We start from the raw sequence: 57671 nt of genomic DNA, 5'->3' as shown, positions 1-57671 counted from the left end.
CACCGGTGGCGACAGCCGCCTCCACGCTATTTTCGCCCTCGACGAGGAAGCGCTTTTCCTTTTTCCGCACTGCGGATCGTTTGAGCTTTGCAGCATTCACGACACGAGGTGTCCGTTCAGTGAAAATCGGCTCGCCGGTAGCGGTCACCTTCGGCTCCTCGTCCTTTACGTGGTTGCGGTGCTCCTCGCCTCCGCGACGAGCACTCTGGCGGGAATCGCGCCGCCCATCGTGATTATCTCTACGGTTCGCTCCCCACTTCTGCGCCTCGCCCCTACCACGTCGGTGTTCACGGGAGCTCCGATTCTCCCGTTGCTCGGACGACGACTGCCGATCCCGTTTGCTGCGCTTTTCGTGGCTGGCTGCGGGATCGTAACTGCCGTATTCTTCGCGAGCGCTACTCCGACGGCTGTCCCGCACTTCGCTCTCACGCACTCCGGTATCTACCTCGGAGGCGCTGCGATGCGAGCGGGATCGAGCCCTAAACCCGCCGGTAGAGCGAGAAGAATTCCTTTGGTTGCTCACGGGCGCATCGGCCTCCCGTAACCATCGGTGCCCCCGTTGATGACGAGGATGAGGAATTCGATGAACAACCAAACTGAGAGAATACCCCAGCTCACAAGAGCAAAGGGGATTCCGAGGATGCTCACGAAGAGCCCCCAACCAGCGATATTCAGAACTAACTGACCGATGCCGTAGTTAGTCTTTCCCAGGTAGAAGTTGTGCACACCCAGACCACCTACGAATGCAAGAAGAAGCGCAGCGACGATCCAATTCTTGTCGCTGATAGGTGACACGTCCTGAGAAAAACCGTAGGGATTGTTCATGGGAGCTGGAGAAGTTTTGTCGCCCCACTGCTGCCCCGCAGATTGCTGCCAACTCGGTGAATTCCCACGTGGAGGCTCGCTGGAAAGGGATGCCTCGCCAAAACTCGGCAGGTTTTGTGGAGTCTGCCACCTTCCCTGCTCTATAGATGAGGAGCCCGCTTTCTTGCCATACTTACGCTTTATAGGCATGCCATCGCGGTCGAAGTCATCCGGACTATATGGAGACGACATGGTGTTCCTGCTTTCTTCTCTATCGGTTTTCTTCACCAACGCTGTCGAAAGACTACCTGCTTCCTACAAACGCAGACTCCCGGTGATACACGCCATGTTACCGCGACCGTCCCACACCGCTTCCCACACGCCTTACGAACATACCCATACCTCAACACAGACACAGGGTGTCTCCATTATCCGCGCTCACTAGCACCCAGCGATGCCTGATGAAAATTGTCCCTTCCACACCACCGCTAGCGAACGCACTGCCCCTTCCACATCTGCAATGGAGCAATCGCTATCCGCTGTTTAGCCTCCTACGTAACCCTTGCACGTCCATACCATGACCCTAGCGTCAAAAAGCCAATACGTGGCTCACCTGGCCTCCCCTAGCCTCTGCAATGGCCATTTTCCCGTCTTTCACTGCCCGCACCCGATTCACGCCTGTAGTCCAAGGCACTCCGAGGTCAACGAGATTCGATTCCAGGGCTCTCCGGGCACAAGACACAAAACATTGACAAAACATTGAACCGCCACACGTTGAACGATTCGTTTCCCCTCTGCCGATACAGAGCTGATTAGCTCGAACCTCTCACGCGGGGTACCGAGTATCCCTTGTGTAAAGGAACTCAAGGAGCGAGCACGTCAGTATCGACGGTAAGACCGTAGAGCAGCCAAGGCCAGGTATTGCACCAAGCGAACAGTCGCTTCGGGGTCCTGCTACCGCTGTTGCCTGGTCGATTCGGACATCACAATAGGAAGTTTTCCAACGGGCGGCCCCAATGTAGGTATGTCTATAATTGGCGAAAGGTAGCATGTGTTGCCCCTTTCGGGGCTCTCGCCCCGCCCGCTGAGAAGAAAGGTCATCTGTGACAGCTCTACCCGACGACTACGCACCCGAAAAGCGAACCATCAAGCGGGTCGGCATCATCACAAACCCTGAATCCGGGAACCGGTCACAGGAAGCGACGGCAGAGGCCGCAGCGGAGTTTGTCCGTCACGGTGTCAACGTAACGTCAGCAACTGGACTCGACCCCGACTCCACACGCGAGATCGCATCATGGATGATCCGAGATCCCCACATCGATGCGATTGTGGTGTCCGGTGGTGACGGACTCATCCACCATGTCTTGCAATCACAAGCTGGGACGGATGTCCCGATGGGTATTATCCCTGCGGGCACGGGCAACGACTTTGCGCACCATTACGGGTTACCACGAAACCCGGTCAAAGCAGCTCGTCTTATCGCCGCCGGAAAAACACAACACGCAGATCTTGGAATCCACACCACCGCCGAAGGCGTGCGCGAGTATTTTGCAACCATAACCTGTTGTGGCTTCGATTCACGTGTCAATGCCAGAACCAACCGGTTGTCCTGGCCGAAAGGTACACCCCGGTACGTGTTGGCTGTGTTACTCGAAGCTCTCAATTTCCATGGATACCCCGCAAGGATCACTCTCGATCACAAGCATGTTTTGGAACAGGATCTTTTCACCACCGTCGCAGTGGGTATCACGAGTTCCTACGGGGGAGGCATGAAAATCAGTCCGGATGCTGACCACGCCGACGGACTGCTGGATATCACCGTAATTTACGGGATGAGTATTCCACAAGCGCTCAAAACCTTCCCGAAAATCTTTCGCGGAGAATTCTCCAGCCAAGATGGCGTAAACACGTACCACGCCAAGCATGTCCGCGTTGAGCTCGAAGGCGCGCCTGTGTTTTCCGACGGGGACTTTGTGAGCGATCCTCCCATTGAAGTTGACATCGCTCCTGCGGCCGGGCTCTTTTTCGTCCCGTAGCTTCTTTTTCAAGCGCAGGCGTAGAGCTAGCAGGCACCCATATCTTCCGCCTACACCCATCGGCGACGTGAACCCCCGTCGCCCATCATTGATGTGACGAGGCCTACGTCCTCCCCTAGCTCCTCTATCCCCTCCTGTATACCCCATGCCTACTGTTTCGTCCCTTGGGCTTTGACAAAAGCAAAAGCCGCCCTCCGGAAACCGGGGGCGGCTAGCAAAGCGTTACGCTTTTATCGCTTAAGCAGCGTTCTTTGGGGCGTTGACGTCCTCAGGGAGGGCGTTCTTAGCAGCCTCGCAGATAGCGGAGAACGCAGCGAAATCATTCACGGCGAGCTCAGCGAGGATCTTGCGATCAACCTCGATCTCAGCAAGGCGCAGGCCCTGGATGAGACGGTTGTAGGTAATGCCGTTCATGCGTGCAGCCGCGTTGATACGGGTAATCCACAGGCGACGGAACTGGCTCTTACGCTTACGACGATCGCGGTAAGCGTACGTCATAGAGTGCAGCCACTGCTCCTTGGCCTTACGGTACAGGCGGGAACGCTGGCCACGGTAGCCCTTAGCGGACTTGAGGATTTCGCGACGCTTCTTCTTGGCGTTAACTGAACGCTTCACACGTGCCATCTTGATACTTCCTTCGGTTTATAGCTTGATATATCGGACTATGGGCGAGGCGACTTATGCCTTGCCAAGAAGGCGCTTTACGCGCTTGACGTCTGCCGGGGCAACGTCCACGGTGCCCTTGAGACGGCGGGTGCGCTTCGAAGGCTTGCTCTCAAGAAGGTGGCGACGGCCAGCACGCTCACGGCGGAGCTTGCCCTTGCCAGAAATCTTCACACGCTTAGCCATGCCCTTGTGGGTCTTCTGCTTCATGGGATAAGTCCTTACTCTCTTAAAAGATCTGCTTGCAGATGGTTTACTTCTTGCCCTTGCGGACAGGACCGAGAACCATCGTCATATTGCGGCCGTCCTGTTTCGGGCGGGACTCGACGGTGCCGTAGTCCTTGACGTCCTCAGCGAGACGCTCTAGCAGGCGATAACCTAGCTCCGGACGGGATTGCTCCCTACCACGGAACATAATGGTCACCTTTACCTTCGAGCCTTTCTCGAGGAAGCGGACGACATTGCCCTTCTTCGTCTCGTAATCGTGATCATCGATCTTGGGACGAAGCTTCTGCTCCTTGACCACAGTCTGCTGCTGGTTCTTCCGAGCCTCGCGAGCTTTCTGTGCCTGCTCATACTTGTATTTCCCGTAGTCCATGATTTTGCACACGGGAGGCTTAGCCTTGGGTGCGACTTCGACCAGATCAAGGTCGGCGTCGTACGCGAGCCGTTGAGCATCCTTAACCTTAACGATGCCAACCTGCTCACCACTAGGCCCGATTAGACGGACCTCGGGAACTCGGATTCGCTCATTGATGCGAGCTTCAGCGCTGATGTGGACTCCTCAATTCACAGAAAATTTACGGTTAGTTTCGACCGCGCATGTTGCTTTGATGGACAGTCAAGCGCTTTCCCCATACAAAAAATCCCACCTGCTGTTGCCAGCACGTGGGAGATCCGTACGCTCTACATCCGAGGATGAGAGTATAACCATTATCCTTCCCGGATGAACCGGGCGGCATCTGGTGGGAGGGACCTCCACTTGATGTACACCGCATTAACGCGGTAGCTGTTGCAATATAACACACCGTGGCAAAAACGCCAAATTCAGACTGTCGTGCACATTTAATGCACATCAATCGACTGCACTTTTCATGCACATCAATCGACTGCACTGTCCGACGCACGACCCACTAGAAAAAGACACTTTGCAAGAAAGAGTGTCTATTGAACGGTTAGAATTATACCCCATGCACCGCCGTCTCGCCGTCTTACTAACAGCTGCCAGTGTTCTGGCACCAGCAACTGCAGTTCTCACACCGAACACCGCTCACGCTTTCCCTGGTTGCACACCCATCCACGTCATACAAGCGGCAGGTACCGGATATTCGAACAGAGCTCAGACAGCGGACCCGATCCCCCTGTACACCAGCGGCTGGAATCCAACCGATAAGCTTCAGCAAGAATTTGGTGTTCGCAATGTTGCCGGGTTTAACGTTGCCTATCCAGCAAGTCTCGGGCGCATCAACGCATTAACGCCAGGGCCGGTAAGCTCCGAGGCCGCTACGTATGGCGAGTCAGTGTTGGCCGGTGTGGAGACGGCCACCGCCGAATTAACACGTGTTGGTCGACGCTGCCCCAGCACAAAATTCTTCCTGGTCGGGTATTCCCAGGGCGCATCAGTGATCGGAAATGCCGCCGCCGAGGTCGCAGCCGGTCGTGTGTCTCACGTCAAACCGGAACAAATCGGTGGCGTTGTCCTGGTCGCAGACCCCGGACGCTCACCTATCATCGACAAGCCGACAAAGGGCCAGGCGGACCTCGCCGCAAAGAACGGTGGCGTTTTTGCCGCCAACGGCGAAATCATCGTCGGCGGGTCCACCGGTGTCTTACCCGGTCGAGTCGGCATGACGGGCGCCCGTCCGACACCTTTTACTGGTCTCGAAGGCACAGTTATCTCCATCTGCGACAGCAACGACATGGCCTGCTCGATTCACGAGGGCTCGCTCATCCGCGATGTCGCAAACTTTGCCAATCGTATCGATTGGCCAGGCCTCGCGGATGACCAAACTAGTAAAGCGATCGACAGTGTCAGGGGGCAGCTCGAAGCTGGAATTCCCCTCGACACAGCCCTCATCACCGCAGGTCTGGACTGGATCAACATCCTCAGCATTACCGCCGCACTTGTGGAGGTAGCGAGCTATCTGAAGATCGTCGTTGACCACACACGCCCGGATCTTAACTTTGCGCAGCTAGTAGCGCTTTCTCTCATCGCCGCCACCCCCGGGTTGGCGGCTAAGGGAAATACGGCCGAGTACCTTCTGCCTGCAGCTGAAGGCCTGGCTTCCCAGGTAGAGACACTCTCCCCCGATGCTGCAGCCATCATCACGCTAGCAACCGAGTCAACGCGACTCGTATTCACCGCCGAGGAGCCATTCGACGCTCCCGGCGATGGCCGCGCGTCCGCTACCCGACGGGATGTGTCTAATTTAGGCCAATTCATTGCAACTCAGACCGGTCTCTCCCCGCTTTTGGAAGACCCAGCTAATGCGAACTTGATCGAATCGATGGCTGTCGCCGGAGATTTCGGGTTTGCCCATATCTCCTATTTCGATGGGCACTTCAAGGTTGGCGACCGCAACGGCTCTGACTTTGCAGATGACTGGCTAGCCGCGCGAGCTGCCACCATCCTCAAAACTGATAGCGGCAGTTCCTAGTCCTGAAGGAATCCCAGCCCGGCACGACGGGACTCCTAGTCCAGGATAACGCGGTAATTTAAAGGCACGTGCGCTTACTTTGCCCCCTTTGCCGTGCCAGCGAGCATCTCTTTGAGGTACATGCCGGTATAAGAGCCTTTGACCTTGGCTACGTCCTCAGGGGTTCCCTGCGCAACGACGCGACCGCCACCTGAACCGCCTTCAGGCCCCATATCAATAATCCAGTCTGCAGCCTTGATTACATCGAGGTTATGTTCAATGACGATGACGGTATTGCCCTTATCCACAAGCCCGTTAATCACAAGCATGAGCTTGGAAATGTCATCGAAATGCAAACCTGTCGTCGGTTCATCGAGGATATATACTGTGCGCCCCATCGACCTCTTTTGCAGTTCTGCGGCAAGCTTCACGCGCTGAGCTTCACCTCCGGACAGCGTTGTTGCCGCTTGACCGAGCTTGACGTAGCCAAGCCCAACCTCATCAAGGGTATTGAGGTAGCGATGAATGGAGGAGATGTTCTTGAAGAACTCGGTGGCCTCAGAAATCGGCATATCCAATACTTCGGCAATGTTCTTGCCCTTGTACTTCACCTCCAACGTCTCCCGGTTGTAGCGTGCGCCATGGCACACCTCACACGGAACGTAGACATCGGGTAAGAAGTTCATCTCAATTTTCAGGGTGCCATCGCCTTGACATGCTTCACAGCGCCCACCCTTGACGTTGAACGAGAAACGCCCAGGCTTGTAGCCTCGTACCTTCGCCTCATTCGTCTCGGCAAACAACTTGCGCACCTTGTCAAAAACACCGGTGTACGTAGCCGGGTTCGAGCGGGGTGTGCGCCCAATCGGGGATTGATCTACCTGTACAAGTTTGTCCAGGTTCTCCAGCCCCGTCACATCTTTCACGTACCCGGGAACCTGGCGCGCCCTGTTGAGCTTATTTTGAAGAGTCTTCGCCAAAATCTGGTTGACCAGAGTAGATTTACCCGAACCACTCACACCCGTGACGCAGGTCAGCACACCTTTAGGGAAAGACACGTCGATTCCCCTCAGGTTGTTCTCGGACGCCTTCACAACATTAATCATGTTGTGCTTGTCCACAGGGCGCCGCGTATCCGGAACAGGGAGGATCTTTTTACCAGACAGATATTGTCCGGTCAGCGATTCCTCGCAAGCGTAAAGCCCCTCTGGCGAGCCCTGGTACACCACCTCGCCACCGTGGACACCGGCCCGCGGTCCGATATCCACCACGTAGTTGGCTTCTCTGATCGTATCCTCGTCGTGCTCAACGACGATCAGGGTGTTGCCGATGTCTCGCAGATGCTTCAGTGTCTCAATTAGGCGATGATTGTCGCGCTGATGAAGGCCGATGGACGGCTCATCGAGCACGTACAGAACACCTGCTAATCCCGACCCAATCTGGGTAGCAAGGCGGATACGCTGGGCCTCACCACCGGACAAGGTCCCGGCAGCTCGAGACAGCGTGAGGTAATTAAGTCCGACATCCTGGAGGAACTTAAGCCGGGCATCGATCTCCCGGAGGATCGCCTCTGCAATCTTGTGCTCCCGCACCCCGAGGTCAAGATCGCGGATAAAGTCCAGGGCATCATCAATGGATAGATCCGTCAGCCCCGCAATGGAGCACTCACCATGTTCGTGAGAAGCAAGGCGCACGGCGAGAATCTCGTCGCGTAGTCTGGCCCCCTTACACGTGGGGCAGGGAACCTCACGCATGTAGGCCATGAGGCGATCCTTGGAGCTCTCTGTCCCAGCCTGGTCAATCTTTCGGTGAACAAAATTGGCAGCGCCTTCAAACGGAGCCGTCCAATTTCGCATCCGTCCGTATCGGTTCTTGTATCGAACGCTCACCTTTTCCTTGGTGCCGAAAATGAGAGCCTTTTGCTGCTGCTTCGTTAACTCGCTGTACGGCTGCTCGGGATCGAAGCCGAGGGCTGCGCCCAGCCCTTTAACCAATGCCCGGAAGTAGGAGCTATTCGGCGAAGAACTCCACGGGTGCACCGCCTCATTTGTCGGCGCATCAGGGTTAGGAACCAAAAGGTCGAGATCAACTTCTTGCTTAAACCCCAGACCGTCGCAGGCCGGACACGCACCGTACGGTGAGTTGAAGGAGAAAGCACGCGGTTCCAGGTCTTCGACATCGAGTTGGTGGCCGTTGGGACAGGCCATTTGCTCAGAGAAGGTGAGCTGTTCTCCGGAATCGATAAAGTCAGCGACGACAACGCCGTCGGCAAGCGCTAGTGCTTGTTCCACAGAATCGGTGAGGCGCTGCCTTTGGGACTCTTTCACCTGAAGTCGATCGACCACGACATCAATATCGTGCTTAATCTGCTTCTTTAACTTCGGTGGATCGGAAAGCTGGTGCATGTCGCCATCGACGATGACGCGGGAAAAACCTTGCGCGGCAAGACTTTCGAAGAGCTCGACGTGCTCGCCCTTGCGGGTCTTAACCACAGGCGCAAGAATCTGGAATTTCGCTCGTTCCGGTTGCTCCAGAATCTGGTCGACGATCTGCTGGGGAGTCTGTTTGGCAATCGGAGCGTCACACTCGGGGCAATGGGCGGTGCCCGCGCGCGAATAGAGAAGACGCAGGTAATCGTAAATTTCTGTGATTGTACCGACGGTTGAACGCGGGTTGCGGTTCGTGGACTTCTGGTCGATAGACACGGCAGGCGAAAGCCCCTCAATGAAGTCCACGTCTGGCTTGTCCATCTGTCCCAGGAACATACGTGCGTAACTGGAGAGGCTCTCAACGTACCGGCGTTGCCCCTCAGCAAAGATGGTATCGAAAGCGAGCGAGGATTTGCCGGATCCGGACAAACCGGTAAAGACGACGAGCTCATCACGCGGGATATCCACGTTTACGCCCTTCAGGTTATTTTCTCTCGCCCCGCGGACAACCAACCGATCAGCCACTTACACGATCTCCTTTTTGCGCTCTAGCGGGCAGCGCTTTCAGCTGCCAATACCGTCTCGAACATACCAGCGAACTGGGCCATTCGCTAAATCTAGCACGGTTTACTTCAACTGACCCGGGATGACTTTTATTCCCACACACAGTCATCTCATACTTACTTCCATCCCTTATTCCCTCCTGCCAAAACTTGTCTACCTATTTTCTTCCATCAGCACTCGTCGCCCGGTTTATGTCTGTCAGCACCCGTCGTCCTATTTACTTCCGCCAGCACCCGTAGCCTGCCCTTCTATAGGGATCAGGCTGGAGCCACTTTGTCACTCGAGGTTACTCACTCGGTTCGCACGCGAAGAGCTATTATCCGACGACTTACTGCTCAAAGCTTGGCTATCCTTAAAAGTATGAGTTTGACTTTGCACCACGTTTCTGTATCTTCCATGGACAACAACTGCTACCTCCTGGTTGAGGGGTCTCACGGTTTGCTTGTCGACGCCGCGGCCGATGCGCCGGCTCTTCTTGATCTCGCGGCTTCCGCTGGATGCACCATCACGGGAGTGCTCACCACGCACCGCCATCACGACCACGTCGGTGCACTGGAAGAGGTGCTCCGCGAAACGGGAGCTACTCATTATGCGTCAGCATTGGATGCGCCCGCCCTCCCCTGCCCTGTGGATGTCGAACTCAACCACGGCGACACTCTGGAGTTTGAGGGGCACCGCTTCCCCGTCATAATTCTTCGTGGCCACACCCCCGGTGGTGCAGCAATTTTCGCCGAGATCGATGGCAAGCAGCACCTTTTCGTCGGGGATAGTCTCTTCCCCGGTGGCGTGGGAAAGACCAATTCGCCGGCGGAGTTTCAGCAGCTCCTTACCGATGTAACGGAGAGGCTTTTTGATGAGTACCCGGACGAAACTATTGTGCACCCCGGCCACGGAAAGCCCACAACGCTCGGTGAAGAACGACCTCATCTCGGTGAATGGCGAGAGCGTGGCTGGTGATTAACCGGATTACTGTACACTAAACAGAGCACTAGAGAACGAACTTTTGAAGGAGCGTTACAACACATGATCCGGAAGATTATCCGACCCATGATTGCGGCAGTCTATGTTGCAGATGGTGTCAAAGCACTGAGCAAGCCGGAGGATTACGTCGAGGGAACCAAGAGCGTGCTGGACAGCACCCGTGCCGTTCTCCCCTCTCAGTACAAGGGATACGTGCCCACCGATGCCACGATGGTTACCCAGGCCGCAGCCGGTACCCGCGTCGGCGCCGGTTCGTTGCTCGCCCTCGGTAAGGCTCCGCGCCTAGCCGCCAGCACCCTGGCACTCATCTCTGTGCCCACCATTTACGCCCGTAACGCATTCTGGAACACGGACGACGACCAGGAGAAGGAGCAGCGCAAGAACGGTCTGCTAACCAACCTTGCCCTCCTCGGCGGATTGGTTCTTACCTCCCTCGACACCGAGGGCAAGCCCGGTCTCGCGTGGCGTGCAAAGGATGCCGGACGTCGCGCTAACAAGGCCGTCCAGCAAGCTCTCCCAGGCAAGAGCGAGCAGGAGGAAATCCGCGACAACCTCGTAGAGGGCGCATCGAACGCTCGCGACAACATCGTGGAAGGTGCTACCGTCGCAGGTACCGCCGCCGCTGGTTTCTTCTCCAACGCTGGTGAGAAGCTTGCCGACGCATGGAACGATGTCACGGACTACGTCGAGGACAACAAGGACGACTGGCTCTCCACCGCAAAGAAGAACGCCAAGATCGCTAAGAAGCGCCTGGTGAAGGCCGCCGACAAGGCCCAGAAGCGCGCCGCCGAGGCCGCCGACGAGGCCCAAAAGCGTGGCGAGGAAGCCGCCAAGAACGGCAAGAAGTCCGCTCAAAAGCTGGCTAAGAAAGCCGATAAGCGCGCCAACAAGCTCAGCAAGCAGGCAGAAAAAGCCGCTAACAAGGCAGAAAAGAAGTTCTCCAAGAAGCTGGAGAAGCTGAGCTAAACTCTGCGCAGAAGATAGACCCAAGCATCCTGGGGCCGTTCACGGCTCCAGGATGCTTTCGACTGTCCCGCTCACGTCCTCCCCAGTACCACTTCACCACGAGAGCCCAACACGCAAAGTACAGCGGGGATACCACCACAGCCCAGACGGGTCTCTCGCGGATCCCACAGCCGGGATGGGAAACCGCGGGGGAATCGTCCCTGGCGGCCCTGCCTCAGCTCTGCATTAACAGCCCCTTTGGCAAAGTACGATTGAGAATCAAGATATAAACGATGATCACCGTCATCTGTGTGAGCACGTAAAGAACATTCTTTCCGATGGTTAGGTCAGCTTCGACGGTGAAGCCTTCAGAAATGTTAATGAACTGGTGCGTAATAATGCACGGCCATAGACTGCCACCTCGGTAGACAATGGTGACAAAGAGAAAGCCAACGGCGATGGCGAAAACAATTTGCAGCAACGTAACCGTTAGTGACTGGCCACTTCCGTTCACGCTATTCACGATGTGCCCAATCCCAAATGTGACGCTGGAGACAACGATTGCCTGACGCAAGCTTTCCTCCGCCATTGCTCTGAATAGGAACCCACGAAAAATCAATTCTTCAAGAAAACCGACGCACGCCATAAGACAGATGTAGAAACCAGTTTCCACGACGGTGTACCGAAGACCAATACCATTCCATAGGGCGCCGCTTATCAGAATGAGGAGCGGAATGTAAAAGACAAAGCGCTTCGCCGACAACTGCGGACTGCGAATCCCGTAACGCTGGAAAAGTCCATGCCTGCGTAGAAACAAATACAGGATGATTGTTTGGGTTGCCGCAAACAGAGCACTGAAGGAGAATTTGATGCCAACCGTATCATTGAGAGAAAAGGCCAAGGATTGCAGGACACAGTAGATCGCAATCCAGGTGAGCGAGAAGAGCAACTCACTTTTGTCGTACAGTTTTTTCATTGTGGCCCTCCTGGGCAACAGATATTGCGCCATTAAAGACGCTGGATAATTGAGACGTGACAAATTCCTCTCTGTATTCCAGCAGATGGTTGGAAAGCAGGCTTGCATACCCGTGAGTAACCATGGCTAGGCTCATGAACACCGTTTTCGCTTGCTGAATGTCCAGTGCGGTCTCTGTCTGCAGAGCGGAGAGCAACGGGACAAGCTCGTCGCTGTCAAATGTTTCCTTAAGACTTTGATGCGGAGAAAAACCACTTTGGAAGAGGAAACGGAATAGGGGTGCCTCTTCTCTTGCAAAGCGAATATGGTTCATTCCGATGGACAGGAAAGGCGATCCGCTTTCGCCTCGTTGCTGTAGCAGGTATTCCGTGTGAAATTGGTCGGCACGTTCGTACACCGCTTCTTTGAGCAGGTCCATGGTTTGGAAGTGGTACATGACCGGCTGAGTGGAGCACCCCAATTCACTGGCAATGCGTCGCACATTCAACTGCTCTATGCCAGACTCACGCACGACCGCGAAGGCTGCATCGAGAATGTTCTCCCGCTTTACTTTAGGCTTTGGTGGCATGCTCATCTCCTTACATAACAATCGTTACATAACATCCATTATAGAACGAACGTCTATACGCGCAATCTCAGTTGCGCTACCGGCGCAGCACATAGTCAGCTGTGTTTCTTTTTCATCGTTAACAGCCCTCTTCATATTCTCTTTCTCCACGTTGCGCCCTCCCCCTTCTCGCGTCACCCACCATCGGTTCCCCGAGTTACATCGCTCAACACATTCCCGTCTCGCTTGTCTCTCCCGGCATGAATTTATTCAAGCGGGAATGAATAACAATGGTGGCGCGTTCACAATAACGAACGCGTTGAAAAGTTGGGGTGAGGATCGCACTTGCCTTTGGCAGTTTTGGGTCGCAACATCTTCTCCCCTATGCAGGACGCAGCGCCCCGGAAAACGCCCATTGATCACTCGTTCATGCGCCCTCAGACAGAATTTTGGATGGCGGCATGCGCGCCACCGGTGGGACACGCTTCGCGCATGGAGGCAACCTGCTAAAACGTCAACTGCCTGTTGGCCTGACAGCAGGTGGAGTATTCTAGGTCCCTTAACGTTATACGTGTCCATACGCAGCAGTACAGAAATTTTGGACAACCATCTGGAGGTTAATCACACGTGACTGACAATGATCGCCTCATTGATGACTCGATCGCAGCCGAACAGGAATACGTCGATGGACTGTTTCGGCGAATCGACGGCGACATTGACACGGCCAGGGCACGGCTTGAATCCGCCGTGAAGAAGCTCGACACCAACAGTCCCCTCGCCGAGGACCTCGTCCAACGTGAGGTAGAGGTAGCAACACTTGCCAAGCGTCTCGACCGCATGAATCTTGCGCAAGTTGGACTCGTTTTTGGTCGCATTGACATCGATGACAACGACCCCGAAACCCCTGTTCCTGGTAAAGACAAGCAGGATCGCCGGTACATCGGGCGATTGGGTGTCGATGCCCCCGAGGACCATTACCGCACCCTCCTACTGGATTGGCGCGCGCCGGCGGCACGCCCGTACTATCTCGCTACAACAGCTCAGCCCGAGGGCGTTCACGTTAGACGCCACATCCGGATGTCGTCTCGCCAGGTTACGGACATCACGGATGAGGTACTCAACGAGGACGCGCGAGCAGACCACCCCACGGCTAATCAGCTAGCGAGCGACACTGTTGCCGGTGAATCAGCTCTTTTTGAAGCACTCAACCGTGCGCGCACCGGTTACATGTCCGACATCGTGGAGACGATCCAGCGCGAACAGGACACCATTATCCGCGACCCTTCCCGCGGTGTCATGGTCGTGGAAGGTGGACCGGGTACGGGGAAGACAGCAGTTGCCCTGCACCGAGTGGCCTATCTGCTGTACACATGGCGAGATCAGCTCGCTAAAACAGGTGTCCTCCTCCTCGGTCCCAACACCACCTTCTTGGACTACATTTCTCGAGTTCTGCCCGAGCTTGGCGAAACGGGAGTAGTCCTCCGTACCGTCGGCACCTTGTACCCCGGCTTCACCCCGGTAGCCACCGAGACACTCCTGGGAAGGGAAATTAAGGGAAGCGAGGAGATGGTTCACATCCTCGCTGCCGCAGTGCAGCGTTACGAAGTGGTACCTGAGGAGTCAATCACCATCCAGCTGGACGGGGTGCGTGTAGATATCACCCCGGCGATGGTGAAGAAGTCTCGTACCCGCGCACGACGTTCCCGTAAGCCACACAACGAAGCACGTGGCATTTTCGCTGACCAGTTGGCCGAACTCACCGCAAATAGGCTCACCGAAATTATCGGCTCTGATCCTCTCGGGGGAGAAAACTTACTCTCAGCAGCCGACACAGCAGAGCTCACGGACGAGCTGCTCGAGGATCCACAGTTCATGTCTGTTGCTGACTCATTGTGGCCGGAACTTTCGCCCGAGGATGTACTTGCCGAAATGCTCAGCAACGAAGCAGTACTCAATGAGGTAGCTGGCGACTACGACGACGATACACACGACGGATTGTTCCGCACTGATGGGTACGCCTGGACTGATTCCGATGCTGCTCTCGTCGACGAGCTTGCCCACCGCATTGGGGTACTGGATCCGGAGGAACAGCGGAAACGCGAAGAAAAGGAGTGGCAGCAGCAACTCGCGGAGGCACAGGAAGCTCTCGACGTGCTGCAATCATCGGAGAATACGGACCTTGACGATGAGCTTGAAGCAGAAATTTTGTCCGCGCACGATGTCATCGATGCGGAGCAACTCGCCCGCCGCCAGCAGGAGACGGACAACCGCACAACAGTTGAGCGCGCCGCCGAAGATTACACGTGGGCATACGGCCATGTCGTCGTTGATGAGGCACAGGAACTCACCCCGATGGAGTGGCGGATGATTATGCGTCGTTCTCCTAACCGGTGGATGACCCTTGTCGGCGATACCGCCCAAACCTCGGCCCCAGCCGGCGTGGAAAGTTGGGAGGAAAGCTTGCAACCGTTCGTCGACAAGCGTTTCACCCTCCACCGCCTGACGGTCAACTACCGTACCCCGGCAGAGATCATGGAATATGCAAACGCCCTCCTGGAGAGCATCGACCCCGAGCAAAACCCTGCACGGGCAATTCGTTCTACCGGTGAGCCTGTTCGGTTCCTCCCCTCAGGAACCGATCCCGAACAGGCTGCGTCCGAGTTCGCGGATGGACGCCTCGTACAGGTCATCGACTCGGACAATGTCCACGACATCAAGGGACTCGAGTTTGACCATGTGATCCTCGTGGAGCCGAGCGCCATCATCGAGAATTCTCCCCAAGGACTGCAGGATCTCTACGTGGCCGCTACCCGCGCCACCCAGACCCTCACGATTATCGGCGAGCAGCGCTTTACTCGCCGGCATCCGAGGTGCAACATTGACCTCCGGTAAGCCAGGCCACTCCTCCAGTAAGCGCTCTACTCCCCAGGCAAGCGTGCTACCCACCGGTGAGCATAAACCACGCTCCCTATTGGTGGGGGTTCCGCCCCACTGGTGAGCTGGTTTGCGCGAGAAACACGAAACCCGCCGACCAAGAAGTAGGTCGGCGGGTGACAGCTATGCACGCCCCCTCCGAATATTAGAGCTACCAATATCAGAGGTAGCCCTCATTTCTGCGGATGCAGCTCGGAGCGCTAGCAAAGATCCGTTCGTGTCTTACTGAACGGTGTGGACGATCATGACGTCGCACTCGGACTGGCGGGCGACGTCTGCGGGCACAGAACCCAGCAGACGACCGGTCAGGGAGTTGATGCCACGGTTACCCACAACGAGCAGATCTGCTTCGTTCTCGTGAACGATCGCCATAAGAGCCTCAACTGGGGTGCCGGGCTTAATGGCGGTCTCAATGTTGGAGGCACCGACCTCCTCGGCGGTTGCGCGAGCAGTCTCAAGATTCTTGAGCGCCGGATCGTCACCCAAAACGGTCACGGAATCCTTGCGCAGAGTCTTGGTAGCCTGCTCTTCATTCTCGTAGTACGCGCAGCCGATGATCAGCTTTGCATCGAAGGATGCTGCGATCTGTGCAGCGCGCTTCACTGCGAGCAGTGAAGACTTTGAACCGTCAGTTCCCACAACGATGCTCTTATAAGCGGACATTCTGTACCTTCCGAATCTTCCACAAATTTGGTTTAATTTCCTGCATTCCAGACTACATGGTTGACTAAATGCCCGCTTCCTTTAGCCCCCTTAGCTCCTTTTCTAGGCTCACGATCTCATCGCGCAACCTGGCTGCAAGCTCGAAATTCAGCTCCCGGGCTGCTTCCCCCATCTGTGCGCGGAGATCCTTGATCAACTTTTCTACCTCATCCTGCGCCATCGTAGACACGTCGTAATCTTTCGCTACAACAGCATCTGCGCTGGGTGTCTCCCCTTCTTCGGCATCTTCATAGACGAGATCCAGAATGTCGGCGATTTTCTTACGCAGGGGTTGCGGGTCAATACCGTGTTCCTTGTTATATGCAATCTGCATCTCACGGCGACGCTCTGTCTCATCGATTGCCTGCTGCATGGAGTCCGTAATCGAATCGGCGTACATGTGCACCTCGCCCGAGACGTTGCGGGCCGCACGCCCGATTGTCTGAATGAGGGATTTCGTGGACCGAAGGAACCCTTCCTTATCGGCGTCGAGGATGGACACCAGCGAGACTTCGGGCAAGTCGAGCCCCTCGCGCAGCAGGTTAATGCCAACGAGAACGTCGTACTCCCCAAGGCGCAGTTTGCGCAGCAACTCAACACGCTGCAGGGTATCCACATCTGAGTGCATGTAGCGAACCCGCACTCCATTTTCCTGCAGGTACTCAGTGAGATCCTCCGCCATCTTCTTGGTCAACGTGGTGACAAGAACGCGCTCTTTCTTCTCAGCGCGCACCCGGATCTCATGGATGAGATCATCGATCTGCCCCTTGGTGGGCTTAACCACGATTTTCGGGTCGACGAGGCCAGTCGGACGAATGACCTGTTCAACGAACTCGCCGCCGGCCGCGGCAAGCTCATAATCGCCCGGAGTAGCTGACATGTACACTGTCTGCCCCTTGCGTTCCTCGAACTCCTCCCACGTCAGCGGGCGGTTATCTAGGGCGGAGGGAAGGCGGAAGCCAAACTCGACGAGGTTACGTTTGCGGGAGGCATCCCCCTCATACATGCCACCGATCTGCGGGACAGTGACGTGAGACTCGTCAATAATCGTGAGAAAGTCTTCCGGGAAGTAATCAATCAGCGTCGGCGGCGGATCGCCCGCCTCACGGCCATCCATGTGCCGCGAATAGTTCTCGATACCGGAGCAGAATCCCATTTCCTCGATCATTTCAAGGTCATACTCCGTGCGCATGCGCAAACGTTGGGCTTCAAGCAGCTTGCCGCGGTTTTCGAAGGATGTAATCCGCTCCTCCAGCTCCTCCCGGATTTGCTCAATCGCCTTCTCCACACGCCCCTCTGAGGCGATGTAGTGCGTCGCCGGGAAGATACGAAGGACATCGACGTTGCGGATAATCTCGCCTGTCAGCGGATGGATGTAATAGAGCTGGTCAACCTCGTCGCCAAAGAACTCAACCCGGACAGCAACCTCCTCGTAGGCAGGGATGATGTCCACTGTGTCCCCCTTGACACGGAATGCACCACGCTTCAGGTCATAATCGTTGCGCTCATATTGGATATCGACAAGCAGGCGGAGAAAACGGTCTCGGTCGATTTCCTCCCCTACCTCAATTTTTAGAGATCGATCAAGGTAGGACTGCGGGGTCCCCAGACCGTAAATACACGATACGGAACTCACCACGACAACATCTCGTCGTGACAGGAGCGCAGACGTAGCCGAGTGGCGAAGACGCTCCACATCCTCGTTGATGGAAGAATCCTTCTCGATGTATGTGTCCGTCTGCGCGATATACGCCTCTGGCTGGTAATAGTCGTAGTACGAGACGAAGTACTCGACCGCGTTATTCGGCAGCAGCTGGCGCAGCTCGTTGGCAAGCTGCGCTGCCAAGGTCTTGTTCGGTGCCATGACCAGTGTCGGCCGCTGCACCTGCTCAATCAGCCAGGCAGCCGTAGCAGACTTACCTGTGCCTGTCGCACCCATGAGCACGATGTCTTTTTCACCGCGCTGGATTCGCTCCGTCAGCTCCTTAATCGCTTTCGGCTGGTCACCCGCAGGCTCGTACTCAGAGATAACCTCGAAGGTTCCCTCACGGCGCTCGACCTCCTCCACAGGACGGAAATCAGAATGCGGTAAAACAGGGTGCTCCATAGGAAATGCCATACGTACAGTCTACGGTGATGCCAAAATCGCGGGCGCGAGCCAACCACCCGCTCTTCGTAGGCACCGCACAAGCACCGCCGCCGACCGCCCCCACCTGTAGCAGACCGCAGGCGATACCACCATGACTAGTGCAACTTGAGTCATTACAACGCAGTGCCAAAACGAACGGAAGAGAACTGGTAGCCGAATCGTCGTAAAGCCTTGAGAAGACTGCTGCGCTCCGGTCCGAAACGTGAATCCCGGCTGCGGCACCCATATGCAATAAATGCAATAGTCAGTGCAATAGTCGAGTATGGATGAATAGGGAAATGTAAGGATGACAGAAAGATGAGGAAGTGAGTAAAACCCTGGCGCTGCGGCAAACGAAAAACACGTGATGGTTACATAGGTGTGCGGAAGTGAACACAAACTTATAGCATTTTTCGTTTCCGAGGCGTACCTGCGCGAATGGCTCAAGGTATAACCAGCCTGTTCAACATTTGTGGACACGCGCTAAAATTACGCCGTGACATCCATTATGCGATAAGTCAAAAACTTCCAGCTGTGTGCTTTACATCACACACCACGTTGGCGGGGCCATCCACGCCCGGCCAAGAGCCGCTGACCGAGGCGGCATTATTCCAGAAAGGTAAATGATGGCTGTAGACACATCAGATGCAGACCTCGTCGGGGTCGCAGGTGTCGCTTCGAAAAAGTCTCTGTACAAGCCCAAAAATCTCGTAACGGGTCCCCCACGTGAGGACAAGGCGTTCCTCGGTCACCCAGGTGGACTCCCCTGGATGCTACAGGTTGAAATGTGGGAACGATTTTCATGGTTCGGCATGCGAGCCATCCTCGTGTACTTCCTCACGGATACCATCGCCAACGGCGGCATGGGGCTTACGGACAATGCGGGCCAGGTGGTCATGGCCTCCTACGGTGCTGGCGTTCTCCTCATGACCATTCCCGGTGGCATCCTTGCCGACCGACTGTTAGGGCCATGGCTTTCAACACTATCTGGTGGTGCAGTCATTATGGGTGGCCACCTCGTCCTAGCGATCCCCACAGTTCCTACATCCTGGGTTGGCCTGGTCCTCATCGCAATTGGCACCGGCCTCATCAAGCCCAATCTCTCCACCGTCGTGGGCGGACTCTACGAGGAAGGCGATCCCAGGCGCGACCAAGGGTTCCTCTTCTTCTACATGTCGATCAATATCGGTTCCCTCTTCGCCCCTCTCATTACCGGTTTTCTCAAGGATCGTTACGGCTACCACGTAGGTTTCATCGCCGCCGCGATCGGCATGGCATTCGCACTCGTCGCCTTCGTGTACGGGCGAGGCAAGCTTCGTGAGTTCGCATTCAACATTCCCTACCCTATGCGCAAGGGCGAAGGTCGAAAGCTAGGCTTGGGAGCTATCGCGGTAGCCATAGGTTTCCTGGCGCTGGTCGGGCTGTGCACTACCGTCTTCGGTGAGGTCACCTCCGGGATTGCGTACTCCCTCTTCCTGTTCGCGGTGGGCACGAGCCTTTTTTACTTCTTTACGATGTTTAGGTCTCCCCAGGTCACCATCCACGAACGTGGGCATCTTATGGCGTTTATTCCCCTCTGGGTCGGCCAGGTTCTCTTCGTGATGATTTTCGAGCAAGCAGCCGGAAAAATGGCCACCTTCGCCAAGGACAATACGGACGGATCCATCGGTTCCCTGTTTACGCTCACTCCAGAGCAGTACCAGATGTTCAACCCGATTTTTGTCCTCATCTTTGCTCCCATCCTTGGCTGGATCTTTGCCAAGACGCAGGGCCACTTCCCCAACACTCCACAGAAATTTGCCCTGTCGGTTTTCATCATCGGACTCTCTGCACTTCTCATGGGCTTTGGCTTTAGCCAATGGCCCGGCGGCACCGGCGGGCTCTCCCCCTGGTGGTTCCTCGTTGCTGTGTTTGCCGTTCAGACCGTCGCCGAGGTGATGATGAATCCAATCGGGCTGTCTAGCGCAACCAAGCTCGCCCCGGTGAAGTTCGCGTCTCAGACAATGACCCTCTGGCTACTTGCAGCTGCGTGTGGCCAGGGTCTAGCGGCTGTCGTTATTGAACGCACCTCCGAGCTTGGCGATGTCGTGTTCTACTACGGTGTCGGCGGAGTCACCCTCGTTGTTGCGCTCGGTTTGTTCCTTATCTCTCCGTGGACACAGCGTCATATGGAAGATGTCGATCACCTCGAGCCACAGGAGCACGCTGACGCTGAGGCAGCACCTGGATCTACGACAGTGCAGACCACCCAGAAGTAACGCGGTACACCACCTCTTCGCCGTGGCGAGGGTTCGGATGCCCCACCCCCACTAATTGGACTCTCGAGTTCTCGGACTCGAGGGCCCTCCCCTTTGTGGGGTACAGCTCCTCCGCCCGACGTCTACAACAGACGGTGCACGTGCGTTCACGCAGCGAGTACGCTCCTGCGCATCCGCCTAGTCATCGCGAGGGAACAAGATCCGAGGCATCCCAACTATCGCGCTTTAGGTGCGCAGGCTGTCCCCGTCAGGTTCACGGGCTGTCACGTCAGATGCATGGGTTACCTCGGCAAACAACAACGCCAATGCTCTACCCGACTATCTGTGGGGGCGGATCCCTCGGCTATTCCATCACTACTCTGTACATCTTCCAGTTGGTCATGCCGGCTGCAAGAGTAACGGGAATGTCGCTCGCTTACCCGCCTTGCCGGAAAACGACGAATTGCTACCCTCAATGTGGGTTCCCACACGAAGGTCGAACGCAGAAGTACGCTTCAACAATCTCTGGCGAGGTCGACGACCACACGGAATCCGCTTTTCCCCCGTCCAGTGACAAAACTTTGGTGCAAACCACTTGCGCAACGAACTGGATTCGTTAAAGTTTTATCCATGACTCGTCAGCATCGACCTCGCATCGCTTCTGTACTTGCTACTACCGCTCTTTCTGCGGGACTTCTAGTACCTGTGGCACCCTGGAGTATCCCCACTGCGTCAGCAGCACCGTGCCAACCGGATAATGGCTCGTCAGCCATTAATATTTCTTCCCGCTTGTTCAACGGATCATCGCTTTCAAGTGGAATTTCGCAGTCTTCTGAATCGAGTCGGCAATACACTAAGGACGAGAACTACATTGGAAGTTCCAACCCCCCATTTCTCAAAGGACAACCAGGTGGCATGCCAATCCTCAAGGGGCATACGGGGGTAACCCAGCTGGTCACCGGGCCTGGCTCTCCAGATCGCACGGACCGAGTTTACGATGTCACTGGAACCGATCTGGGCATTGCCTATGATGACCAGAGGGGCAACACCATGCTCGTGTTGGGCGACACAATGGCGTGCAACTTTGCAGTGAATAATTGGCGGTCAAACGCTATTCTGCGCTCCCACGATTACACCTACAGCGATGGGTTCACCATCCACGACGCCCTGGGCAAGAACGGGTACATGACCGGAGGCCACGCCACCGAGTTCATCCCCTCAATGAAGGTTCCTGGCATCGAGCACACAACTATCCCCACTGCAGGTATTGCCATCGGCGATACGCAGTACATCGATTACATGTCGGTGCGAAACTGGGACAAGCCCGGCAATTGGGTCACCAACTATGCGGCAACTGTTCGCTCGAACGACGGTGTTCACTGGACAATCGTGCCCGAGTCAATTCGTACAAACACGGATGCTCCAGCTGCGCTTAATTTCCTTCCTGGATTCCGCTCTGGCAACCAGAAAGCGCAGATGTCCGCGTTCGTTGAGAGCAATGGCTTTGTCTACCGTTTCTCCACTCCTTCAGGTAGAAACGGGGCTGCGATCCTCGGCCGTGCCCCCATTGGTCAGTTCCCTAACGAAGCGGCCTTCGAATATCTCACCCCTGACGGTTGGGTACCCGACCTGAATGCTGCTACTCCCGTCATTAATGATCAGGTCAGTGAGCTCTCCGTTGCGTGGAACGAGCACCTCCACAAGTTCATTGCCATGTACACCGATGGCAGGGGCCTCGTCATCCGCACTGCGGACGCTCTTGAAGGCCCGTGGTCCGAGAAAACGATGGTCGTAGATGTCGACACACTCTACGACCTATACGGTGGCTTCATGTTGCCCCACCAGAACGGGAGAGACCTCTACTACGTCCTGACCACGTGGTCCAACTACAACGTCATGCTCATGCGCACGAATCTGGATGCGCTTCTGGCCGAGCGCCCGAATGCAACGTGGGATGATGGACTGACGAACGCCGGTACCGCAACCTACAAATAGCGATCCAGCATGCCAAGCGCGCTTCCGCTGAGGTACTCTCCAGCGGAGGCTAGCAACGCCACAGGATCCTCACTCTCATGCCGGCGATGCGCTTCTAGCACTCCGGAGTTGCGATTCTACGTGGACTGACTATTTGCTCTCCCGTGACAAAAGTTCAGCGATAACCTCCTGCACCTGGGTTTCCAGGTGCAGGAGGTCTTTGTTATTGTCCAGCACGTAATCAGCAACGGCCGCGCGCTCAGCATCTGTAGCCTGTTTGTTAATGCGAGCACGCGCATCGGCCGGGTCGAGTCCTCGCATCGTCACAAGCCTGTCGACACGCAGATCCGGATGGGCAACAACCACGACCACGGCATCACATTTCGCGTGAAAACCGGTCTCCACAAGCAGCGGCATATCGATAAGAACGGGATTGTGCTTTGGGTCTGCCGAAGCAATCAGGCTGAGGGTGCGATTCCGGATGGCCGGGTGAGTAATGCTGTTTAACGCTTCGGTTGCCTCGTCACTCGCAAATGCCCGCTGTGCCAACAGCGTCCGGTTAAGTGGCGCTTCAGCATTCCCCGTGCGGATATCTTCGCCAAACCGTTTCACCAATTCCGCCATTACCTCGGGAGTCTCCACTTCCGTACGGGCGATGGCATCGGAATCAATGAGGGCGAAACCCGCATCCGCAAACATCGACGCTACCGTAGATTTCCCACTGCCGATTCCTCCGGTTAGCCCTACGAGCATAACGTAACCCTTCCTCTCATTGTCCACATCTCTTGAGTCAGTCGCGCAGCGCTGTTCATCCAACCACGAAAGGAGTCCCATACACCCTCAATCCTAAAAGTCAACGCCGATGTCAAGACAGCTTTTTGACGTTTCCCGGATAAGAAGGCCTAGGAAACCCGCGCTGCCCCTATTTTAGAACTGTTATGTCCCAGTAGTTTTTGGACACGGAGTCCAGATAGTTTCTGGAAACGGAATCCAAAAACCCACTAGACACCACAGAAGGCACCTAGAAGGCACCTAGAAGGCACCTAGAAGAGCAGTACAAGAACGGAGAAATCGAAGAAGCTACCTACAATAGTGAATTGGAGAGCATAGGTCTCGTTCCCGCTGATTTCGCGGATTCGATTTTTGAAGCATACAGAGCGTGCGATGAAGGCACATCCGTAACGATCAAGGATCGCACTGCCGCAGCCATGTTGTCTCTCCCTTCCTCCAACAGCCAACTTCAAAGAGAGCTCAAGGAGGATCTTTAACCGCTGTTCATCCAGCAGGATGGTCAGCTTGGGCCCGCGTCCATCGGAATCATAGTGGTCGGCATCCTACTCCTTGCCGGCGGTGGGGTCGCTGCATTCTGGCCACAGATCCAGGCTCTTCTACCGTCATTGCCCGGCATCGCATAATCCTCAAGGAGGGCACGGTAGTGACACCTGCCAGTTGATCAATGGTTTCGTCCTTCCCTCGGAATTCTAGGCACGATCCCAGGATCGCCTCCTATAGAGCGTATGACGCTCGTGGGCACCGTGATTGACTGTTTCCCTCACCGACTGAGGTCACGAGTGGTGAAGAGGTCCACCCTTGACACGCGGACCTGGGGGTTTGGTGGCGTGCTGGTGAGAACGTAACGGCCACTACCGCAGTTTCGAACGGGACTTCAACGGACAAATCATCCACGCCACCGTCCCCAGCAACGTCCAATCCACCGCCAGCACGAACGTCCCCCACCGAGAGGGCACTAACCTGTCCCAACTCGGATTCACGATGAAAACGAGCTGTGCCAAATGGTAACCAGCTTAAAGCTATAGTCGCCACGTTCTTCTCAGAGGGGCGCACATTAGAAGATGGGATGCCGGGCGATCCACGCGGCCGCGAAGGCGACAAGAATGATGATGCCTATGAGTACCAGAAGAACCCATCGATAGATCGTAGGAAGTTCATGGTGGGGAATGGTAAGGGAATCCCTGTATGCAGGCCGTAGCGAGATGATGACAGACTTTTCTCTTAACGTTGCGTCCTGGACGCACGGTAAGGATCGCAGCGAGGGGACGTCGACGCGGTCTGCCTCATACACCTCGTACTCAATCCCCTCGTGGGTTGTCTCCGTGTAAGCCACGTTGGTGAGGCTACCAATGAGCGCAAGGATGTCCGCCTCCGCTACTTGTTTTGGCTTATTCACCTCACTGCGCTCCTCATTGCTCCTCACACTTGTACATCGTGACGGTGCCCTATGTTACCGCAGTTGTAGGAAATCATCTTCCGATAGCCCATTTCCACCAAAAGGGCTGTCGTCAACAAACAGAAAGCACGTACTCTATGCCCGCACAGAACATGGGTAAAGCCCGCAATCGTGCCTAGGCCTGCGATGGAGGGGCAAGACTGTGACTACGTGAGCGACCTTTGGGCTGCCGCCCCCTAGATGGGTTGTTCCTTCCGGAAACGACCATCCTGCATGTCAGGCAGCCCCCTTCTACCTGCCCTTGTCTTTGTTGCAACACAAAAATCCGGACCTCCTTTGGAGATCCGGATCCTCGTTGAACCGCATTTTAGCGGGTCATTATGTACGGCTGTAAAGCCTCACGTGGCTTAGTTGCCAGCGAGCTTCTCACGCAGTGCAGCGAGCTGCTCGTCGGAAGCGAGGGAACCCTCGGCAGCCGGAGCCTCGGTGCTGGTGTAGTTGCTCGCAACGTCTGCGCCACCCTTTTCGGAGCTTGCTGCCTCTGCAGCGGCGGCGCGGTTGCGCTCGATCTGAGCAGTGTGGAGCTCGAAGCGACGCTCGGACTCGGCGTAGCGAGCTTCCCATTCCTGGCGCTGCTCGTTGTAGCCCTCGAGCCACTCGTTGGTTTCTGCATCGAAGCCCTCGGGGAAGATGTAGTTGCCCTGCTCGTCGTAGGAGTCGGCCATGCCGTACTTCGAGGGGTCGAACTCTTCCGTGTAGTCCTCGTCAGCCTGCTTGAGGGAGAGGCTGATGCGACGACGCTCGAGGTCGATGTCGATAACCTTGACCATGATCTCCTGGCCAACGGACACAACCTGATCCGGAACCTCCACGTGGCGCTGAGCGAGCTCGGAGATGTGGACGAGGCCCTCGATGCCCTCCTCGACGCGAACGAACGCTCCGAACGGGACGAGCTTGGTGACCTTGCCGGGAACGATCTGGCCCACGGCGTGGGTGCGTGCGAAGACGCGCCACGGATCTTCCTGCGTTGCCTTGAGGGACAGCGACACGCGCTCGCGGTCGAGATCGACATCGAGAACCTCGACGGTGACCTCGTCGCCCACGGAGACAACCTCGGACGGGTGATCGATGTGCTTCCAAGACAGCTCGGAGACGTGAACGAGGCCGTCCACACCGCCGAGGTCGACGAATGCACCGAAGTTGACGATGCTGGAGACAACGCCCTTGCGCACCTGGCCCTTTTGCAGCTGGTGGAGGAACTCGGAGCGAACCTCAGACTGGGTCTGCTCAAGCCATGCGCGGCGGGACAGAACAACGTTGTTGCGGTTCTTGTCCAGCTCAATGATCTTGGCCTCGATCTCCTGGCCGATGTACGGCTCGAGATCGCGAACGCGACGCATCTCAACGAGGGATGCAGGCAGGAAGCCACGGAGTCCGATGTCGAGGATGAGGCCACCCTTGACTACCTCGATGACAGTACCGGTAACCGGCTCGTCCTTCTCCTTGAGCTCCTCGATGGTGCCCCATGCGCGCTCGTACTGTGCACGCTTCTTGGACAGGAGGAGACGGCCTTCCTTGTCTTCCTTGGTGAGGACGAGGGCGTCAATCTGATCGCCAACCTCGACCACATCGTCGGGATCGACATCGTGCTTGATGGACAGCTCACGGGAGGGGATGACACCCTCAGTCTTGTATCCGATGTCGAGAAGAACCTCGTCGTTGTCAACCTTGACCACGGTGCCTTCAACGATGTCGCCATCGTTGAAGTACTTGATGGTCTCGTCGACTGCTGCGAGGAAGTCCTCAGCGGAGCCGATGTCGTTGACGGCTACCTGAGGGGTGTTGTTAGTGGGCATATGTATTGTTTGCTCCGAATTAGATAGGAAATCGAAATTGGACAGTTGCACCTCGTCTCGTGCTAGAGCAGGACAGACCCAACAATTCAGCACTTTTTAGGGCATCGCCTGAAAAGCGTGTTGACGTTGTATCTGCGACTCGCACACGATCCCGCACATCTTCGCTGGTTACCCTCCTATCTAGACAACCAGCAAAGGATGCGCATTGAGACGCTTTACCTAGGGTAGTGCACATATCCCCCGCTTGCAAATAAAATACGAGTATGCGCCTCGACGAATCTGATGCCCAACACGCCTCCCGCTCTTGGTGGGACGGGGATGCTGGCCGTTACCACAGGGAACACCAGGGCTACTTTGACACATTTTACTGGTGCCCCGAGCGAGTAACGGAAGAGGATGCCGATTTATTAGGTGATCTTACGGATCTTGACGTATTGGAGGTCGGTTGTGGTTCCGCTCCGTGTTCGCGGTGGCTTGCGCGCCGCCGGTCTCCTCACCTCCTCGTCGCTTTTGATTTGTCTGCGGGGATGCTCGCGCAGGCAGAGAGCAGCCTAAACCTCGTCCAGGCTGACGCGACGGCAATGCCGTTCGCTGACAATTCCTTCGACCTGGTGTTTTCCTCCTTCGGCGCAATTCCCTTCGTCGCTCACCCGGAGACAGTGATGCAGGAAGCTGCCCGGGTTCTCCGTCCCGGAGGCCGTTTTGTTTTCTCCGTTAACCACCCAATGAGGTGGATCTTCCCTGATGATCCCGGCCCGGCTGGGCTCGTTGCGCAGATTAGCTATTTCGACCGCTCCCCCTACGTCGAAACCGAGGATGGCACAGTCACCTATGTAGAAACGCACCGCACTATCGGGGATCGAGTGAGAGATCTTGTAGCGGCGAACTTTCGTATCGATAGCATTATCGAGCCGGAGTGGCCGGACGATCTCACCGAAAATTGGGGACAGTGGTCGCCTTTACGAGGCCACATTTTCCCCGGCTCGATTATTTTCTGCTCAACCTACGCGCCCTAGACGGTGCCGGGAGACATCAGTTTTTCAGCGTTGTTCCACGCCGCCAGTGCGCAGGCTCCGATCCTTCCTTGGTGCAGACCTTTCGTTCCCAAGTTTTCATTTTTCTTTCATGTTTCCGTTTTTGGTTCGGGTTCTTCGGATTAGGTTTTCTAACTTGTCGACGCCTGTGGTTGAGCATTGCGCGAAAGGTGACCCATTGCGCGAAAGGTGGCCCATTGCGCAAGAGGTAGCCCACTGCGCACGAGATGGACCACTGCGCAAAAGGTAGCTCATCACGCGGCGCACTACTCTAATTCTGAATGACCCAGCAACCGTCGACTCGGGCAAAGCACATTCGTTCGTGCAGATCCTGCTCGCCTTTCCGGCCGGTAGCTGTCAGGTTCAGGAGGTCAGTCTCAATCGGATAGGAACGCTTGTCGACGGTAATTGCACCATCTTCAAAGATCACCATACGAGCACGGGGAAATACCGCTCGAAGAATGATGTCATGGTTTGGCGCATCGGAAATGTATTCAATCATGTGTCGCTGCACTGTCTCGCCCGACCGGGACGGTGACACGAGAGCGAAGAGTACTACGGCAAGAACGGCGATGGCAGCCAATGCTATGACGACGAGAATCATGACTAATGCGCCGCCTCGTCCCAATTCGTCCCGTGCCCAGTGGATACCTCTAACGGCACACGCAGGGAGATCGCACCGTCCATCTCCTCGGACACGATCCGCGAAACCTCCTCAAGCTCACCCGGAGCCACTTCAAGGACGAGTTCATCATGCACCTGTAGCAACACTCTGGATTTCAAACTATCAAGGCGCCGGTTTACCCTCACCATGGCCACCTTGATGATGTCGGCTGCCGTGCCTTGAATCGGTGCGTTCAGCGCCGCGCGCTCGGCGTTTTCACGTGCTATCCGATTGGTGGAAGTGAGCTCGGGAAGGTATCGACGACGCCCGAAGAGCGTGGAAGTATACCCGTCTTTGCGGGCTTCATCCACCACCGAGCGGAGGTAATTTTTCACCCCACCAAAGCGCTCAAAGTAGCTATCCATGATGGATTTCGCCTCACCTTGGGGGATGTCTAGCTGAGCTGCAAGCCCATAGGAACTCAATCCGTAGGCGAGGCCGTAGCTCATTGCTTTTACTCGGCGGCGAAGCTCCGGGGTCACCTCATCAATCCCCACATCAAACACTTTGGAACCCACGTAATTGTGCAGATCCTCACCGTCCTTGTACGCCTGGATCAGGCCGGCATCCTCAGACACGTGAGCCATGACGCGCATCTCGATCTGAGAGTAATCCGCAGTAAGCAGGGTTTCGAAGCCCTCGCCGACGACAAAGGCGGAGCGGATCTTCTTGCCAGCGTCCGTCCGTACCGGAATGTTCTGAAGGTTCGGATCCGTGGAGGAGAGGCGCCCAGTTGATGCCACGGTTTGCTTGAACGTCGTGTGAATACGTCCATCCCCGCCGACACTGCGGATGAGACCCTCCAACGTGGATTTCATCTTCGAGTACTCCCGGTGCGCCAGAAGGTGCTGCAAGAACGGATGGTCGGTCTTCTTTGCCAGCGCCTCGATTTCCTTGGCAGCAGTGGAATACCCCGTCTTCGTCTTCTTCGTCTTCGGCAGATCGAAGGTCTCAAAAAGAACCACCTGCAACTGCTTAGGGCTAGAAAGGTTCAGAGAGGGATCACCAGCGAGGTCTCGCGCTGCTTCCTCCTCCTGAGCGACGAGGTCGACGAAACCATCCAGCTGTTCCTCCAGCGTATGCGTGTCTACCGCGATACCAGTGTCTTCCATGGCCGCCAGAATGGTGATGAGAGGAATCTCCAGGTCGGTGTACAGCTCGAGAGATTCAATATCTGAAAGTTCGTCAGTCAGCCGTGGGACCAGCTCTAAAACTGCCATAGCCTCAATAAGAAGGGGCTCCGAGGGAGAATCATCCAGAAGCGACAGCTGCCCATCGGACTGCGGGAGCTGTTTTTGCAGGTGACGCTGGTAGACATCGGCGATCTCGTAAGTGCGCTGCCCAGGACGCAACAGATAACCAGCGATGGCCGTATCATGTGCAATTCCACCGAGAGTGAAACCACGGGAAATAAGCTTGTGATACGTCCGCTTTGCAAAATGCAAAAACTTGGGATCGTCGGAACTAACCCACTTCGCGAAGGCATCCCTTTCCTTGCCTTCGAGCGCAGAAAAATCCACCGTCTGGGAGGTGTAATCCGTAGCCACAAGAACAGCGAAGGTGCAATCTCCTTCGCCGGGTTTGGGGTCGCCGTCAACCGCCATGGCGATACCGGCATCCCTGTTCCTTGTGAGCCACTCAGGCAGAGCCTCAGAGGCCTCGGTAACCTCCGGTGCATTGACGGTGGCTTCGGGTTCCGGACTATCCTCCCCCAGAGCTTGCAGTACGCGCTCGCGCAGATTTACGCCGAATTGAAGCTCGTCGAAGCGGTTGGAGATTTCAGTGACATCGGCATCTCCCCGCTCCAGCTGTAGAGGTGAGACCTCGAGTGGGAGGTCCTTCACCATCTCCGTCAGCTTACGGTTCATCGCTACCTGATCGACGCGTTCACGCAGCGCGTCACCGACCTTACCTTTGATCTCATCGACATGTGCAAGGAGATTGTCCAGGGTCTCGTACTTTTTGATCCATTTGGTCGCGGTCTTCTCACCAACACCTGGAATCTTGGGCAAGTTGTCGCTAGGGTCCCCTCTCAGAGCCGCAAAATCTGGGTACTGGGTAGGCGTGAGGTCGTACTTCTTTTCCACGGCGGCGGGTGTCATACGGTTCAGTGTGGACACGCCACGTGTGGGGTACAGCACGGTGACATCATCGTTTACCAGTTGGAAGGAGTCCCGGTCTCCCGTCACAATGAGGGTCTTCATCCCCTGTTTCGTCGCTGCGGTGGCGAGTGTAGCGATGACATCGTCAGCCTCGTAGCCCGGCTTCTCCACAGTAGTGACACCCATAGCGTGGAGAATGTCCTTGAGTATTTCCACCTGCCCCTTGAATTCCTCAGGGGTTGGTGCGCGCTGAGCCTTGTACTCGGGGAATAACTCGTTGCGGAACGTCTCTCTCGCGACATCGAAGGCAACCGCCAGGTGGGTTGGCTCTTCGCTTGTCAGAATGTTGACAAACATGGACAAAAATCCATATACCGCGTTTGTGTGTTGCCCGCCTGTGGTGGAGAAGTTCTCCGCCGGCAGCGCATAAAACGCGCGGAATGCCATGGAGTGGCCGTCGATAAGCAGGAGAGTTTTTTCAGTTCCGTCAGTCACGTTACCCACTCTAGCGCGACGGGTCTAGGAAAATGGCAGCTGGATCTTGGGTAGCTGTGGAAGCTGCGGAAATCCCTGCGTCCATACTGCGTATGCACCGACGAGTCCGAGGAGGACCAACACGCTAACGAAGAGGGCCTTTCCGACGGCGAATGCCTGGAGCCCGCGCGCCGATTGCCTAAGAACTTCCTGTTGGTCCGCCGTGGCTCCGGATTCTGCGAGGAGACGGCTGACGGTGTCCTGATTCATGAGTGCGTCGGTTGGCCAGAAACGAGGATCGAAGAACACGGCGGTTTCATCCCCATAGCTGACTTTATCTCCCCAGTAGAACAGATCCGGTTTATCGCTCGACGTCGTGCTCGAAACGGCGTCGGGGGAAAAATGAGACGCCACTTTGTCGGAAGCCACAGAAGCACTGGCCCGATCATCCGGCTGTGGGCCGTGTGCGTCTCCCGCCCACGCCGGTGAAATGAGACCGAACAAAACGCAACCGACAGTCACGAACGTTGCACCCATTTTCTGCATGTGCTGCAGTCCTCCTCGGCGCCACTGTGCGCACGTACTAGCGATTTCCTTTAGCCGTGGTTTGTGGTTTAGTATATTTCCTCGAGGCCGACATGGCGGAATTGGCAGACGCACTGCACTCAAAATGCAGCGCCCTTGCGGGCGTCCGGGTTCGACTCCCGGTGTCGGCACATCGCACGAAGAGACCACTTGGTTCCTACGAATCAGGTGGTCTCTTTTTACGTCGTACCTGGGGCACCGGGTTAAGAAGCTAAGAGGTGCCAACAGTTTCATTAGGGGTGGGTTAAGGGATCGATGACGGTCGCTGGTTAATCCAAGCGTATTCCCTTCTTTTCCTTGGTAAACAGGTACGTTATCGCACCGATAAATAGACACGCGCCGTAGAAGGTGAAGGCCGGTCTAATCACGCTCAGAGTCATGTCGCCGGCGACTGCCTGGCTTCCGATAAGCCAGCCGAGAAGTGCGGGCCCCACGATCTTGGCGGTCGCGCCGAGACCGTATCCAAGACCAAGCCCCGTTGAACGGATGGGCGTGGGAAACTGCTCGGCACCGTGGGAGTTGAGGATACCGAAAGCCCCATCGCCGAACATGAGGATGATACTCACCGCAACGAAGAACTGAGGGCCGTCCCCCGGAGCGTCGGAAAGCGCAGCGAGTACACAGCCACCGGTGGCGATAAGCCCCCAGATAAAGAGAACGAGCTTGCGACCGATGATATCGGCGAGGTAGGCGGCACCAAGACGCCCGAGGATATCCAGGAACGATGCGAGCATAAACATCGAGGCAATCGTGCCCACCGAATAGCCGAACCCGTCTTTCAAGAGCGTCTGCCCCCAGGATTGGACAGTCGTCGCTCCGAGGATAAACGAGAACGTGCCCAGCACCACCAGGATGAGCGAGAACCAGTGCTTGGAGAGCAGGAGTCTGTAGGAACCGGCCTGTGCACCCTTTTTTGCAGGACGTGCGGGGGAGTCAGTCGAGATCGGCGGTAGGTAACCGACCTCCGCAACATCGATTTCCATCGCCCACGCAAGAGCACCCCGGGCCTCATGAACCCTGCCACGCATATGCAGATAACGCGGCGACTCAGGAACCCGGGCGAGCCAGAACAGGAGGAAGATGGGGATGCATCCAAGGACGATGAGGATTCTCCAGTTTTCACCAGCGGCTTTCTGCGCCAGAGAACCGAGAAACAGACCCGCCGGGATAAAAATACTGCCAAGACCGGCAAGAAGCCCTCGTTTTGAAGTTGGGACAAATTCCTGAATATACGGAATGGACGAGATATTCAGCCCGCCGACACCGATGCCCACACCGATACGCAACAGACCGAGAAGGGCCCAACCATGATCAGGAACGACGAGCGTGAGCCCCGTACAGGTGACAAATAGAATAACGCACCACATGTAGGAGCGTTTACGTCCGAGGGAATCGGCTAGCCTCCCCCACACGATCGCGCCGAGCACGTTGCCGAGGCCTGCGCACGCAAGGATGTACCCGGCTTCCATGCCCGTCAACTCCCATGGCCCGGTAAGAAGGGCGACGACGAAGCCGATGAGAAACATGTCGAAATATTCGGCCAGATTGCCGACAACAACGAGTCCGATGAGGGACTTTTGGTGACGAGTGAGCGGGCGCGAATCGAGCTGATCGTAGGCTGACAGCCCGGCCGATGCATTAGTCAATGGTGTTTCCTTTACTATTTCGACGTACGGGAATAATTGCGGGTCGCCCTGCTATTTCGGAAACGGCGACAGTCGCACCGTACTCGCGCGAGATCGTCTCCTCTGTGAGGATCTCTTCTGCAGAGCCCGCCTTTTGCAGTCGACCTTTTGCGATGAGCGCTAGGCGGTCTCCATATTGGGCAGCCAGCGGAAGATCATGAACGGTGGCAATCACTGTTAGCCTGCGCGCATCCGGTCCCTGATCAGACAGTGAACGTTCCACCCGCGTCTTATCCACCAACTCCAGGACGTGCTGTGCGTGGCCAATATCCAAGGCGCTTGTCGGCTCATCCAGGAGGAGAACTTCCGGCTCTTGGGTGAGCGCCCGTGCCAAAGCCACGATCTGTTGCTGGCCACCGCTGAGATTTGCTACGTCCCTCGCCGCAAGGGAATTGATTCCCAGTTGGTTGAGCGTGCGAGCGACGATGTCGTTGTCGTACGCACGCGTGGTGGAATGCGGGTAGCGCCCCAAACGGACATACTCGCGCACTGTCATTCCTGCTGGAACCACAGGCTGCTGTGGCAAAAGCGCAACTTTGCGGGCAAAATCCCGTGCACGCGCCTTCCTCGGGACTAACCCCGCGACGCGCACAGCACCTGTGAAAGGTACGAGCCCGCACAGAGCAGAGATAAACGTAGTTTTCCCGGATCCGTTGGGCCCGATAACTGTAAGCCACTCCCCCGCGGGGACAGTCAACGTAAGATCAGCAAGGCTCGGCTCCGACGAACCGCGATAGCGGACAACAAGATCCTCGACCACAATGGCATTCTCACTCATCACCTGACTCCCCCACGCGCAGCCTTGATCAGTAGGAAAAGGAAAAATGGTGCACCAATAAAGGCTGTGACCACGCCAACGGGCAGTTCCTGTGGCGCGAGAATGCTCCGCGCAATCGTGTCAGCGGCAAGCAGAAATCCAGCGCCAGCCACAATAGTTAATGGCAACAGGAACCCGTGTCCCGGACCAACCATGAGGCGCAACATGTGTGGCACCACAATTCCCACGAACCCGATGAGGCCGGAGATGCTGACAACTGCCGACGTTGCTAGCGTCGCCACTGCAATGAGCACTACTCGCGCAAGCTGGACGTTTATCCCGAGAGTCTGGGCTTCGGCTTCCCCCAATGTCAGGACATCCAGCGCCTTGCTTGCCGCGAGAATGGCACACCAGCAGGGAACAACAACGCACAAAACAGTGGCGATGTCTTTCCAACCGGCTCGCCCAAGGTTACCGAGCAACCAGACGTAGACCCCCTCTAACTTTTTCAAGTCCCGAATTTGCAGGTAGCTTTGCACTGCGCCAGCGAAAGCCGACACGGCTACCCCTGCGAGGACGATCACTGTCGGGTGTGAACCGGCGCCTGTGGCAACCAAGTAGGCGATGCCAACCGCCGCCATACCACCGACGAACGCTGCAGGAATCACACCGGCGCTGGATGCCCCCGCCATCATCGCAGCGGTAACGCCCAGGCTGGCACCCGAAGATACACCCAAAAAGTAGGGATCCGCCAAAGGGTTGCGGAATAGTGTTTGAAACACAGCACCGGAAACTGCGAGTGTGGCCCCGACGATAAGGGCATTGACCACGCGTGGAAGACGGATCTGAGTGATCACCGCGAGGTCCCTTTCGTCGAGGGCAGCCGCCCCCGTCACATGGGATACGAGATCGCCAAACCCGATCCCGAGGGCACCAGAAGAGGTGGCAGCAATAGCTGCTATACACAGCAGCACCACTGCCACCGCCATGACCAAAACCTTGCGAGTTCGCACGATATGTGAGGTTACCTGTTCTTCCTTCGCTGCAATGCTCACCGCCCCGAGCACCGCATCAATCAACCCCTCGCCCAGTTCCATTCTGATCTCTAGGCGCACGTCTCTGATCTCTAGACGCGCGTCGGTCGCACCGGAAATCGACTCGATAAAATGCGGGACAGGCCGGATAGTACCTGCACGATGAGCTCTACTTACAAGCTATCTGCGATCTGCTGAACAAACTCCGGAAGGCGTGGACCCCAGCGGGAGGCGAGATCCTCATCCAGCGGAATGATCCGCCCCTCTTTCACCGCAGTGATGGACTGCCAGCCGGGACGGGCAGCGACCTGTTCAGGCGTAAGCTGCTCAGACGTGTGGTCGACGAGGAAAATGTAATCCGGGTTGGACGCAATGATGGACTCTTCGGTCAGCTGGGGGTAACCGCTGGCATCGTCCGGCGCGATGGAAGTGAGCCCGAACTGGCGGTACACGTCACCTAAGAACGTGTTGTTCGAGACTGTGTAATAGTCGATGGTCACCTCGTGAAAGTACGTCTTACCCTCGCCCTTCTTGGCTGCCTTTTCAACGGTGTCGCTAATCTTCGCCTTCATATCAGCGGCGACTGCGTCCGCTTCCTCGGCGTGGCCGGTAGCCACTCCGAGCCTTTCTACTTGTTCGTAGGCACCGTTCACCGTCGTCGGTGGCAGCACGACAAGCACAGGAACGCCCACCGCTGTAAGCCCGGACACTAATTCTGCTGCATCGAAAGACACAACGACGAGGTCCGGGTCGTAGGTCAGCAAGGCCTCCGCATTCGTGCTGCGCCCACTTAGCCCCTCCTCGTTTGGGGCTTCTTCTGGGTAAGTGGAATACTTGTCCGCCGCCACCACAGCATCCCCTGCACCGATGGCGTACAGGGTCTCGGTAGCACTGGCGCTGAGAGACACGATACGGTCGGGCTTCTCCTTGACGGTCACATCCCCGCCAGTGTCGCTGGGGATCGAAACAGGAAATTCCCCGCCGGCAGAAGAACGGGACGTTGCTGAGGATTCAGATGTGTGAGAATCGCTTGCGGTGGGCCCCGAACAACCCGTAAGGACCAAAGTAAGGATGCTCAGGCTTGCAAGGAGGATCGCCACAAGCGTCGCCTTACTACGTCCCTCGGCAGAGGATAGAGATCCAACGAATCTTTCCACAGCAACATTCCTTTCCGCGTTATGCGTCCACGCTCAATGTTTTCCTCTAGATAGTGTAAGTCGCCATACGTTCGAACAGAAACGGTGATTTCGACACATTTTCTTGCACTCAACCGTATATTCACTACGAAGAGCGCCACGCTAAATAACTTCCCTAGGCTGGTCAGGACACACTTTTCTGCAGAGTTGGCATATGTATAAACATTTGATACAGTTATGCGCATGAAAAGTTGGGTTAAAGGTACAGCAGTGGCTGGCATCATCGCGATGTCCACCACACTTACCGGATGCGTGGTCAATGATGAGGGAGGCCACCCCGAGGGCTGGACACCCGTTGAGGTGGAGACTGTTCCCGAAATCGCCGCAATGGTTCCAGAAGAGGTCGCCGCAGATGGCATCCTTCTCTACGGAACTAACCCGCCGTTTCCCCCCATGGAGTTCAAGAATTCCGCCGGTGAAATCATCGGTTCCGATATCGACTTGGCTGCGGCCGTCGCTAAGGTAATGGGGCTTGAGGCTAAGCCTGTGGAGCAGGAGTTTCCGATGATTCTCCCGGCGATCAGTGCTGGCACTGTGGAATTCGGCGCGGCTGGTTTTACTGATTCCGAGGAGCGACGAAAGAACTACGACTTCGTGGACTACCTCGTTGCCGGTATCCAGTGGTCCCAGCAGCCCGGCGGTAACGTCGATCCGGACAACGCCTGCGGACTCACCGTTGCCGTCCAGCGCGGTACGGTCTCCGACACCGACGATGTCGATCGTCGCTCCGAGAAGTGCGTGACCCAGGGCAAACCCGCAATTCACAAACTGGCGTACGACTCTTCCGATACCGCAGCAAACGCGCTTGTGCTCGGCCGTGTCGATGCCTTCTCTGCTGACGCACCTGTCAATGCCTACGCCGTCGCGCGAGCTGGCGGTCGGATGGAGCTTGTTGGCGATATCTACGACGCTGCCTACTACGGCTGGCCAGTGAAGAAGGGCTCCGATCTCGCCCCAGCACTAGCCAAAGCTCTCGAATATCTCATTGAAAACGGCTATTACGAGCAGATCATGGGCCAATGGAATCTGAACGATACGTTCATCGATGAGGCAAAGATCAACGGCGAGCCACTCGCTTCAGCCCCACATACAACGAAGAATTCACAGCAAAGCTAGGGAAAAGCAATGAACGAACCAAAACCAATCGAAGCTAAACCGTTGCGGCGCCCCTGGCGGTGGGTGTTCGCCACTATTCTTCTCATCCTTTTCGCCCTGTTCGTCTTCAGCGCCGCGCGCAACGAAGCGTATGGGTGGGATACGTACTTCCAGTACCTCCTGGATAAACGCATCGCTATAGCGTCACTGCACACCATTGCGCTGACTATTATCGCCATGGTGATCGGTGTCGTGCTCGGCGCGATCCTCGCGGTGCTCCGAATGTCCCCGAACCCGGTGCTCAGTGGCCTTTCGTGGATCTACTTGTGGATCTTCCGTGGAACACCGATTTACGTGCAGTTGGTATTCTGGGGTCTTCTGGGCTCCATTTACCAGACAATCAATCTCGGATTCGCAGAGTTCGACCTTCAGGGTTTCCTCTCCAATATGTTCCTTCTCGCGTGCCTCGGCCTCGGACTCAATGAGGCCGCCTACATGGCAGAGGTCGTCCGCGCAGGTTTGCAGGCTGTTCCTGAGGGCCAGTACGAAGCGTCCAAGGCGCTGGGCATGAGCTGGTGGCAGACGATGAAGCGCACTGTGCTCCCGCAGGCCATGCGGATTATTATTCCCCCGACGGGCAACGAGCTAATCTCCATGCTGAAGACCACATCCCTCGTGGTCGCCGTCCCGTACACCTATGAGCTGTACGGTAAGGCCACGGACATCTCCTACTCCCTGTTTGAACCGGTGCCGCTCCTTCTCGTAGCAGCAACGTGGTACATCGCCATTACTTCCGTACTGATGATTGCCCAGAGCTACCTGGAGAAGTACTACGAGCGCGGTGCAACCCGTGAGCTCAGCTCCCGCCAGCTCGCTGCCCTGGCAGATGCTGAAGGCAAACTCCCCGGCAACGTGATTATCAAGGACTAAAAGGAACTGCACCATGACTTTAATGATTGACGCTCAGCAAGTAGTCAAGGACTTTGGCAACCTTCACGTGCTCAAGGGTATTGACCTGCAGGTTCCCACAGGCACTGTGACCACACTTATCGGTCCTTCGGGATCGGGTAAGTCCACGTTCCTCCGCTGTTGCAACCACCTTGAAAAGGTGACCGCCGGCAGGCTCTACATCGATGGGCAGATCATCGGTTACAAGGAAAAGAACGGCACCCTGTACGAGATCACGGAGAAGGAAGCAGCCGCTCAGCGTGCCGGCATCGGTATGGTTTTCCAGAACTTCAACCTGTTTCCCCACCGCACCGCTGTGGAAAACATCATGGAAGCGCCCATGGTGGTCAAGGGCGTTTCTGAGGACGAGGCCAAGCAGCAAGCTATGGAGCTTCTCGACATCGTCGGTCTCGCCCACAAGGCCACGGCCTACCCGGCTCAGCTTTCCGGAGGGCAGCAGCAGCGCGTGGCGATCGCCCGCGCGGTGGCGATGAAGCCGAAGCTGATGCTGTTCGACGAACCGACCTCAGCTCTCGACCCAGAGCTGGTAGGTGAGGTACTCAACGTGATGAAGAAGCTCGCCGCCGACGGCATGACCATGCTCGTCGTCACCCACGAAATGGGGTTCGCCCGGGAGGTGGCCGATCAGGTCGTGTTCATGGCTGATGGAGTAGTCGTTGAAAAGGGCTCCCCCTCCGAGGTCATTGACCACCCACAGCACGAGCGGACCCAGCAGTTCCTCTCCACCCTTTTGAAGTAAATCCACTCACGTACGCGCAGGATTCAGAGGGCTTTCGTCTCCCTGGAGTCAGAGGGTTCTCGTCTCCCCCGCTGCACGCGCATCAACAACCCCGCCACACAGCGTTTAGCTCCTATGGGGCGGGGCTGTGCTTTGTGCGATTCCCGGCGAGCTGACTTGCCTTCGTGCGCCTGCTGGCACATCTGATGCATCCCGGAGCGGGACAGTTGGCATCCCTCTCCGCCGGACGACACCCCCGCCCGGCAGTCGTTTGGGTTCGCGTTCATCACCCCACCGAGAACAACCTGAGTAGTGTTGAGCGACCCTTTCGCGCGCAGCGGATGGTAGCTGAGCCTACAACTCCCCGCGTTTGCGCTCTAGCGCAGCGATAACATTATCCGGAAGCATTCCCGTCACATCACCACCGAGAAGAGCTACCTCCTTGGCAATTGACGAGGAAATGTACCCGTAAGCGGGCGTAGTCAAGAGAAAAAACGTCTCTACACCTGTCAGTTTGCTGTTTGCCTGAGCCATCGGCTTTTCATACTCGTAGTCCAGGCCTGAGCGCAAACCTTTCACCATCGCGGTGATGTCGTGCGTTGTGGTGTAGTCCACGAGGAGCCCCTCCCAGTGGTCCACGGTCACGTTGGGGAGCTCGTGAACGCACTCGCGGATCAGGTTCATCCGCTCCTCTGGGGTAAACATCGCCTTCTTCGACTTATTCACCGTAACCAGAACGACGACGTGGTCGAACTGGGCCGCAGCTCTCTTTATGATGTCCAGGTGCCCAAGTGTCACCGGGTCGAACGACCCCGGGCAGCACACGGTAGTCATAGAACGGCTTATCCTTCCGTCTTGTGGTACACAGCCATATCGAAACGAGTCGTGCCGTACGTCCGCTTCTTTAGTTTCTGGGTCGTGGGGTGGAAATCATCCGGCCACGTTGGCTCAGGCGAGTCAGTTGAACGCTCAAAAACGACAACTGCCTCGTCACGAAGCAATGGACGAAGTGCCTCTACAATCTCGTCGACTGTCTCAGGTGCGAGATCATAGGGAGGATCAGCGAGCACCATATCGAAATGCTCCCGCGGCGCGGAAGCGACATAGGTAGAAGCCTTCGTCTCTTCAACAAACACACCGTTGATACCGACAGCTTTCGCATTGTCTCGGCAGATGGCGGCGGCTTTGGGATTCGACTCCACGAGCACGACCATCTCCGCACCTCGTGATGCGGCTTCCAAGCCGAGAGCCCCGGAACCTGCAAATAGGTCGAGGACACGTCGGTGAGCGAAACCGAAGCGCACGTCGAGGGAAGAAAACAGCCCCTCTTTAGCACGGTCGCTCGTAGGGCGCGTACCCTCCTCAGGAACTTTTAGCTTCCTGCTGCGCGCTAGACCAGCGATAATCCGTGCCATCTACGCACCTTCGCCTTCGCTGAGGGTCAGAAGCACGTCCCCACCGGACACATCCGAGTAATCCGCTACGTGAATCGAGGAGATGACGCCGGGCCCCGGCGCGACAATGGGTGCCTCCAGTTTGACTGCTTCCACAGAGGCGAGTGTGTCCCCCACCTTCACGGTCTGTCCTTCGGTCACACTGAAGTGCACGATACCGGCAAATGGTGCGCAAATTTCCATGGCGCTAAGTCTAATCGGTCACACGCCGAAGCGCGGAACCGCTAGGACTTCTCCAAATATTCGGCGACATTGGAGCCGATATCTGCGACGAGTTCCTCTGCCAGAATGCGATCCGCGTGGACAAGCTCGTCGGCGTGTTTGTTTGCGTGCTCGATGAGTTCGCCGTCACGGACAAAGCTCAGCAACCGTACCTGTTTCCGACTGCCGGACTGTGATGTGCCAATTATGTCGCCTTCTTGCCTGGTTTCCAGGTCGAGTGTGGCCAAGGTGTAGCCGTCATTTGTGTTAGCGATAGCGCATAACCGGGCATATTGCTCGGAATCGGGTAGCGCAAGAGTGTGGAAAAGACACCACGATTCATATCCTCCACGCCCGATACGGCCTCGCAACTGATGAAGCTGGCTCACCCCAAAGTTCTCTGATTCTCTCACCATCATGATGGTGGCGTTGGGCACGTCGATGCCGACCTCGATGACCGTAGTTGAGACAAGGATGTCGATCTGACCCTTGCCGAAGGCAGTCATGATTTCCTCTTTATCGTCCGGATGGAGCTTGCCGTGGAGGAGTGCAACGGCTAGATCTGGGTAAATCTGCCCTTCTAAGAGCTCATACACCTCTTCGACGCCTCCTGGCCCGTCGATCCTAGGGCAGACGATGAAAGCTTGGTGGCCCTGTTGGACTTCCTCCCGGATGCGTTCCCACGCACGGTTCATCCACGCATCGTTGCCCTCGAATACGACAGCAGAGCGTATCGGTTTTCGTCCACCAGGAAGTTCTGTGAGAAGGGAGACCTCCAAATCTCCAAAAGCGGTAATCGCGATAGTACGGGGAATCGGTGTTGCTGTCATAGCGAGCAGATGCGGAGTAATGCCGTTAGTCCCCCTGTTCCGCAGCATATCGCGCTGCTCCACACCAAAGCGGTGCTGCTCATCCACGATCACCATGCCGAGATCGAAGAACTCGACCGTATCTTGGATAAGCGCGTGCGTGCCGACGACAATATCTGCTTCTCCGGAGATCGTTTTGAGCAGCGCATCCTTCTTCTGCGCCACTGTCATCGATCCCGTGAGGCAAACCACACGCGCGGGAACAGCCCCGAGAAGCTGGGTCAGCGACCGTGCGTGTTGCTGTGCGAGTACCTCGGTGGGAGCAAGAAAAGCGGTCTGGTGGCCGGCATCAATTACTTGCAACATGCTGATGAGTGCGACGACGGTCTTCCCGGATCCGACCTCTCCTTGGAGAAGCCGAGACATCGGTGTTGGTTTTGCTAGATCGCTGGAAATCTCCTGGACAACGGACTGCTGTCCATCGGTGAGTGTGTAGGGAAGACTCTCGATGAATTGTTGGCGGCGAGAGCCGCCATCGTCGAGGGGTGCGCACGGGTGCGCGCGACGATGCGACTGATCGTCGCGAAGCAATGCCATTACGAGCGAAAGGCTAAGGGCCTCGTTGTACCGAGCGCGCTGCTCGCACGCATAGGGAGACACTGTGCTGGGAACATGCATGCCGCGCAGCATCGTGTCAAAGTCCACCATCTCCTCCGGCGGGGTGCCGAGAGGTTCAGAAATATGCGGTGTTTGCCGTAACACTTCGGAGGTGGCAGCCCACATCCGCATCGAGGGAAAGCTGGACGTACCCCGGTAGATCGGTGTCCATGGAGAAGCAGTGAGCCGACGAAGGATCCCCTCCGCGTCCGGGTATTTCGATAACTCCTTAATCTGACCTGTGCCCTTGTGAGTGGAGTTGAGTACAAGGAATCCGGGGTGAGATAGCTGGGGTTTGCCTTGGTAGGACTTCACCTTTCCTGTCACCAACACACGGGATCCCTCGATGAGCACGTGGGATAAGTATGCCGAGTTGAAGAACACGCAGGTGACCTCTACCCCACCGTCATCAACTGTGACGTGGAAGATCTTCATCCCTTTGCGGGTGGTTGTGGACCATGTCCGGGTGATGGTGCCGATGGCGGTGACGATGTCACCGTCCTGGGCACCAATGAGCGCTGTTCCCTGAGCTGAATCGATGTACCGGCGCGGGTAATTGAGAAGAAGCTCAGGAACACTCGTTATTCCGAAATTCTTTTTCAACGCGCGACACTCTGTGGCCGGTAGCAGGTCTGTCAGTGGACGCGAGTCCTTCCAACCCAACACGAGTCATTCCACCCCGATCTCAAAAAATGTATCGCTTTCGTGTGTGACCAGATCAGCGGGAACGGCGGATACACACGCAGCAACCTTTTCCTGATCCAGCTCCTGTATGGGGCCGATGATAGTCACAACCTCTGCTGTGGTGCTAGCACACTCGTTGATTGCCTGACAGACCGCAGCTTCGGGCGTACTCGCCACGATGTCGTCGTGTCCAATAACATGGACGCGCCACGAGCCCGTCGTGGAGTTTTCTTTTTGCGCCACGTCTGCGGGTTCCGCCACGTCTCGAGTAATTTCAGCCGATGCAACCTGCATCGCTGCCCGCTGCATCGTGTCGACAACTTGGCTCCGAGGCAGTCGGGGATCAAACATGCTCACTGCGGCTACTGCCTCCACGAGGTTGTTTGTGTCGATAACCTCCGCTGTCAGTGGCAGAGATCGTGGAATAGGAAGACCACAGGACACGTACACCATCGCTCTTCCATGGTTGCGCGCCAAGGTTAACGCTTCAGGGAAGATGTCCTGGGCCTCCTCGGGTACGACGATATCCACCGCGGTATCCCGTGGATCTTCCGGCAGCGACTCGATACGTAGGTGGGTGACTGTTCCCCGAGTAAACGCCTCGGTGATAAGATCTCCTGCCCGGCGCGTATGCACGTGGATAGTTCCGCTCGTCGGGGTGTCTCGGGCGACCATGAAACTGTCCCCCTCGAACACAGTGATGTCTGTGTCAAAAGTTGGTGACTCGAAGTAGAACATCACCTCCAGGTAACTCCCGTTAACCTCAATGTCAGGAGCGATGTGTGCTCCGATACCACCAGCGAGGGCATCTCCCAAAGCGCCAAGAATGACGCATAATCCGCGCCCTCCCGCATCGACGACCCCCGCGCGTCTCAGTTCTGCTAGTTGGGATGGTGTTTCCGCGAGCGCTCGATTGGCCGCAGCGATCACGTGGCTTACCGTGGCACCGGGCTCCCGTGCAGCAGTGGCGGCTGCACGCAAAACAGTAAGCACCGTGCCTTCCTTCGGGTCGGCGATAGCCTGCGTCACGAGCTGCACAGCCGCTTCGAGGCTCGCCGCTACGTCGCTCATATCAGCGCTGGATCCAGACACACGCGCGAGTCCGCGGAAGACCTGCGACAAAACGACACCGGAATTGCCGCGTGCTCCACGGACAGCTCCGGTTGCCAAAGCCTGGGCGATGTGTTGGAAAGATACGCCCGAAGGAAGCTTCTCCGCTTCTTCCAGTGCCGCCTGCATGGTGTGAGCCATGTTCGAACCGGTATCGGAATCGGGTACAGGGAAGACGTTGAGGGCGTTGATCTCTTCACAGGCATCCTGCAGCGCGTTCGTCGCGAGCCGCGCCCATTGGACGAGCACGTCACCGGTAATCTCCATGACGCTCATTCTAGGGCAGGCGCCAGTCCACCGGGGTGGCCCCGAGCTCCTCCAGGATCTCGTTGGCTCGACTAAAAGGGCGGGAGCCGAAAAAGCCCCTCGACGCTGACAGCGGCGACGGGTGCGGTGAATTGATACACGGGGTATCTCCCAGAAACTTCTGAGCGGTCTGTGCGTCCCTTCCCCACAGAATCGCTACCAGGGGCCGATCTCGCTGGGCAAGGGCTCGGATGGCCTGCTCTGTCACGTGCTCCCATCCCCGGCCTCGATGGGAGGCCGGTTTACCTGGCTGTACGGTCAGGCACCGGTTGAAGAGAGCCACTCCCTGTTCGCACCACGGGCGCAGATCTCCATCCGTTGGCTTATCGCAATTGAGGTCGCTAGCCAACTCTGTGAAGATATTAGAGAGGCTCCGTGGAAGGGGCCGTACCCCTGGGCGGGTAGCAAAAGAAAGACCCATTGCGTGCCCCGGAGTGGGATAGGGATCTTGGCCAATGATAAGCACCTTTACCTGGTGGAATGGGTACGTGAAGGCGCGAAGAATATCGTCTCCTGGGGGCAGGTACCCACGCCCTGCGGCGACCTCCTCGCGGAGGAAAGCGCCCATTGCGTGGATTTCGTCCTCCACGGGTGCTAACGCCTCCTGCCAGCCATATTCGATTGGAAGACTCGATTCCATCAGTATGATTTCCACCCTTCTGTCCACGTGGGAGCCTCGCCACCGATGGTAACTGGATCGGTTCCTCTACGGATCACTCGGCCGATCTCACGGAATCCTGACACGTTCTCGCCGGTCGTTGTAGCAAGCAGCGTGTGATCCTCTCCGCCGGACAAAACCCACTTCCAGGGATCCGTTCCCAGCACCTCTGCCGCGCGAAGAAGGCGATGATCGGGCTCGATGGCGGCGGGATTGAGCTCAATCGTCACCGCCGAACGGTCTGCGATCGTAGTGAGATCTGTGATGAGACCGTCAGAGTTATCTGTCATGGCGGTAGCTCCCGTGGCGCGAGCGACGACACCCCGGTCTGGCATCAGAGGTGGCGTGCAGTGGGCGCGGACAAGCTTGAGAAATTCCACGGGTACATGGTCGCGCCCAAACTTCTTCAATAGGTCAAGTCCAGCTGCCGAATACCCGATACAACCGCAAGCGATAACGCTTTGACCTGGTCGTGCACGGTTGAGAGACAGTGGTGGCTGACTTCCACCCAGTGAGCCCACTGCGGTGATTGATAAGACAATAGAGTTCCCTGCGGTGAGATCGCCACCTACAAGTTCCGCAGAAAACTCTTGGATCCGTTCATAAATCCCACGGGCGATTCCCGTAACGAGGCTGAGCCGTGTGCTTGGCGGTGCCGAAAGCGCCATGAGAACAGCGATCGGGCGGGCTCCCATCGCCTGAATATCCGCGAAGTTCTGTACAACGGCCTTGTGCCCGATCTCCTCTGGTGTCGACCAGTCGAGGTTGAAGTGTCGATTTTCTACCAACATGTCTGTGGACACCACCGTGCGGGTATTCGGAGGACCGATGGTGAGAACAGCGGCATCATCTCCGTTAATCGTGCTTGGGGCCACCTCTTGGATGGCCGCGATCACTCCCTTTTCCCCTATCTCTGCAAGGGTCGGTGTGTTTAGGCGCTCGTTAGTCACACCGGCTACCCTAGTGCCTATGGAACGCAAAAACACCCCTATGGTGATCGCTCTCGTGCTTGCCTTGGTATTTGTCCTCGCCGTCGTCTTCGGCGCTAAATTCGTGTATTCCAAGGCTGCCAGTGGCCCCACGGTGGTCACTGACCTCGGCTACGAGGAGGCGGACTCTGCTGAGTGCCAGAGCTTTGTCGACGCTCTGCCGAACAAGGTCGGCACGTTCAAGCGCGTTCCTATCGCTGACCCAGCCCCCTCCGGCGCTGCAGCGTATAAGCACGGCCTCGAAGACGAACTTACGATCCGCTGTGGCGTGCCTACCCCGGACTACGCGTCGCAAGCCGATTCTGTGACAGAAAACTCCGGTGCCCAGTGGCTCAGAATTAGCGATAACTCCGGAAATGCCACGTGGTTCACGCTTGACACCACCCCAGCGGTAGCTGTGACTGCGCCGGAGGGTAGCAAGGCGAAAAAGGTGACAGGTGGCCTGGACGAGGCTATCGGCACACTCACGCACCACGAGATTGACCTTCCTGCTACGCCGCTCGAACGCATCGATGCGTCCGCTGCAAATGAGACAGAGTCCTGCTCCGTGCTTAACTTGCCTGAGAAGTATGGCGACCACGTCCTAGCTGGGCGTCCAGATTCCCCCACCGGTTCGTGGCTTTATACCTCCGACACCCGCAATCCCATCGAAGTCCGCTGTGGAGTGTCGATGAGCCCTGAATACGCCGCTGGAGCGCGATTGACGCAGCTCGACGGCCGCCCCTGGTTCACTGATTCCTCCGGCCTACGCTGGTGGTCCATGGGGACACCCACCGTAGCCGTATTTGCGCCCCTTGATTTGGCCGAGAACGTCCTCGCCGATGTCTCCCGCCAGATCGGTCCTGTCGAGGACGCAGGAGACTCCGCTCCTTCGCAGGACACGGCCGACGCTCAGAAAGCGCAGTAACCGCACGCTGAATGCCACGGCTTGGGAGCGAGAACCGCACGCACATATCGTCGAAAAGAAAGAGGGCCAGCCGACCTTTTTCCTTTTTACCCTGAATGTCTAGCACGCAATTCGGCAGCCCCTTGTCGTTTCTGCGACCACATGAGCTAGCACCCGAGAACATCCGTGTACGGAATTGCTGAGGCGGGGTTGTTCCTCCACCGCAAATGCGATCGCAATCGCGATTGCGACCGCCATCGCGGTGATTGCGGTGATCGCCGTGAAAATGCAGCCCCCCAGCTGTGCTTGCGCCTACTTAGATTTTGTGGCCAGTGCCTGCTCTATCAGGATGTGGAGGAGATCCCCATAGCTGATGCCTTCTGCCTGGAAGACCTGCGGGTACATTGAAATCGGGGTGAAGCCGGGAAGCGTATTGATCTCGTTGATCACTGGGCCGTGCTCGGTGACGAAAAAGTCGACTCGGGCGAGCCCATTGCAGTTCAGAGCCTTAAAGGTCTGCACCGCGATCTCCTTGACACGCGCGGTTTCCTCTTCACTCAGCCGCGCCGGGATGTGCGCAGAAACCTGGCCATCGAGGTACTTCGCTGAAAAGTCATAGAAGCCAGCCTCACCATCCTCTGTGCCAATGAGCTCCGCAGGTGCCGCTGCGACAACGCGTCCATCCGGGTACTCGAGAACACCACATTCAACCTCGATGCCCTTGATTTCTTCCTCAATGATGACCTTGGGGTCGCTTTCTCGCGCAAGGCGAATAGCCTCATCGATACCGGACACATCCTCAACACGGGAGATGCCGATGGAAGAACCACCGCGGGCGGGCTTGACGTATACGGGGAAGTTCAGGGTACCGGGGATGAACTCCTCTCCTCCTTCGAGTACAAGGTCTTTGCCGATCGGGAGTCCAGCGAGTTTACACAATTTCTTTGTGTACTGCTTATCCATCCCGCACGCGGAGGCAAGAACTCCATTGCCCACGTACGGAACGCCGGAGAGCTCAAACAGACCCTGGATAGTTCCATCCTCGCCATTGAGACCGTGCAGCACGGGGAAGATGACATCCACAGTCGCGAGGACCTCACTCGTCTCCAGGAGCCGGATTTCGTTTTTATGCAGGAACACCTCGCGTTCGACGGTAACTTCCGGGAGTGTTTCTGTCATGTGCCGAGGATCCCCCGTTGTCCACGTGCCATCGCGGGTAATCCCAACGGGGAACACATCGACATCGTCGAGATGATCCATAATGGCCCGTGCAGAGATGCACGAAATGGAGTGTTCGGTGGACTTACCACCGTAAATAACGGCAACTGTGGTCACTTGTTTTACTCTGCCTTCTTCGACCGGCCCATGAGGGCTGTAATCATTTCATCAACGCTTACTGCATTGTGGCACACGCCGTACACCGCCTGTGTGATGGGCATCTCCACGCCGTGATCCTCCGCTAGGTGGTACACGGATTCTGACGATATTACTCCCTCAGCTACTTGCCCATGCGTCGCCTTGGCAGCATCTTCCAGGCTATCGCCACGCCCCAAACGCTCGCCGAAGGTTCTATTCCGCGACAACGGCGAATTGCACGTGGCCACGAGGTCCCCGAGCCCCGCCAAACCTGCGAACGTGCGGGCATCTGCACCAAGCTCAACTCCCAGTCGTGTGATTTCTGCGAGGCCTCGCGTAATAAGTGTGGCGACAGTGTTTTCGCCTAGCCCCTTACCCACAGCCATACCGCAAGCGAGTGCGATGACGTTCTTACATGCGCCTCCCAGCTCCGCCCCGATGACATCGGTCACCGTGTACGGACGGAAGTACGGGGCACTCACTGCTGCTTGGATGACCTTGGCATGCGAGTGGTCGGAGCACGCGATCACCGTGGCAGCCGGCTGTTCCATCGCGATCTCGCGGGCCAGGTTGGGTCCTGACAGGACCGCAATCTTGTCACTAGGGTGTCCGGTCACGGTGGCGATAACCTCGCTCATCCGCAGACCTGTCCCGTGCTCAACGCCTTTCGCAAGCGAAAGGATGAGGGTGCTCGTACCTAGGAAGGGGGTCCACTGCTCGAGGTTTCCTCGTAGGCTTTGCGACGGCACACCCAGAATAACGATGTCTGCACCCGTGAGCGCCTCCTCTGCCGACGACGTTGCCGTGACTGAAGGTGGCAGCGTGAGCCCCGGAAGGTAGTCGCTGTTCTCACGCGTAATCTGGATCCTCCGGGCAGCGTCTTCCCTCCTCGCCCAGAGGGTCACCGTGTTGCCAGCATCGGCTGCAACCTTTGCCATTGTTGTCCCCCAACTACCGGCACCCATGACTGCGACGTGCATTAAACATGTTCCTTTCAACAGTTCTTGTTGGATTAAGGGTAACTTAAAAGACATGTCCAAGTCACCACACGAACAAGACAAAGACAAAGCAAACTCACTTTACGTCACCGGCCGCTTTCAGCAGATCCCCCCAAAGCCAGGTAAGGACGCGAAGCGGCCTACCCTAGCCGCCGGTGCGGTGCTCTGGAAAGGCGATGTCGACGACCCACGCGTCGCGATTATTCACCGCCCCTGCTACGACGACTGGTCCCTGGCCAAGGGAAAGCTGGACCCAGGCGAGTCCCTTCCAGTCACGGCGATTCGAGAGATCTTCGAGGAAACCGGGTACACCGTGCGACTCGGGAAACTCCTGGGCAACGTCAGCTACCCTGTTTTGGACCGCACCAAGATCGTCTACTACTGGACGGCTAAGGTTCTCGGCGGTCATTTCACACCCAACGATGAGGTCGATGAGCTGCGGTGGGTCACGCTGGAGGAAGCGAAGGAACTTCTCACGTACGAGGTGGACACACACGTCTTAGAAAAGGCAGACAAGCGGTTCCACCTCCCCGCCGAGTCCCGGATTCTCCTTGTCCGTCATGCCAAGGCGCACGACCGGCGGAAGTGGGCTGGCGACGACAATCTGCGCCCGCTGGAGAAGAAAGGCCTGCGTCAGGCCGAGATGCTTGCTCCGCTCCTTCTCGGCTTCCGCCCCGAAAAGGTGTATTCCGCCGTTCCAGATCGCTGCCAATCCACTGCTGCCCCGATTGCGGAAGAAGTTGGCGTATCTGTCATCGTCGACCCGCTGCTTGGCGACGATGCCCAGCCCGATGAAGCAATCGCACGTTTCGACGAGATCATCGCCGACGGCGGTGTCTCCGTCGTTGTTTCCCAGGGTGAGCGAATCCCAGCGTTGTTGCAGCATTACTCCGACACAGGACGCCTACCCCTACCGATGGATGAAGTGAAATGCAAGAAAGGGTCAGTGTGGGTGCTGTCGTTTAATGATGGCCAACTCACTGGAGCCGACTATTTGGCGAGCGCCCTCCCTGTCAAGTAAAAGCCACAGAGGATACAAAGAGGATATACGTCCGGGGCTCTCGGACACATCCAATCAGAAAGCACAAAATCCGCTCTAAGGGGTTATCCCCCTCAGAGCGGATTTTTGCAATCATCACCCAGTGACGGCCGTCGTGTCACAGGGCATCCCGCCGCACTATGCGGCAAGTTCGAAAAGGAGCGTACGGACAAGAGCGTCGATCTCTCGTGCAGCCTCTCGCATCGCGGCTAGGCCTTTACCTGCCGGGTCGTCAACATTCCACTCCACGTAGCGCACTCCAGGCAGGTTAGGAGATTCCTCCACGCCGAGTAGGACGACGACGTCAGAGAAGTGCACGGTGCGCGGGGTGTCATCCTTCTCATAAAGGACACCGCCGGAGACACCCATCTCGTCAAGAACCACCAGAACATCCGGATCCACCGGGGCACGCCCCTCAACTCCCACAGTTCGGATGAACAGATGGTCACCCGCGTAGTAGCGCGCCAGAGCGTACGCCAGCTGCGCTCGCGCGGAGTTGTGTTTGGAGGCAAAAAGCACCTCCTTGCGGACAGTTCCCATCGATTCAAGCGTTTCTCGGGCTTCGCGTTCAACGAGCACAGGGATGAACGTTTCAATGCGCGCATCTTCGCTGACATCAGAAATCGCTGAATCTACGACATCATCAATGACGTCGGACTCCACAGATCCCCCGTAGTAGCGGTGCATATCTTCTCGGACGATGCGAAAACGATCGACAAGCTGTGCGGTCATTTTTCTTCCTTCCACTACGCGCCAGTTTCCCTATCGCGTATTCTTTCGTTTCCCTTTTGTTAACTTGTTGTTAACCTTACCGGAATATTCATTACCCGGCAAGAAAGACACGCTCAGAGATTCTTTTAGGTACTTACTAACGGAACCGTAGCGCCGAAAGAGCCCAAACGACGCCACATTTTGCGGTAAAGATATTCACTTTCCGTTTACCTTGAGGATCAAAAAATGGATGCCTCAGCTTCAGCTGAGGCATCCATTTCCTATCCGGCTCTTATCCGGCGTTTATTCGGCCGAAGTATCTCTTCGGTCGTTTATCCAGTTATATTGCGATTGTGTAGCTCTGCAGATATGAAGCTCCGCGGAGCGCCATCTCACAGGGTTGTGGGCTTGAAGTCTGGGCGGGCCTTTTCATACTCACTGATATCATCCTCGTGAGCGAGGGTGACAGAAATATCATCAAGCCCTTCAAGCAGACGATGCTTTGTTTTTTCATCGATATCGAACGGCAGGACATACTCCCCCGCTTTTACTGTCTGGTCCTCCAAATTGACGGTGAGCTGCAGACCGGGAGTTTCCTCCATGAGTTTCCACAGCAGCTCGATATCGTCTTGCGACATGAGTCCAGCTACGAGACCTGCCTTTCCGGAATTTCCGCGGAAGATGTCAGCGAAACGAGACGAGAATACAGCTTTAAACCCGTAATCCATGAGCGCCCAGACGGCATGTTCACGGGACGATCCGGTGCCAAAATCAGGGCCCGCGACGAGCACTGAGCCATTTTTGTATTCCTCTTGGTTAAGGACAAAGGCGGGATCCTGACGCCAGGCCGCGAAGAGGGCATCATCGAAACCCGTGCGCGTGACTCGCTTGAGGTAAACAGCTGGGATGATCTGGTCAGTATCAACGTTCGATGATTTGAGCGGCACTCCAACACCGGTGTGAGTGACAAACTTTTCCATGAGTGTTTCCTTTTACGTTCTCAGTAGTTTTCAGGTTTTATGCCATCGCTGGAGCGAGGTCTGCGGGGGAAGCGAGATGCCCTGCAACCGCCGTCGCAGCCGCAACCGCAGGACTGACCAGGTGGGTGCGCCCACCCTTACCCTGACGTCCTTCGAAGTTACGGTTCGAAGTGGAGGCGCTTCGCTCACCGGGAGCCAGCTGGTCAGGGTTCATCCCGAGGCACATAGAACAACCAGGCAGACGCCATTCAGCCCCGGCATCCAAAAAAACCTGATCCAACCCTTCCTTCTCAGCTTCCAATTTCACCCTGTAGCTTCCGGGAACGACAAGCGTCCGAGTGTTCACGTTGCGCCCCTTCATCACACGCGCAGCAGCCCGCAGATCCTCGATGCGCCCGTTTGTGCAGGAACCAATAAAGACAGTGTCGATAGCAACCTCTCGCATGGGAGTCCCCGGTGTCAGCCCCATATACTCCAGTGCCTTCGCTGCGCTTGCCTGTGCTTCATCACCAGAAAAGTCCTCCGGGCTCGGCACGCTCGCGGCGAGAGGCACACCGTGTCCGGGGTTGGTTCCCCAGGTAACAAAGGGGGTGATGGTGGAGCCATCAATGTCTACGACAGTGTCGAACTCAGCTCCCTCGTCAGTGACAATGGACCGCCAGTATTCGACCGCCTTGTCCCACTGCTCGCCCTTCGGTGCGTGATCCCGGCCTTTGAGGTATTCAAAGGTGGTTTCGTCAGGGGCAATCATGCCCGCGCGCGCTCCCGCTTCAATGGACATGTTGCACACCGTCATGCGCTGTTCCATCGTCAATTTACGAATGGCGGAACCACGGTATTCGATGATGTGCCCTTGCCCGCCCCCGGTACCAATCTTGGCGATAATCGCCAGGATCAAATCCTTTGCGGTCACACCGTCTGCGAGCTCACCAGACACATTGACTGCCATCGTTTTCAGGGGTTCGATCTGCAGCGTCTGAGTTGCAAGGACGTGCTCGACCTGCGACGTGCCAATGCCGAAGGCAATCGCACCAAACGCACCGTGCGTAGACGTGTGAGAGTCACCGCACACGACGGTCATACCCGGCTGCGTGAGGCCCAGTTGCGGGCCTACAACGTGAACGATTCCCTGCTCTTTATCCCCCATCGAGTGCAACCGGATACCGAATTCCTCGCAGTTCTTCCGCAACGTTTCAACTTGCGTCCGAGATACTGGATCGGTGATCGTGGTGGCATCGGTCGGTACGTTGTGGTCCTCTGTCGCGATCGTCAAATCTGGACGACGGACTTTGCGACCCACCAAGCGAAGACCGTCGAAAGCCTGCGGGGAAGTCACCTCATGCAGGAGGTGAAGGTCGATGTAAATGAGCCCTTCAGCAACCTGATGAGCTTTCCAGACCTTCTCTGCCATTGTTAACGGTTTCAAAACTAGCCTCCCACAGAATGGAATGTTAATATCGTGTCATGGGACAGTATAACACTGGCAAAAGCGGCATTAAGGTTCTGGATAGAACGTTGTCCATCGTATGGGCCGTTGCGGAAGGACCGCACTCTCTAACCGAACTGTGTGACATCACCGGTTTACCACGCGCCACGGCTCACCGCCTGGCTACCGCACTTGAAGTGCACTCGATACTAGCTCGCTCCACTGACGGAAAATGGGTAATCGGCCCGGCACTGACCGCGTTGGCTTCCGGCTCCACCGATAAGCTTATCGACGCTGCAGTGCCCATTATGACCACCCTCATGGAGGACACGGGAGAATCCGTGCAGCTCTACCGGCTCACTGGGATGCAACGCACGTGCATCGCCGCACAAGAACCACCCTCAGGCCTCAAATACACCGTCCCCGTTGGCGCACGCATGCCTCTGACCGCTGGTAGCGCTGCCCGCGTGTTCGTAGCTTTCTCCGGCCCAACCCTCCGCGACCGTATCCTCAAGGATGCTGTTTATACGGAGGAAACTGTGGACAAAGTTCGTGAGCAGGGCTGGAGCGATTCTAAAAATGAACGTGAGAAGGGGTTGGCCAGCGTCTCCGCACCCGTGTTTAACCCCACTGGAGATCTCGTTGCTGTCCTTAGCTTGTCCGGGCCATCAGAACGATTCGACGGAAAACAGTTCATTGCCCCGTTACGCGACGCAGCCCGATCGCTCGGTGCCCTGCTCTAAGAGCACGTCAACCGCCCCCGTTCAGTCTTTTACAGCGTGACCAGACCACATTGACTTGGGTTTAATCCGCTAAGTCTTAGAGTGAAACCTGGGAGGCAAGGATAAGCCTGTTGCGGGTGTGCGTACCGGACGGACTGGGCCATCTTACTCGTCTGCCAGCAGCAGGCAATTTTTCCATCAAAGTGTCACGAGCCTGTTCCTTCATACTTTCTCCACGCCTGCACACTCCAGTCCCCGTCCGCAGAGCCACTGTCGAACCAAGGCGACTTTGGCGAGGATCCAGCACTGTGCTCCGCCGCCGAAGGTGGTACGCCGACAGCTAAGCCACCTCCTAGTTCGGTGGCCCTAGTTCGGTGGCCACGGTCTACGGTTAGACTACAAATCCATGCCGACATCCAGGAGCAGCGTCCTAAGTCACCATCCACGGTCAGCGTACAAGATCAGCGTGCAGATAAAGCGTCACTGCGTTTTGGCCACTATCACTCAGCCAGTACCCTGCACCAGTGCACAACTATCTAATTTATTTTCTTTGCGTGTTTCATTGCACTCTCCTCGCCCTCCGCGCGATTGAATTGTTTCGTTGCACACTCTAGGTCGTACAAAACCGTCGGTCTTACCAGCTACGCATACGGCTCACTCAGATCTCCCCCTCCATACTGGATCCCCTCCATATTGGATGAATGCCGCATTCGGTTAGAGTAAACACCGCTTACCTTATATATACCGATGTTTACCTCGATCGGGCTACAACCTCCCTAGCATGGACATAAAAGCATGGACTTAACGGTTTTATGTCCATGACTTCTTGGACTCGGAGTCCAGTGACTTTATGGACTCGGAGTCTTTGGTCTCTTTGGACTTGGAGTCCATGGTGTTTTTGGTAGCCGTCAACGATTCGGGCCCACAGGTAGTCCGGGTCGATGGGGTGGGTCGGTGGGTCCGCATGCGGCAGGCTGTTCCAGGCCTGTTCGGGTGTGATGTGCATCTTCCCGCAGACAAGACTCTGGTGCCTGCGTTGGGTGTTATAGAACTGGCGGAACTGTGTCAACAGTTGTCTCACGTGCGTCAGCATTGTGGGTTGTCGTGCGTCTAAAAACCTCGTCAAGGTTTTGTGGGAGCGTTCATCTTTGCCTTGTGTTGTTGGCGCGAATCCGGCTATAGCCGCAACGCCCTTTTGGGCCAACCACAGCTCTGTGGAGGACAATCTGCCCCGGTGATAGGTAGCAAAGGCATCCCCATTATCTGACAGGATCTCCTGTGGCAACCCGTACGTGTCGAAGGCAGCTGCAAGGACAAGGCGTGCGTCGTTGCCGTTTTCGGCAGCAGGAAACGCTTGGGTGCCCACATCAAATCGGCTGGCATCGTCAATAACCTGATACACCGTGATCAGGGTATGGTCATGATCAAACAGTCGGTACACCAACCCGTCGATTTGCCACAGCTCGTTCACCTTGTCGCGATTAAACCGCCTGTACGAGCTACGGAGTCGTTTCCTGGTGTTAGCCTCAACAACACCAGCCTCACGCAACCAGCACGCAATGGTTGACCGCCCTGGCGGGTCTTGGATCCCCAGATCATCGATCAGGTAGTACTAGATTGACCACGGGCCGTAGTCCCGCCCCTGACTCTTTAACGTTGCGCGGGATTCAATCACCAACTGCCGTATCTGGCCATCGTGGCGTCTTTTCGGGTTTTTCGGTGCCGTACTGTCCGGCAGGATGCCAGATCTACCACGTTCGGCGATACGCTTTTGATATTGAAGTACGTCTGCTTAGAAAAACCGTTATCCTTGCAGAACTGCTTGATCGTGACCCCGCTTCCAACCGGATCGAAATCAGCGATTATCTTTCTGAGATGGGATGAAATTCCCATCCCAAAATAGTGGCCTCACCACGTCCAAAAAGTCAGTAGACACCACAGCATGGACTTAACGGGGGCTACCTAGCATGGACTGAACGGGGGACTCCCCAGCATCGTACGCGCACGGAATGCGCAGGGAAAGGAAGGACAAAAGTGCAAAACAAGGAACTAAGCAAAAGAATAAGGGTCGCGAATCCCAAAAGTGTGATTCCCCTTCAAACAAACCAGAAGATGAGTTACGCCCCGTAGTAGCCATGACCATGCGTGGCTGTCAATCTTTCAAGAGAAGTTGTTACAATAGGCCTTCCAAGAGAAGTTGTTACAATAGGCGGGAGCAGGAAATAGTGAACCAGTGTCCGCTCTCGCGAGAGACGAGAACCACATTATTAACGAGGAATATCAGTGAATCTTTACCGTAGTAGAGGCAAAACAGAGGCACGGGGTCGCGTCATTTCAGCAGGTTATGAAATCGTTAGCAACCGTGGCTTTAATAATCTCAGCCGGGAAAAAATCTCCCTCATTTCCAAAATTAGTGAAGAGGACATCTCGGAATTTTTCCCTACCGACGATAACCTCAAGCAAGTCCTACAATCCGAGCTTGATGCCACCATCATCCGTTTTGCCGACTACGAACTAGGGAAGCTCCCAGAGGATGCCTCAACTCTGGACAAGCTCAAGGCCACCGGCCGAGCCTACTTCTCGTTCTCACAGGAAGCTCCGGATATCTTCGGTGCGTTTATCTCCGCACCGATGAATATCGACCTTCCCGAAGGTTTCGAAGGCAATTTCAATGACTTACTCATGCCGCCGACCGTCACCCGGGTTCTCGGCTACATCCGGGACCTTATCGAGGAACTCGACGGACCCAAGGATTCGAAGTTCCTCCTTGAGATTGCTCTCACCGCTTATGCCACGATTCACGGCATTACCCACCTTTGCACCTTCGGTATCTGCAGGCTCTTCAGCCCGGTAGCCAAGAAGCAGCTGCTGCAGGGCTCGCTGGAATCTCTGACCGCAGGTATAGTCCGCTCGATCAAGAATAAGGGCGCAACTGAGCTCAACCCAAAGCAATTGGGTGGCAATGTTCCGTTTAATGCGGTGCCTAAGGCTCCGGAGTTCCCCCGCAACAACGACGATGAGAAGCAAATCGCAATGTACCGCGGTCTCATCGACCTCGTGTGGGATCTCGGTCAGTCCAATGTTGATCTCAGTCGCGTCGCACAGTACGCAAATCTCCCCAAGAACGATGTTCTCCGCTTGGCCGACGGAGCCGATAAGCTCGTAAAAGAGGTCGAGGACTACCTGGATAACCAGGATCAAGGATTTATCGGCGCCCAGTGCTTCTCCCTCCCCGGTGGGTCGAACGCATTCTCCTACCTCAAGGCGGCAGGATTCGGGTACGTCTCTTTCGCATTGCACGATCCGATCGGCTGGAACGTTCTCATCGAAATTGCCTCCGGTGCCATCGTGCCCACCGATTTTGACAACTTTGACCAAAGCGAACGCATGGGGGTCGCTTTCTCCTTCCTCGTGGAGTTGACCAAGAAAGCTATCGAGAACTCGAACAATCCCCGCCAGGCGTGGATCCTTTACTCCCAGGTGTTTTCTGCGTGGGCATCGGCACACGGTCTCGCGCACCTCTTTTCCACCGGGTCTCTCAAGAATCTGGACGAGAAAGACAAGTTGGAATACCTTGGACCTGTCTTCGACATCGTTATTCAGGGACTTCTGAGCACCCTGAATATCGACTCGGTTGATGATTTGAAGGAGTAACTGGATTAACACAACCTAGGTCTGTTATATCCATGAACTTCTTGGACTCGGAGTCCAGTGACTTTCTGGACTCGGAGTCTTTGGTCTTTTGGACTTGGAGTCCATGGTGTTTTTGTAC

Annotated in this window: 47 protein-coding genes, 1 tRNA gene and 1 pseudogene (1 of these 49 running past the window's edge); 16 read left to right on the top strand and 33 right to left on the bottom strand. The window is 56.4% G+C overall.

Annotated elements, in window-relative coordinates:
• A pseudogene (locus HMPREF3044_RS13205) lies at window positions 1-148 on the bottom strand (TrmH family RNA methyltransferase); its annotated part reaches 656 nt to the left of the window's first position; the annotation flags it as partial.
• Window positions 149-519: 371 nt separating this feature from the next.
• Window positions 520-1056: a TM2 domain-containing protein gene (locus HMPREF3044_RS13285; RefSeq protein WP_246820812.1), complete on the bottom strand. Its 537-nt coding sequence runs from the start codon at window positions 1054-1056 to the stop codon at window positions 520-522.
• Between the two features lie 851 nt (window positions 1057-1907).
• Here HMPREF3044_RS13285 and HMPREF3044_RS01360 point away from each other — a divergent pair.
• Complete coding sequence (locus tag HMPREF3044_RS01360) at window positions 1908-2840, top strand: diacylglycerol kinase family protein (protein ID WP_070738982.1); 933 nt, start codon at window positions 1908-1910, stop codon at window positions 2838-2840.
• Between the two features lie 237 nt (window positions 2841-3077).
• On the opposite strand, the gene rplT is transcribed toward HMPREF3044_RS01360, so the two are convergent.
• From rplT to infC, 3 genes are read right to left on the bottom strand one after another with little or no spacing between them, the layout of a single operon-like run.
• Entirely contained in the window at window positions 3078-3464 is a 387-nt protein-coding gene (rplT, locus tag HMPREF3044_RS01355) for a 50S ribosomal protein L20 (RefSeq protein WP_005392403.1), read from the bottom strand.
• Window positions 3465-3518: 54 nt separating this feature from the next.
• Window positions 3519-3713, bottom strand: a complete 195-nt coding sequence (rpmI, locus tag HMPREF3044_RS01350; protein ID WP_005392402.1) for a 50S ribosomal protein L35 — start codon at window positions 3711-3713, stop codon at window positions 3519-3521.
• 43 nt (window positions 3714-3756) lie between these two features.
• Complete coding sequence (infC, locus tag HMPREF3044_RS01345) at window positions 3757-4278, bottom strand: translation initiation factor IF-3 (protein ID WP_081446562.1); 522 nt, start codon at window positions 4276-4278, stop codon at window positions 3757-3759.
• A 415-nt stretch (window positions 4279-4693) separates the two neighbouring features.
• Between infC and HMPREF3044_RS01340 the strand changes: the two genes are divergently transcribed.
• The gene (locus HMPREF3044_RS01340) at window positions 4694-6160 is read left to right on the top strand and encodes a cutinase family protein (RefSeq protein ID WP_070738980.1); all 1467 of its coding nucleotides are present in this window, start codon (window positions 4694-4696) and stop codon (window positions 6158-6160) included.
• Window positions 6161-6234: 74 nt separating this feature from the next.
• Here the strand turns inward: HMPREF3044_RS01340 and uvrA are convergent, their stop codons facing one another.
• Window positions 6235-9093: an excinuclease ABC subunit UvrA gene (uvrA, locus tag HMPREF3044_RS01335; protein ID WP_070738979.1), complete on the bottom strand. Its 2859-nt coding sequence runs from the start codon at window positions 9091-9093 to the stop codon at window positions 6235-6237.
• Between the two features lie 399 nt (window positions 9094-9492).
• Here uvrA and HMPREF3044_RS01330 point away from each other — a divergent pair, with 399 nt between their 5' ends.
• On the top strand, window positions 9493-10089 hold the full coding sequence (locus HMPREF3044_RS01330) for an MBL fold metallo-hydrolase (protein WP_070738978.1): 597 nt from the start codon (window positions 9493-9495) through the stop codon (window positions 10087-10089).
• 66 nt (window positions 10090-10155) lie between these two features.
• The gene (locus HMPREF3044_RS01325) at window positions 10156-11079 is read left to right on the top strand and encodes a DoxX family protein (protein WP_070738977.1); all 924 of its coding nucleotides are present in this window, start codon (window positions 10156-10158) and stop codon (window positions 11077-11079) included.
• A gap of 214 nt (window positions 11080-11293) precedes the next feature.
• Here the strand turns inward: HMPREF3044_RS01325 and HMPREF3044_RS01320 are convergent, their stop codons facing one another.
• Both HMPREF3044_RS01320 and HMPREF3044_RS01315 read right to left on the bottom strand, forming a co-directional pair.
• A complete protein-coding gene (locus HMPREF3044_RS01320) occupies window positions 11294-12034 on the bottom strand; it encodes a CPBP family intramembrane glutamic endopeptidase (RefSeq protein WP_070738976.1) in 741 nt (246 codons plus the stop codon).
• Complete coding sequence (locus tag HMPREF3044_RS01315) at window positions 12009-12602, bottom strand: TetR/AcrR family transcriptional regulator (RefSeq protein WP_070738975.1); 594 nt, start codon at window positions 12600-12602, stop codon at window positions 12009-12011. Before HMPREF3044_RS01315 ends, HMPREF3044_RS01320 begins: the two co-directional genes overlap by 26 nt.
• Before the next feature lie 606 nt (window positions 12603-13208).
• On the opposite strand from HMPREF3044_RS01315, the gene HMPREF3044_RS01310 reads away from it, so the two are divergent.
• Entirely contained in the window at window positions 13209-15473 is a 2265-nt protein-coding gene (locus HMPREF3044_RS01310; RefSeq protein ID WP_070738974.1) for a HelD family protein, read from the top strand.
• 264 nt (window positions 15474-15737) lie between these two features.
• Here the strand turns inward: HMPREF3044_RS01310 and HMPREF3044_RS01305 are convergent, their stop codons facing one another.
• On the bottom strand, window positions 15738-16178 hold the full coding sequence (locus HMPREF3044_RS01305; protein ID WP_005392388.1) for a universal stress protein: 441 nt from the start codon (window positions 16176-16178) through the stop codon (window positions 15738-15740).
• 64 nt (window positions 16179-16242) lie between these two features.
• On the bottom strand, window positions 16243-18336 hold the full coding sequence (gene uvrB / locus HMPREF3044_RS01300) for an excinuclease ABC subunit UvrB (RefSeq protein WP_070738973.1): 2094 nt from the start codon (window positions 18334-18336) through the stop codon (window positions 16243-16245).
• Window positions 18337-18968: 632 nt separating this feature from the next.
• On the opposite strand from uvrB, the gene HMPREF3044_RS01295 reads away from it, so the two are divergent.
• Entirely contained in the window at window positions 18969-20603 is a 1635-nt protein-coding gene (locus tag HMPREF3044_RS01295) for a peptide MFS transporter (RefSeq protein WP_070738972.1), read from the top strand.
• An 894-nt stretch (window positions 20604-21497) separates the two neighbouring features.
• A complete protein-coding gene (locus tag HMPREF3044_RS01290) occupies window positions 21498-22577 on the top strand; it encodes a DUF4185 domain-containing protein (protein WP_070738971.1) in 1080 nt (359 codons plus the stop codon).
• 129 nt (window positions 22578-22706) lie between these two features.
• Here HMPREF3044_RS01290 and coaE read toward each other — a convergent pair whose 3' ends face one another.
• The 3 genes from coaE to rpsA all read right to left on the bottom strand — a co-directional run bounded on the left by coaE (window position 22707) and on the right by rpsA (window position 26600).
• Window positions 22707-23309: a dephospho-CoA kinase gene (gene coaE / locus HMPREF3044_RS01285; RefSeq protein ID WP_246820810.1), complete on the bottom strand. Its 603-nt coding sequence runs from the start codon at window positions 23307-23309 to the stop codon at window positions 22707-22709.
• A 1093-nt stretch (window positions 23310-24402) separates the two neighbouring features.
• Window positions 24403-24771 carry a hypothetical protein gene (locus HMPREF3044_RS01280; RefSeq protein WP_005392380.1) on the bottom strand — a complete coding sequence of 123 codons (369 nt, stop codon included), beginning with the start codon at window positions 24769-24771 and terminating at the stop codon, window positions 24403-24405.
• 380 nt (window positions 24772-25151) lie between these two features.
• Window positions 25152-26600 carry a 30S ribosomal protein S1 gene (gene rpsA, locus HMPREF3044_RS01275; protein WP_005392378.1) on the bottom strand — a complete coding sequence of 483 codons (1449 nt, stop codon included), beginning with the start codon at window positions 26598-26600 and terminating at the stop codon, window positions 25152-25154.
• 263 nt (window positions 26601-26863) lie between these two features.
• Between rpsA and HMPREF3044_RS01270 the strand changes: the two genes are divergently transcribed.
• Window positions 26864-27616, top strand: a complete 753-nt coding sequence (locus HMPREF3044_RS01270) for a class I SAM-dependent methyltransferase (protein ID WP_070738969.1) — start codon at window positions 26864-26866, stop codon at window positions 27614-27616.
• Between the two features lie 289 nt (window positions 27617-27905).
• Here the strand turns inward: HMPREF3044_RS01270 and HMPREF3044_RS01265 are convergent, their stop codons facing one another.
• From HMPREF3044_RS01265 to HMPREF3044_RS01255, 3 genes are all read right to left on the bottom strand, one after another.
• Window positions 27906-28238, bottom strand: a complete 333-nt coding sequence (locus HMPREF3044_RS01265) for a hypothetical protein (protein WP_070738968.1) — start codon at window positions 28236-28238, stop codon at window positions 27906-27908.
• A 2-nt stretch (window positions 28239-28240) separates the two neighbouring features.
• The gene (gene polA / locus HMPREF3044_RS01260; protein ID WP_246820822.1) at window positions 28241-30847 is read right to left on the bottom strand and encodes a DNA polymerase I; all 2607 of its coding nucleotides are present in this window, start codon (window positions 30845-30847) and stop codon (window positions 28241-28243) included.
• Window positions 30848-30919: 72 nt separating this feature from the next.
• Window positions 30920-31420: a hypothetical protein gene (locus tag HMPREF3044_RS01255; protein ID WP_005392371.1), complete on the bottom strand. Its 501-nt coding sequence runs from the start codon at window positions 31418-31420 to the stop codon at window positions 30920-30922.
• An 86-nt stretch (window positions 31421-31506) separates the two neighbouring features.
• Here HMPREF3044_RS01255 and HMPREF3044_RS01250 point away from each other — a divergent pair.
• Window positions 31507-31590, top strand: a tRNA-Leu gene (locus HMPREF3044_RS01250).
• 138 nt (window positions 31591-31728) lie between these two features.
• Here the strand turns inward: HMPREF3044_RS01250 and HMPREF3044_RS01245 are convergent.
• From HMPREF3044_RS01245 to HMPREF3044_RS01230, 4 genes are all read right to left on the bottom strand, one after another.
• Complete coding sequence (locus tag HMPREF3044_RS01245; protein ID WP_070738966.1) at window positions 31729-33105, bottom strand: MFS transporter; 1377 nt, start codon at window positions 33103-33105, stop codon at window positions 31729-31731.
• Window positions 33098-33922, bottom strand: a complete 825-nt coding sequence (locus HMPREF3044_RS01240) for an ABC transporter ATP-binding protein (RefSeq protein ID WP_070738965.1) — start codon at window positions 33920-33922, stop codon at window positions 33098-33100. Before HMPREF3044_RS01240 ends, HMPREF3044_RS01245 begins: the two co-directional genes overlap by 8 nt.
• Window positions 33922-34998, bottom strand: coding sequence for a FecCD family ABC transporter permease (locus HMPREF3044_RS01235; protein ID WP_070738964.1), 1077 nt, complete (start codon window positions 34996-34998; stop codon window positions 33922-33924). Before HMPREF3044_RS01235 ends, HMPREF3044_RS01240 begins: the two co-directional genes overlap by 1 nt.
• A gap of 110 nt (window positions 34999-35108) precedes the next feature.
• Window positions 35109-36092, bottom strand: a complete 984-nt coding sequence (locus tag HMPREF3044_RS01230; RefSeq protein WP_246820808.1) for an ABC transporter substrate-binding protein — start codon at window positions 36090-36092, stop codon at window positions 35109-35111.
• A gap of 216 nt (window positions 36093-36308) precedes the next feature.
• Between HMPREF3044_RS01230 and HMPREF3044_RS01225 the strand changes: the two genes are divergently transcribed.
• From HMPREF3044_RS01225 to HMPREF3044_RS01215, 3 genes are read left to right on the top strand one after another with little or no spacing between them, the layout of a single operon-like run.
• Window positions 36309-37247, top strand: a complete 939-nt coding sequence (locus HMPREF3044_RS01225; RefSeq protein WP_070738963.1) for an ABC transporter substrate-binding protein — start codon at window positions 36309-36311, stop codon at window positions 37245-37247.
• A gap of 9 nt (window positions 37248-37256) precedes the next feature.
• Window positions 37257-38156: an amino acid ABC transporter permease gene (locus HMPREF3044_RS01220; protein ID WP_005392362.1), complete on the top strand. Its 900-nt coding sequence runs from the start codon at window positions 37257-37259 to the stop codon at window positions 38154-38156.
• Between the two features lie 13 nt (window positions 38157-38169).
• Window positions 38170-38934: an amino acid ABC transporter ATP-binding protein gene (locus tag HMPREF3044_RS01215; protein ID WP_005396170.1), complete on the top strand. Its 765-nt coding sequence runs from the start codon at window positions 38170-38172 to the stop codon at window positions 38932-38934.
• A gap of 333 nt (window positions 38935-39267) precedes the next feature.
• Here HMPREF3044_RS01215 and coaD read toward each other — a convergent pair whose 3' ends face one another.
• The 7 genes from coaD to HMPREF3044_RS01180 are packed head-to-tail and all read right to left on the bottom strand — an operon-like array spanning window position 39268 to window position 45742.
• Window positions 39268-39747, bottom strand: coding sequence for a pantetheine-phosphate adenylyltransferase (coaD, locus tag HMPREF3044_RS01210; protein WP_005392359.1), 480 nt, complete (start codon window positions 39745-39747; stop codon window positions 39268-39270).
• Between the two features lie 8 nt (window positions 39748-39755).
• Window positions 39756-40328 carry a 16S rRNA (guanine(966)-N(2))-methyltransferase RsmD gene (gene rsmD / locus HMPREF3044_RS01205; protein ID WP_005392357.1) on the bottom strand — a complete coding sequence of 191 codons (573 nt, stop codon included), beginning with the start codon at window positions 40326-40328 and terminating at the stop codon, window positions 39756-39758.
• Window positions 40329-40550 (bottom strand): biotin/lipoyl-containing protein, encoded by a 222-nt coding sequence (locus tag HMPREF3044_RS01200; RefSeq protein ID WP_005392355.1) that lies wholly within the window; start codon window positions 40548-40550, stop codon window positions 40329-40331.
• Window positions 40551-40591: 41 nt separating this feature from the next.
• A complete protein-coding gene (locus HMPREF3044_RS01195) occupies window positions 40592-42700 on the bottom strand; it encodes an ATP-dependent DNA helicase RecG (RefSeq protein ID WP_070738962.1) in 2109 nt (702 codons plus the stop codon).
• Between the two features lie 3 nt (window positions 42701-42703).
• Window positions 42704-44095, bottom strand: coding sequence for a DAK2 domain-containing protein (locus HMPREF3044_RS01190; protein ID WP_246820806.1), 1392 nt, complete (start codon window positions 44093-44095; stop codon window positions 42704-42706).
• A 10-nt stretch (window positions 44096-44105) separates the two neighbouring features.
• On the bottom strand, window positions 44106-44774 hold the full coding sequence (locus HMPREF3044_RS01185) for a uracil-DNA glycosylase (protein WP_005392346.1): 669 nt from the start codon (window positions 44772-44774) through the stop codon (window positions 44106-44108).
• Window positions 44774-45742 (bottom strand): thiamine-phosphate kinase, encoded by a 969-nt coding sequence (locus tag HMPREF3044_RS01180; RefSeq protein WP_070738960.1) that lies wholly within the window; start codon window positions 45740-45742, stop codon window positions 44774-44776. Before HMPREF3044_RS01180 ends, HMPREF3044_RS01185 begins: the two co-directional genes overlap by 1 nt.
• Window positions 45743-45761: 19 nt before the next feature.
• On the opposite strand from HMPREF3044_RS01180, the gene HMPREF3044_RS01175 reads away from it, so the two are divergent.
• A complete protein-coding gene (locus HMPREF3044_RS01175; protein ID WP_070738959.1) occupies window positions 45762-46688 on the top strand; it encodes a DUF3515 domain-containing protein in 927 nt (308 codons plus the stop codon).
• A gap of 291 nt (window positions 46689-46979) precedes the next feature.
• On the opposite strand, the gene HMPREF3044_RS01170 is transcribed toward HMPREF3044_RS01175, so the two are convergent.
• Both HMPREF3044_RS01170 and HMPREF3044_RS01165 read right to left on the bottom strand, forming a co-directional pair.
• On the bottom strand, window positions 46980-48002 hold the full coding sequence (locus HMPREF3044_RS01170; RefSeq protein ID WP_081446561.1) for a D-alanine--D-alanine ligase family protein: 1023 nt from the start codon (window positions 48000-48002) through the stop codon (window positions 46980-46982).
• Window positions 48003-48007: 5 nt separating this feature from the next.
• Complete coding sequence (locus tag HMPREF3044_RS01165; protein ID WP_005392340.1) at window positions 48008-49057, bottom strand: NAD(P)H-dependent glycerol-3-phosphate dehydrogenase; 1050 nt, start codon at window positions 49055-49057, stop codon at window positions 48008-48010.
• Between HMPREF3044_RS01165 and HMPREF3044_RS01160 the strand changes: the two genes are divergently transcribed.
• Window positions 49056-50042 carry an NUDIX hydrolase gene (locus HMPREF3044_RS01160; RefSeq protein WP_005396164.1) on the top strand — a complete coding sequence of 329 codons (987 nt, stop codon included), beginning with the start codon at window positions 49056-49058 and terminating at the stop codon, window positions 50040-50042. The genes HMPREF3044_RS01165 and HMPREF3044_RS01160 overlap by 2 nt on opposite strands.
• Window positions 50043-50198: 156 nt before the next feature.
• Here the strand turns inward: HMPREF3044_RS01160 and HMPREF3044_RS01155 are convergent, their stop codons facing one another.
• The 3 genes from HMPREF3044_RS01155 to leuC all read right to left on the bottom strand — a co-directional run bounded on the left by HMPREF3044_RS01155 (window position 50199) and on the right by leuC (window position 53162).
• Window positions 50199-50792, bottom strand: coding sequence for an arsenate-mycothiol transferase ArsC (locus HMPREF3044_RS01155; RefSeq protein WP_005392335.1), 594 nt, complete (start codon window positions 50790-50792; stop codon window positions 50199-50201).
• 371 nt (window positions 50793-51163) lie between these two features.
• Window positions 51164-51751 carry a 3-isopropylmalate dehydratase small subunit gene (leuD, locus tag HMPREF3044_RS01150; protein WP_005396163.1) on the bottom strand — a complete coding sequence of 196 codons (588 nt, stop codon included), beginning with the start codon at window positions 51749-51751 and terminating at the stop codon, window positions 51164-51166.
• Between the two features lie 37 nt (window positions 51752-51788).
• Complete coding sequence (gene leuC / locus HMPREF3044_RS01145; protein WP_070738958.1) at window positions 51789-53162, bottom strand: 3-isopropylmalate dehydratase large subunit; 1374 nt, start codon at window positions 53160-53162, stop codon at window positions 51789-51791.
• Between the two features lie 53 nt (window positions 53163-53215).
• On the opposite strand from leuC, the gene HMPREF3044_RS01140 reads away from it, so the two are divergent.
• Window positions 53216-53920 carry an IclR family transcriptional regulator gene (locus HMPREF3044_RS01140; RefSeq protein WP_070738957.1) on the top strand — a complete coding sequence of 235 codons (705 nt, stop codon included), beginning with the start codon at window positions 53216-53218 and terminating at the stop codon, window positions 53918-53920.
• A 730-nt stretch (window positions 53921-54650) separates the two neighbouring features.
• Here the strand turns inward: HMPREF3044_RS01140 and HMPREF3044_RS01135 are convergent.
• Window positions 54651-55370 (bottom strand): integrase core domain-containing protein, encoded by a 720-nt coding sequence (locus HMPREF3044_RS01135; protein WP_070738956.1) that lies wholly within the window; start codon window positions 55368-55370, stop codon window positions 54651-54653.
• Between the two features lie 812 nt (window positions 55371-56182).
• Between HMPREF3044_RS01135 and HMPREF3044_RS01130 the strand changes: the two genes are divergently transcribed.
• Entirely contained in the window at window positions 56183-57553 is a 1371-nt protein-coding gene (locus tag HMPREF3044_RS01130) for a TetR/AcrR family transcriptional regulator (RefSeq protein WP_070738955.1), read from the top strand.
• Window positions 57554-57671: the final 118 nt, after the last annotated feature.

The sequence above is a fragment of the Corynebacterium sp. HMSC073D01 genome, from assembly GCF_001815555.1.
Taxonomy (GTDB): Bacteria; Actinomycetota; Actinomycetes; order Mycobacteriales; family Mycobacteriaceae; genus Corynebacterium; species Corynebacterium glucuronolyticum.
Note: the sequence above shows the minus strand (reverse complement) of the source record. Positions and strands in the feature narration are given on the sequence as shown.

What these genes read in the sequence shown, in the direction of transcription:
- rpmI (WP_005392402.1), bottom strand. Translation starts at nt 3,713, where the DNA reads ATGAAGCAGAAGACCCACAAGGGCATGGCTAAGCGTGTGAAGATTTCT.
- HMPREF3044_RS01290 (WP_070738971.1), top strand. Translation starts at nt 21,498, where the DNA reads ATGCCAATCCTCAAGGGGCATACGGGGGTAACCCAGCTGGTCACCGGG.
- HMPREF3044_RS01270 (WP_070738969.1), top strand. Translation starts at nt 26,864, where the DNA reads ATGCGCCTCGACGAATCTGATGCCCAACACGCCTCCCGCTCTTGGTGG.
- rpsA (WP_005392378.1), bottom strand. Translation starts at nt 26,600, where the DNA reads ATGCCCACTAACAACACCCCTCAGGTAGCCGTCAACGACATCGGCTCC.
- HMPREF3044_RS01175 (WP_070738959.1), top strand. Translation starts at nt 45,762, where the DNA reads ATGGAACGCAAAAACACCCCTATGGTGATCGCTCTCGTGCTTGCCTTG.
- HMPREF3044_RS13285 (WP_246820812.1), bottom strand. Translation starts at nt 1,056, where the DNA reads ATGTCGTCTCCATATAGTCCGGATGACTTCGACCGCGATGGCATGCCT.
- rplT (WP_005392403.1), bottom strand. Translation starts at nt 3,464, where the DNA reads ATGGCACGTGTGAAGCGTTCAGTTAACGCCAAGAAGAAGCGTCGCGAA.
- HMPREF3044_RS01330 (WP_070738978.1), top strand. Translation starts at nt 9,493, where the DNA reads ATGAGTTTGACTTTGCACCACGTTTCTGTATCTTCCATGGACAACAAC.
- HMPREF3044_RS01190 (WP_246820806.1), bottom strand. Translation starts at nt 44,095, where the DNA reads ATGGAGATTACCGGTGACGTGCTCGTCCAATGGGCGCGGCTCGCGACG.
- HMPREF3044_RS01295 (WP_070738972.1), top strand. Translation starts at nt 18,969, where the DNA reads ATGATGGCTGTAGACACATCAGATGCAGACCTCGTCGGGGTCGCAGGT.
- HMPREF3044_RS01215 (WP_005396170.1), top strand. Translation starts at nt 38,170, where the DNA reads ATGACTTTAATGATTGACGCTCAGCAAGTAGTCAAGGACTTTGGCAAC.
- HMPREF3044_RS01320 (WP_070738976.1), bottom strand. Translation starts at nt 12,034, where the DNA reads ATGAAAAAACTGTACGACAAAAGTGAGTTGCTCTTCTCGCTCACCTGG.
- leuC (WP_070738958.1), bottom strand. Translation starts at nt 53,162, where the DNA reads ATGGCAGAGAAGGTCTGGAAAGCTCATCAGGTTGCTGAAGGGCTCATT.
- HMPREF3044_RS01165 (WP_005392340.1), bottom strand. Translation starts at nt 49,057, where the DNA reads ATGTCTTTTAAGTTACCCTTAATCCAACAAGAACTGTTGAAAGGAACA.
- HMPREF3044_RS01340 (WP_070738980.1), top strand. Translation starts at nt 4,694, where the DNA reads ATGCACCGCCGTCTCGCCGTCTTACTAACAGCTGCCAGTGTTCTGGCA.
- HMPREF3044_RS01220 (WP_005392362.1), top strand. Translation starts at nt 37,257, where the DNA reads ATGAACGAACCAAAACCAATCGAAGCTAAACCGTTGCGGCGCCCCTGG.
- polA (WP_246820822.1), bottom strand. Translation starts at nt 30,847, where the DNA reads ATGGCATTCCGCGCGTTTTATGCGCTGCCGGCGGAGAACTTCTCCACC.
- HMPREF3044_RS01240 (WP_070738965.1), bottom strand. Translation starts at nt 33,922, where the DNA reads ATGAGTGAGAATGCCATTGTGGTCGAGGATCTTGTTGTCCGCTATCGC.
- HMPREF3044_RS01200 (WP_005392355.1), bottom strand. Translation starts at nt 40,550, where the DNA reads ATGGAAATTTGCGCACCATTTGCCGGTATCGTGCACTTCAGTGTGACC.
- leuD (WP_005396163.1), bottom strand. Translation starts at nt 51,751, where the DNA reads ATGGAAAAGTTTGTCACTCACACCGGTGTTGGAGTGCCGCTCAAATCA.
- HMPREF3044_RS01325 (WP_070738977.1), top strand. Translation starts at nt 10,156, where the DNA reads ATGATCCGGAAGATTATCCGACCCATGATTGCGGCAGTCTATGTTGCA.
- HMPREF3044_RS01315 (WP_070738975.1), bottom strand. Translation starts at nt 12,602, where the DNA reads ATGCCACCAAAGCCTAAAGTAAAGCGGGAGAACATTCTCGATGCAGCC.
- HMPREF3044_RS01140 (WP_070738957.1), top strand. Translation starts at nt 53,216, where the DNA reads ATGGGACAGTATAACACTGGCAAAAGCGGCATTAAGGTTCTGGATAGA.
- HMPREF3044_RS01265 (WP_070738968.1), bottom strand. Translation starts at nt 28,238, where the DNA reads ATGATTCTCGTCGTCATAGCATTGGCTGCCATCGCCGTTCTTGCCGTA.
- HMPREF3044_RS01225 (WP_070738963.1), top strand. Translation starts at nt 36,309, where the DNA reads ATGCGCATGAAAAGTTGGGTTAAAGGTACAGCAGTGGCTGGCATCATC.
- HMPREF3044_RS01235 (WP_070738964.1), bottom strand. Translation starts at nt 34,998, where the DNA reads ATGGAACTGGGCGAGGGGTTGATTGATGCGGTGCTCGGGGCGGTGAGC.
- coaD (WP_005392359.1), bottom strand. Translation starts at nt 39,747, where the DNA reads ATGACTACCGTGTGCTGCCCGGGGTCGTTCGACCCGGTGACACTTGGG.
- rsmD (WP_005392357.1), bottom strand. Translation starts at nt 40,328, where the DNA reads ATGGCACGGATTATCGCTGGTCTAGCGCGCAGCAGGAAGCTAAAAGTT.
- HMPREF3044_RS01255 (WP_005392371.1), bottom strand. Translation starts at nt 31,420, where the DNA reads ATGCAGAAAATGGGTGCAACGTTCGTGACTGTCGGTTGCGTTTTGTTC.
- uvrB (WP_070738973.1), bottom strand. Translation starts at nt 18,336, where the DNA reads ATGGCATTTCCTATGGAGCACCCTGTTTTACCGCATTCTGATTTCCGT.
- coaE (WP_246820810.1), bottom strand. Translation starts at nt 23,309, where the DNA reads ATGCTCGTAGGGCTAACCGGAGGAATCGGCAGTGGGAAATCTACGGTA.
- HMPREF3044_RS01155 (WP_005392335.1), bottom strand. Translation starts at nt 50,792, where the DNA reads ATGACCGCACAGCTTGTCGATCGTTTTCGCATCGTCCGAGAAGATATG.
- HMPREF3044_RS01305 (WP_005392388.1), bottom strand. Translation starts at nt 16,178, where the DNA reads ATGTCCGCTTATAAGAGCATCGTTGTGGGAACTGACGGTTCAAAGTCT.
- HMPREF3044_RS01160 (WP_005396164.1), top strand. Translation starts at nt 49,056, where the DNA reads ATGTCCAAGTCACCACACGAACAAGACAAAGACAAAGCAAACTCACTT.
- HMPREF3044_RS01185 (WP_005392346.1), bottom strand. Translation starts at nt 44,774, where the DNA reads ATGGAATCGAGTCTTCCAATCGAATATGGCTGGCAGGAGGCGTTAGCA.